The organism is Bacteroides sp. RCH18, assembly GCF_058231005.1.
Genome location: NZ_JBIPTC010000002.1, coordinates 288,358 through 346,028 on the forward strand (window position 1 = coordinate 288,358; position 57,671 = coordinate 346,028).

The 57,671-nt window shown below is 43.6% G+C and carries 40 protein-coding genes, 1 tRNA gene and 1 pseudogene (2 of these 42 only partly in view); 23 read left to right on the top strand and 19 right to left on the bottom strand.

Translation table 11 applies throughout. The features are described 5' to 3' along the window. Positions 1–2,415: the 3' portion of a hybrid sensor histidine kinase/response regulator transcription factor gene (locus ACHLI0_RS16385; RefSeq protein WP_490749696.1), read on the top strand. It extends 1,578 nt beyond the left edge of the window; 2,415 of the gene's 3,993 nt are visible here — the last part of the coding sequence; its start codon lies off the left edge, out of view; it ends in the stop codon at positions 2,413–2,415. A 148-nt stretch (positions 2,416–2,563) separates the two neighbouring features. On the opposite strand, the gene ACHLI0_RS16390 is transcribed toward ACHLI0_RS16385, so the two are convergent. Further along, the gene (locus ACHLI0_RS16390) at positions 2,564–4,078 is read right to left on the bottom strand and encodes an SLC13 family permease (RefSeq protein WP_008762675.1); all 1,515 of its coding nucleotides are present in this window, start codon (positions 4,076–4,078) and stop codon (positions 2,564–2,566) included. 220 nt (positions 4,079–4,298) lie between these two features. Here ACHLI0_RS16390 and ACHLI0_RS16395 point away from each other — a divergent pair, with 220 nt between their 5' ends. The 4 genes from ACHLI0_RS16395 to ACHLI0_RS16410 all read left to right on the top strand — a co-directional run bounded on the left by ACHLI0_RS16395 (position 4,299) and on the right by ACHLI0_RS16410 (position 11,991). Further along, positions 4,299–6,188 carry a fibrobacter succinogenes major paralogous domain-containing protein gene (locus ACHLI0_RS16395; RefSeq protein WP_490749697.1) on the top strand — a complete coding sequence of 630 codons (1,890 nt, stop codon included), beginning with the start codon at positions 4,299–4,301 and terminating at the stop codon, positions 6,186–6,188. Positions 6,189–6,200: 12 nt separating this feature from the next. Beyond that, entirely contained in the window at positions 6,201–8,009 is a 1,809-nt protein-coding gene (locus tag ACHLI0_RS16400) for a hypothetical protein (RefSeq protein WP_490749698.1), read from the top strand. A 676-nt stretch (positions 8,010–8,685) separates the two neighbouring features. Continuing rightward, complete coding sequence (locus tag ACHLI0_RS16405) at positions 8,686–10,194, top strand: PCMD domain-containing protein (protein WP_490749699.1); 1,509 nt, start codon at positions 8,686–8,688, stop codon at positions 10,192–10,194. A 282-nt stretch (positions 10,195–10,476) separates the two neighbouring features. Beyond that, entirely contained in the window at positions 10,477–11,991 is a 1,515-nt protein-coding gene (locus ACHLI0_RS16410) for a PCMD domain-containing protein (protein WP_490749700.1), read from the top strand. 122 nt (positions 11,992–12,113) lie between these two features. Here ACHLI0_RS16410 and ACHLI0_RS16415 read toward each other — a convergent pair whose 3' ends face one another. After that, positions 12,114–12,899, bottom strand: coding sequence for a porin family protein (locus tag ACHLI0_RS16415; RefSeq protein ID WP_008766969.1), 786 nt, complete (start codon positions 12,897–12,899; stop codon positions 12,114–12,116). A gap of 12 nt (positions 12,900–12,911) precedes the next feature. Next, positions 12,912–14,036 carry a PCMD domain-containing protein gene (locus tag ACHLI0_RS16420; RefSeq protein WP_490749701.1) on the bottom strand — a complete coding sequence of 375 codons (1,125 nt, stop codon included), beginning with the start codon at positions 14,034–14,036 and terminating at the stop codon, positions 12,912–12,914. 1,314 nt (positions 14,037–15,350) lie between these two features. On the opposite strand from ACHLI0_RS16420, the gene ACHLI0_RS16425 reads away from it, so the two are divergent. Then, positions 15,351–15,764: a hypothetical protein gene (locus tag ACHLI0_RS16425; protein ID WP_490749702.1), complete on the top strand. Its 414-nt coding sequence runs from the start codon at positions 15,351–15,353 to the stop codon at positions 15,762–15,764. A 122-nt stretch (positions 15,765–15,886) separates the two neighbouring features. On the opposite strand, the gene ACHLI0_RS16430 is transcribed toward ACHLI0_RS16425, so the two are convergent. Continuing rightward, on the bottom strand, positions 15,887–16,087 hold the full coding sequence (locus ACHLI0_RS16430) for a DUF2007-related protein (protein WP_008762685.1): 201 nt from the start codon (positions 16,085–16,087) through the stop codon (positions 15,887–15,889). Between the two features lie 325 nt (positions 16,088–16,412). Between ACHLI0_RS16430 and ACHLI0_RS16435 the strand changes: the two genes are divergently transcribed. The 6 genes from ACHLI0_RS16435 to ACHLI0_RS16460 all read left to right on the top strand — a co-directional run bounded on the left by ACHLI0_RS16435 (position 16,413) and on the right by ACHLI0_RS16460 (position 25,517). Next, a complete protein-coding gene (locus ACHLI0_RS16435) occupies positions 16,413–16,955 on the top strand; it encodes an RNA polymerase sigma-70 factor (RefSeq protein ID WP_008762686.1) in 543 nt (180 codons plus the stop codon). A 154-nt stretch (positions 16,956–17,109) separates the two neighbouring features. Further along, positions 17,110–18,078, top strand: a complete 969-nt coding sequence (locus ACHLI0_RS16440) for a FecR family protein (protein WP_490749703.1) — start codon at positions 17,110–17,112, stop codon at positions 18,076–18,078. Positions 18,079–18,336: 258 nt separating this feature from the next. After that, positions 18,337–21,591 carry a SusC/RagA family TonB-linked outer membrane protein gene (locus tag ACHLI0_RS16445; protein WP_490749704.1) on the top strand — a complete coding sequence of 1,085 codons (3,255 nt, stop codon included), beginning with the start codon at positions 18,337–18,339 and terminating at the stop codon, positions 21,589–21,591. Between the two features lie 13 nt (positions 21,592–21,604). Beyond that, the gene (locus ACHLI0_RS16450; protein ID WP_490749705.1) at positions 21,605–23,170 is read left to right on the top strand and encodes a SusD/RagB family nutrient-binding outer membrane lipoprotein; all 1,566 of its coding nucleotides are present in this window, start codon (positions 21,605–21,607) and stop codon (positions 23,168–23,170) included. Between the two features lie 23 nt (positions 23,171–23,193). Next, positions 23,194–24,297 carry a glycoside hydrolase family 18 gene (locus ACHLI0_RS16455; protein WP_055220380.1) on the top strand — a complete coding sequence of 368 codons (1,104 nt, stop codon included), beginning with the start codon at positions 23,194–23,196 and terminating at the stop codon, positions 24,295–24,297. Positions 24,298–24,326: 29 nt separating this feature from the next. Then, positions 24,327–25,517 carry a BT_3987 domain-containing protein gene (locus ACHLI0_RS16460; RefSeq protein ID WP_048698560.1) on the top strand — a complete coding sequence of 397 codons (1,191 nt, stop codon included), beginning with the start codon at positions 24,327–24,329 and terminating at the stop codon, positions 25,515–25,517. 114 nt (positions 25,518–25,631) lie between these two features. Here ACHLI0_RS16460 and ACHLI0_RS16465 read toward each other — a convergent pair whose 3' ends face one another. The 8 genes from ACHLI0_RS16465 to ACHLI0_RS16500 form a co-directional block, all read right to left on the bottom strand. Next, the gene (locus ACHLI0_RS16465) at positions 25,632–27,287 is read right to left on the bottom strand and encodes an AMP-binding protein (RefSeq protein WP_008762692.1); all 1,656 of its coding nucleotides are present in this window, start codon (positions 27,285–27,287) and stop codon (positions 25,632–25,634) included. A 7-nt stretch (positions 27,288–27,294) separates the two neighbouring features. After that, positions 27,295–27,849 carry a helix-turn-helix domain-containing protein gene (locus ACHLI0_RS16470; protein ID WP_054959341.1) on the bottom strand — a complete coding sequence of 185 codons (555 nt, stop codon included), beginning with the start codon at positions 27,847–27,849 and terminating at the stop codon, positions 27,295–27,297. Between the two features lie 39 nt (positions 27,850–27,888). Continuing rightward, positions 27,889–28,662, bottom strand: a complete 774-nt coding sequence (proC, locus tag ACHLI0_RS16475) for a pyrroline-5-carboxylate reductase (RefSeq protein ID WP_016269833.1) — start codon at positions 28,660–28,662, stop codon at positions 27,889–27,891. Between the two features lie 135 nt (positions 28,663–28,797). After that, positions 28,798–29,919: an aspartate aminotransferase family protein gene (locus tag ACHLI0_RS16480; protein WP_008762695.1), complete on the bottom strand. Its 1,122-nt coding sequence runs from the start codon at positions 29,917–29,919 to the stop codon at positions 28,798–28,800. A gap of 13 nt (positions 29,920–29,932) precedes the next feature. After that, the gene (gene argC, locus ACHLI0_RS16485) at positions 29,933–30,901 is read right to left on the bottom strand and encodes an N-acetyl-gamma-glutamyl-phosphate reductase (protein ID WP_008762696.1); all 969 of its coding nucleotides are present in this window, start codon (positions 30,899–30,901) and stop codon (positions 29,933–29,935) included. Next, positions 30,898–32,106: an argininosuccinate synthase gene (locus ACHLI0_RS16490; RefSeq protein ID WP_008762697.1), complete on the bottom strand. Its 1,209-nt coding sequence runs from the start codon at positions 32,104–32,106 to the stop codon at positions 30,898–30,900. Before ACHLI0_RS16490 ends, argC begins: the two co-directional genes overlap by 4 nt. A 13-nt stretch (positions 32,107–32,119) precedes the next feature. After that, a complete protein-coding gene (locus ACHLI0_RS16495) occupies positions 32,120–32,698 on the bottom strand; it encodes a GNAT family N-acetyltransferase (RefSeq protein WP_008762698.1) in 579 nt (192 codons plus the stop codon). Positions 32,699–32,723: 25 nt separating this feature from the next. Continuing rightward, the gene (locus tag ACHLI0_RS16500) at positions 32,724–33,197 is read right to left on the bottom strand and encodes an arginine repressor (RefSeq protein ID WP_008762699.1); all 474 of its coding nucleotides are present in this window, start codon (positions 33,195–33,197) and stop codon (positions 32,724–32,726) included. Positions 33,198–33,430: 233 nt separating this feature from the next. Between ACHLI0_RS16500 and rhaB the strand changes: the two genes are divergently transcribed. The 7 genes from rhaB to ACHLI0_RS16535 all read left to right on the top strand — a co-directional run bounded on the left by rhaB (position 33,431) and on the right by ACHLI0_RS16535 (position 40,896). Continuing rightward, complete coding sequence (gene rhaB, locus ACHLI0_RS16505) at positions 33,431–34,888, top strand: rhamnulokinase (protein ID WP_490749706.1); 1,458 nt, start codon at positions 33,431–33,433, stop codon at positions 34,886–34,888. 59 nt (positions 34,889–34,947) lie between these two features. Beyond that, a complete protein-coding gene (locus ACHLI0_RS16510) occupies positions 34,948–36,204 on the top strand; it encodes an L-rhamnose isomerase (RefSeq protein ID WP_010536410.1) in 1,257 nt (418 codons plus the stop codon). Positions 36,205–36,207: 3 nt separating this feature from the next. Next, positions 36,208–37,227 carry an L-rhamnose/proton symporter RhaT gene (rhaT, locus tag ACHLI0_RS16515; protein ID WP_008762702.1) on the top strand — a complete coding sequence of 340 codons (1,020 nt, stop codon included), beginning with the start codon at positions 36,208–36,210 and terminating at the stop codon, positions 37,225–37,227. Positions 37,228–37,239: 12 nt separating this feature from the next. After that, on the top strand, positions 37,240–38,049 hold the full coding sequence (gene rhaD, locus ACHLI0_RS16520) for a rhamnulose-1-phosphate aldolase (protein WP_008766960.1): 810 nt from the start codon (positions 37,240–37,242) through the stop codon (positions 38,047–38,049). Positions 38,050–38,144: 95 nt separating this feature from the next. Next, complete coding sequence (gene fucO, locus ACHLI0_RS16525) at positions 38,145–39,299, top strand: lactaldehyde reductase (protein WP_008762704.1); 1,155 nt, start codon at positions 38,145–38,147, stop codon at positions 39,297–39,299. Positions 39,300–39,440: 141 nt separating this feature from the next. Continuing rightward, positions 39,441–40,340 (top strand): AraC family transcriptional regulator, encoded by a 900-nt coding sequence (locus tag ACHLI0_RS16530; protein ID WP_008762705.1) that lies wholly within the window; start codon positions 39,441–39,443, stop codon positions 40,338–40,340. A gap of 124 nt (positions 40,341–40,464) precedes the next feature. After that, a complete protein-coding gene (locus tag ACHLI0_RS16535) occupies positions 40,465–40,896 on the top strand; it encodes a DUF4890 domain-containing protein (RefSeq protein ID WP_008766958.1) in 432 nt (143 codons plus the stop codon). 324 nt (positions 40,897–41,220) lie between these two features. Here the strand turns inward: ACHLI0_RS16535 and ACHLI0_RS16540 are convergent. Beyond that, positions 41,221–41,293: transfer RNA gene (locus ACHLI0_RS16540), tRNA-Met, on the bottom strand. A gap of 239 nt (positions 41,294–41,532) precedes the next feature. On the opposite strand from ACHLI0_RS16540, the gene ACHLI0_RS16545 reads away from it, so the two are divergent. The 4 genes from ACHLI0_RS16545 (at position 41,533) to ACHLI0_RS16560 (ending at position 46,005) form a co-directional block, all read left to right on the top strand. Beyond that, on the top strand, positions 41,533–42,123 hold the full coding sequence (locus tag ACHLI0_RS16545; RefSeq protein ID WP_048698567.1) for a TetR/AcrR family transcriptional regulator: 591 nt from the start codon (positions 41,533–41,535) through the stop codon (positions 42,121–42,123). Positions 42,124–42,140: 17 nt separating this feature from the next. Further along, positions 42,141–42,887 carry a 3-oxoacyl-[acyl-carrier-protein] reductase gene (fabG, locus tag ACHLI0_RS16550; RefSeq protein WP_008762708.1) on the top strand — a complete coding sequence of 249 codons (747 nt, stop codon included), beginning with the start codon at positions 42,141–42,143 and terminating at the stop codon, positions 42,885–42,887. A gap of 9 nt (positions 42,888–42,896) precedes the next feature. After that, the gene (locus ACHLI0_RS16555) at positions 42,897–43,568 is read left to right on the top strand and encodes an RluA family pseudouridine synthase (protein ID WP_008762709.1); all 672 of its coding nucleotides are present in this window, start codon (positions 42,897–42,899) and stop codon (positions 43,566–43,568) included. Between the two features lie 175 nt (positions 43,569–43,743). After that, positions 43,744–46,005: a GH92 family glycosyl hydrolase gene (locus ACHLI0_RS16560; protein ID WP_490749707.1), complete on the top strand. Its 2,262-nt coding sequence runs from the start codon at positions 43,744–43,746 to the stop codon at positions 46,003–46,005. 351 nt (positions 46,006–46,356) lie between these two features. Here ACHLI0_RS16560 and ACHLI0_RS16565 read toward each other — a convergent pair whose 3' ends face one another. From ACHLI0_RS16565 to ACHLI0_RS16590, 6 genes and pseudogenes are all read right to left on the bottom strand, one after another. Then, a complete protein-coding gene (locus tag ACHLI0_RS16565; protein ID WP_490750163.1) occupies positions 46,357–49,953 on the bottom strand; it encodes a glycoside hydrolase family 38 N-terminal domain-containing protein in 3,597 nt (1,198 codons plus the stop codon). Between the two features lie 329 nt (positions 49,954–50,282). Beyond that, positions 50,283–51,434 carry a beta-1,2-mannosidase gene (locus tag ACHLI0_RS16570; RefSeq protein ID WP_490749708.1) on the bottom strand — a complete coding sequence of 384 codons (1,152 nt, stop codon included), beginning with the start codon at positions 51,432–51,434 and terminating at the stop codon, positions 50,283–50,285. 451 nt (positions 51,435–51,885) lie between these two features. Continuing rightward, a pseudogene (locus ACHLI0_RS16575) lies at positions 51,886–53,208 on the bottom strand (glycoside hydrolase family 125 protein); the annotation flags it as partial. 167 nt (positions 53,209–53,375) lie between these two features. Further along, positions 53,376–54,539, bottom strand: coding sequence for a glycoside hydrolase family 76 protein (locus ACHLI0_RS16580; protein WP_011108967.1), 1,164 nt, complete (start codon positions 54,537–54,539; stop codon positions 53,376–53,378). A gap of 34 nt (positions 54,540–54,573) precedes the next feature. Then, entirely contained in the window at positions 54,574–55,521 is a 948-nt protein-coding gene (locus tag ACHLI0_RS16585; RefSeq protein ID WP_008762720.1) for an endonuclease/exonuclease/phosphatase family protein, read from the bottom strand. 58 nt (positions 55,522–55,579) lie between these two features. Further along, positions 55,580–57,671, bottom strand: the 3' portion of a protein-coding gene (locus tag ACHLI0_RS16590) for a GH92 family glycosyl hydrolase (protein WP_225695554.1). Its footprint extends 191 nt past the window's final position; 2,092 of the gene's 2,283 nt are visible here — the last part of the coding sequence; its start codon lies off the right edge, out of view; the stop codon is at positions 55,580–55,582.

Genomic DNA, 57,671 nt, shown 5'->3' on the forward strand with positions numbered 1-57,671 from the left:
CCTGTTGAATCTCCTTATATATGTGCATTATACCAGAGAGAAGATGGTATCCTGTATATTGGTACTCGTGGAGCAGGTCTTCTTGTTTATGATATCAATAAAAAGAAGTTTATTCATCAGTACCGAACTGAAAATTGTGCACTGATTTCTGATAATATTTATACGATTATTCCGCGTCAGGATGAAAATCTCCTGATGGGTATGGAGAATGGTATTACAATTTATTCACCTAAAGATCATTTTTTCCGTAACTGGACACGGGAGCAGGGACTGATGAGCGTAAATTTTAATGCCGGTTCTGCTACAACTTACAGTAACAGTACGCTTGTCTTTGGTGGCAATGATGGTGCTGTTAAGTTTCCGACAGACATAGAAATACCTGAGCCATATTATTCGCGTTTGTTATTACGGGATTTTATGATAGCTTATCATCCTGTCTATCCTGGTGATGACGGATCTCCCTTGAAGAAGGATATTAACGAGACTGATTGTCTGGAATTGGCCTACGGTCAAAACACTTTTTCGCTTGATGTGGCTTCCATAAATTATGATTATCCTTCTAATATTCTTTATTCATGGAAAATCGACGGTTATCATAAAGAGTGGACCCGTCCGAGTCAAGATAACCGGATTGTTGTTAGAAATCTGCCTCCTGGCAGTTATACATTACAAATTCGTACTGTATCTAATGAGGAGAAGTATAAAACTTATGAAACAAGGAGTATTCAGATCATTATTACCCCTCCGGTATGGGCCAGTATGTGGGCAATGGTGGGGTATGCAATTCTGGTGGTCTTGATTATGATTATCATATTCCGTGTTATTATGTTGCACAAACAGAAGAAGATTTCTGATGAGAAAACACGGTTCTTTATTAATACGGCCCATGATATACGTACGCCGCTGACATTGATAAAAGCTCCGCTGGAAGAAGTTGTCGAAAACCATATGGTGACAGAGAAGGCATTACCCCATATGAAGATGGCTCTAAAGAATGTGAATACATTGCTTCAACTGACAACCAACTTGATAAACTTTGAACGGATCGACGTATATTCGTCTACTCTTTATGTTTCTGAGTATGAATTGAACTCTTATATGAATGATGTTTGTGCTACTTTCCGCAAATATGCTGAGATGAAGCGTGTCAGATTTGTTTATGAGAGTAATTTTGATTATTTGAATGTGTGGTTTGATAGTGACAAAATGGGGTCTATCTTGAAGAATATTTTGTCAAATGCGTTGAAGTACACGCCAGAGAATGGTAGCGTGTGTATTTGTGCTTGCGAGGAAGGGGATACTTGGAGTATTGAGGTAAAGGATACAGGAATTGGTATTCCTTCATCTGAACAGAAGAAATTATTCAGAAATTGTTTCCGGGGTAGTAATGTAGTCAATTTGAAAGTGACCGGAAGTGGGATTGGATTGATGCTGGTATATAAACTGGTTAAGTTGCATAAAGGAAAGATCCATATTCAAAGTATTGAACATCAGGGAACATGCGTGCAAATTACTTTCCCGAAGGGAAATACCCATTTGCATAAAGCAAAGTTTATCTCTCCAAAAACACCGAATGAACGTATGGATGCTGTTGTATTGGGGGGAACTTCTGACTTACCGGTCTTGGAGGCACCTCAGATAAAAACCTCTTTACAGCGGATTCTAGTAGTGGAAGATAATGATGATTTGCGTAATTATCTTGTGGATATGCTTATGGCAGGGTATAATATCCAGTCCTGTTCCAATGGCAAAGATGCGCTTGTTATTATAAAGGAGTTTAATCCAGATCTTGTTATATCCGATATAATGATGCCTGAGATGAGTGGAGACGAACTGTGCTCAGCTATCAAAACGAGTGTGGAAATGTCTCACATTCCAGTCATATTGCTGACTGCGTTAGGGGATGAGAAAAATATACTTGGAGGACTGGAAATCGGAGCAGATGCTTATATCACCAAACCATTCAGTGTGGGTATACTAAAGGTGACTATTAAAAACATATTGGCAAATCGTGAATTACTCCGTCAGGTCTATAATAGTATCGAAAATAAAGAAAAGCATTTACCTGTCAATTGTACTAATACTTTGGACTGGAAATTCATAGCTTCAGTCAAGGAATGTATAGAGAAGAATATGGGAGATTTGGACTTTGGGGTAGATGTACTCAGTAATCAGCATCATATGAGTCGAACAAGTTTCTATAATAAACTGAAAGCACTGACCGGTTATGCTCCGGCTGACTACATCCGGATGATCCGTTTGCAACGTGCAGCACAATTATTAAAGCAGAAAGAATATACAATAACGGAGATTGCTGAAATTGTCGGGTTTTCGGATGCGAAGTATTTCAGGGAGGTATTTAAGAAGTATTATAATGTCAGTCCAAGTAAGTTTGTGAATTCGGATCAGGAATAGAGTAGACGAGATATCGTTTTATACCATTGTTGTTTCTTATAAACTTTTGGAGAGGATTATAGGACGCTAAATTTGAAAAGAAGAAGATGTCAAAAGCAAGATAAATGTATCATCCTGCTTTTGACATCTTCTTTTTTAAATAGATTATTTATAATAACTTGTTGGAGCCGAGTATGATCAGCATTGTATATCCCAAGATAAGTCCTATAATTCCCATAATAATACCCACCTTTTCCATATCTTTTTGCTGAATCATTCCTGTGGCATGTGCCAGGGCATTAGGTGGTGTACTAATTGGTAATATCATTGCCAGCGATGATCCGATGGCGACTCCAATTAATAAAGTCTCTACACCTCCCAATGATGACAGGTTTTCACGCATGCTGATTCCAGCAATGGCGAGAATAGGGACGAGTAATGCTGCAGTGGCTGTGTGTGAAATAAAGTTGGCCATAGCATAGCAAATCAGTCCGGAACCGACAATCATCAGTACAGGAGGCCATGTGCTGAATGGGATAGCTTCGATCATATGCTTTGCCAGTCCGGTCTCTTGCAAGGCTACGCCCAATGCGAAGCCGCCGGCTACCATCCAGAGTACACTCCAGCTGATCTCTTCCAGGTCACGTTTGGTAATAACGCCTGTTATACAAAAAACAGCTACCGGGATCATTGCCACTACATTGGAGTTTACTCCTGTAAATTTGTCGAACATCCACAATAGAACCGTTATAGCAAAGGTGATATAAACCACAATGGAACGCCAGTCTTTCTTTGCTTCACCTTCAATTTGCAGTTCGATGCTCTTTTGTTTGAATGGAAACAGCCGTAAGAGGATAAACCAGGCTATAAACAGTACAATAATGGTATAAGGCAACATAAAGCTCATCCATTCTCCAAAACCGATATTCAGATTTAATCCTTCCGGATCATTCAAATACTTTAAAGCAATGGCGTTAGGTGGTGTACCGATAGGAGTTCCCATACCACCTACATTGGCAGCAACGGGAATGGCCATAGCCAATCCGATTTTCCCTTTTCCATCTGCCGGAAGTGCTTTTAATACGGGAGTAAGGAAGGTAAGCATCATGGCCGCCGTAGCCGTATTGCTAAGAAACATGGAAAAGACAGCTGTAACGAGGATGAATCCCAATAGTACATATCGTGATTGTGTTCCGAAAGGTCTCAGCATAACTCGTGCCAACAATACATCCAGTCCGCTTTTGGTTGCTGCGATGGCAAGAATAAATCCGCCTATAAACAGCATGATGATAGGATCGGCAAAGCAATGCAGAATAGACTTATATTTGACTGTCTGTCCCAATTCCTCAGCAGGAGTATTTTGGGTTAAGAACCATAAACTACTGTCGGAAACGGTAAGTAATAGTAATACGACAATAAGAACGGAAGTGGTCCATGCCGGGACAGCTTCGAACACCCACATAAGTGTGGCGAAAATGAAAATGGAAATAAGCCTTTGTTCTATAACGGTCAACCCTTCTATTCCAAAAGTATCAATGGGAAGGAACCATAAAATAAGAGAGAGGGTAATAGCTATGGTTAACTTTATACATCGGGCCACTGTCTGATTCTTTGCTAACCGTTTAGCTTTCTTTAAGTCCTGATAGGCTTCTACCAGGTGGAAGCCATGAAAAATCTTGTACATAATATTAGAATGAGATAAAAATTAAAAAAAACGTTTGCAAAAATAACTTTTTATTTTGTATTTAGTTAGTCTGACATTAAAGATTTCTTTTATTCAACATCGTTATTAAAATCTTATGCAGATGGCTTGCTGTATTGAAAAAAGTAGTATTTTTGCCGCCGCTTTTGGAAAATGCATTTATAAAGTTTCCAATATTCAGTATTATTATAATCAAAAAAACATGAATTATTCTTGCAGAAAAACCATCGTTCCTATTATAATAGGAACATTACTTTCAGGCGCCTGCTCGAACGATGAACCAACCGGGGGAAAAGGCCATCAACAAACTTATTCAGTGGTATTAAAAGGAATTACGGTAGCAGGAGAAGAATCTTCTGAAGAACTCAAAGATGTATCGGTTTTCCAGTTTAGTGACGGGAGTTTATATAAAGAGGAACAGCTGACTCCCGGTAAAGGCGGGCAGTCGGAGATTTCTGCGGTCAGCGGATCTCGACTCTATTTTCTGACCGGACTGGAGATTCCTGCCGGAGAGAAAGCTAAAAGTGAAGAAGAATTTCGTAATACGATTATCGGTGAAGGATTGCATGATAATTCTGCACCGGATTTCATGGCGGCTGTAGTCGAATTGGAGAGCGGAGTAGTGACACGCAGCAATGCGGAGGTCAATGTAATTATGAAACGCGGCGTGGCGCGCATTGATTTGAACACAACAGCCGACAGCAAAACGCAGATAAAGGAAGTCATCGTAGAGAATGCTCCTGCCGAGACTTTGCCATTCCTCGAAAATGTCCGGGCGTCGGACAAAACAGTGAGCTACCGAAAGGAGTTTTCTTCTGCATTCGATGGCAAGCAAGAGGGGGTATTCCGTCTGTTCGAAAGCACACGTCCTGTCAATATCATCTTGCGTGGAACCTATGGTGAAGTCCCCATCAGGTTAAAAGTCGAATTACCTGTTGTCGAACGCAATAAAGTATATGAATTGGCAGTGCTCAATGTGGGAGCTGAAGTGACGGGCGTTTTTGAGATCAAACCGTGGGAAGAAGGAGAAACGATTGTCGGAAAGCCTGATACGAACCAACGTCTTTTGCTTAATGCGTCGAAATCCAGGATTCCGGAAGGGGTGAAAGTAGACTATGAGAATAATGTACTGGAAGTACCTGCTACAGGTGCTGATGACATGACGCTGGCGTTCGTTACAGACACTCGTATCGATATTTCTTCTACAGAAGGTGCTGGTAGCGGAACAAGTGTAGGCAATATGTCCGTGTCGGAAGAGGCGGAAGGTATTGTGTCAGCATTTAATGTATCGGTTGCAGCGCAAGGCAGCGGTCGCTTGGGCTATACGGTTTTGGTACATTTAAAAAATGCCTTGTTGAATGGAACATATGATTACGTGGAGATACGTGTGGCTCCGAGTGACAAACAGATTGAAACTGTGGAAATCGCAGGAAATGTATGGATGGCATTTAATGCGCGTAGCCGTGATCTGGAAGATCAGATTTATCCGTTGGACGGGGCTACGGTCGAAGACATGTATCATAAGAGTTGGATAAACACGGTGGGTGGTCTGTTCCAGTTTGGACGTTTATATATGTACGTGCCTTGGCAAGGGTATAATCCTTCCAACAATTTAGGTAATCAGACTGCTGATGCACCTTGGGTGAATGATACACATATGCCTTGCCCTGAAGGATACCGGATACCGACTAGTAACGAATGGCAGTCTCTGCTTCCTGCAGACCAAGAGATTCCGGGTAGATATAAGGCGGGAAATGGAGAGACGATTGCCGCTACACTTCACATCGGAGAAGGAACACTGATAACTCCGTCCAATGGTGTGACGGGAACACAGTATTATGTGAAGTTTACTTCAGAAGACACCGGTCGTAGCCTTATTATTCCTCTGGCTGGCTCGAAGGGAGATAAGTCGTCATCCAATAATCCGGCTTTCGGGAAAAGAGCTGTGTTGTGGACATACGAACGTAACGGCCTTCCGGGCGGTTATGCATGGGCTTACTGGTTGCCATTCGAAGGAGCCGAGGCAACCGTTATTAAGAAACAACGGTTACAGATGGAAGCATTTGCATCCGTACGTTGTGTAAAGAAATAGAGGAGGCTGTTTATGAAGATGCTAAGAATCATAATGATATTACTGGGCGCATTATTGCTTGCCAACTGTTCGGGCGATTTTGAACAGGAGACCGGCATTGTTCCTTCCCATTCCGGACAAGTGTCGTTTTTGTTTGGGTTGCAGCAAGATGATGCGTCCGTGGTGCAGACACGTGGAAGCAAACCGGAGCAGATCACTCGTATGTGGTATGCTATTGCCAATGAACGTGGAGAGATTATTAAGCCCTTATATCAGAAGCTGGAAGAAAACTTCTCAAAATTGACTATCGAAGGATTGAGTATGGGGGATTATACAGTCGTTTTTCTGGCTACTACGAGCGAGGAAGAAGATGAGGCTGTCAAAGAACCCGAAAAACTGTCCGATGACTGGTTGATAAATCATGCGGAAAATGCGCCGTTAGATGCGGTTTACTTTTATAAGAAAATAGAATTGCATATCGGCAGAGATCAGGCTTCGGTGTCGCATACAGTGGTCTTGGAGCGTTCTGTAGGAAGAGTGGATGTCGATTTGAATGTATCGTCCGATTATATGTGGAGATTCATTCGTAAAATCGATGTAACTTTCGACGATGCCGAAGGAATATATGCCACTCTTGGTGCAGACGGGAAATATTCCGGAACCAAAAAGATAGAATCTTATGACATTACCGGGAAATACTCGTTTTACTCATTGCCCGGCACAAAAGCATTATCCGGATTTGTGACGATTGAGTCAGATCGCAGTGACGGAACTCAGTTTGTCCGTAAATACCGTTTCACGGATTGTAAGATTGAGGCAGGCCGTGTGTCTCATATTAGTATTGATTATCTGCATCCGGAAAATCAGGATGGTTCACTTTATGTTCGCAAGGAGGATTTCTTTCGGTTTCGCGCTGATACGATGTTTTTGGCCAGTGAGCCACGTGAGGTCTTTTATGACAGTCGCCGTCGTTCTTTTTATGCGAATGCTCCGTTGCAGGTTTCCATTTCAGACGAACATCAGTTGCTTGTCAAGTTCTTTTCTCCTGTAGGTATTCAGGATGTGAAGATTATGTGCCGCTTTAATAAATTTAGCATGGAATTCTTCGAACTGGCATATTTTGAACAGATTTATCCATTTATGGAAGCGTCATTCCCCTTGCCGGTTGTAGATTCGGAACGGACATTCACTACAAGTAGTGGACGAAAGATAGTAGTGCCTGCACAGCCCGGACTTTCCAATGACGATGTGACGCTTGTTATTCGTACAGAAGACCCGTTTATGAAGAAGATGGAACAGATAGACAGCCGTTGGTTTATACGTTTTTCTTCTTATTCGGCTGACAATGGCCATGCGTATTGGCGTCATATGAATCCGTTATTGTGCCGTCATGGAGTGGCGTTGGCTGTCAATATGGCTTTCATGTTCTCTTCCGAAGAGTTTAATATGGAAATGAACAAATACGAAGGTTTGTTGAAAGACAATGGAGGAAATCCGATCAATCTGGATGCGTTACGTCAAAGAATCCGTAATCATGGCGGGCTTGTGCTGGGTTGTGTTGCCGGTGTCGGCGGATTAGGTGGAGGCAATACGTACGGCTTGGCTAATTATTGTTATACCGGTGTTTATTTTGATGCGACTCCTCCGGATGCCCATCCGCATAATTATCCCCGTCAGGCCATGTTTCATGAATACGGGCATTGCCTTGGGTATAACCATAGCAGTACGATGACATATGGTGACCAATGGACGGTGTTGTGTGCAACGGTTTTTGTGAACATGGGAAAGAATGGCAAATTGCCGGTATGTTCGAAAGAGATAATAGCACAGTTACCGATGTAATCTGAAATCTTTTTCCTTCTTGCTTATTGCAAGTACAAGAAAAGCCCCGAACCATCACGGTCCAGGGCTTTTTTCATCATTATAAACATGTATATAAGCAATACTAAATTTAAACACGTAAGACATCACGCATACAAACGACGCTAACTGCCCATTATGGGCTGTCAACATTTGCAAATATATATATTTATAGATTAAGAAAGAATATCGCATCGTCACGAGTGAATATTCTGAGTAAAATGATATTAAATCAGTAGTAATTTCAAATGGTTCCGCCATCACAACGAAACGACATTTGTAATAAATTCAATATTAAACATGTCTAACTTTGTACTTTGACAAACTTTCAATTATGACTAAGACTGCAAAGATACGGCTTTTTTAATAAATATGCAATAATTATAATGTCGTAAATTCACTTCTGTCATTCGTAAGGGGGAGGCTGTTGAGCGGATATTAAATCGGGGAAAGTTTTATTTGACTATCGTTGATGGATGTGGGATTTATAGGATATAGAATCACGACCTATAAATACTTGTTTTTAGAGTAAATATTGAGAATATATTAAAAATGGAACATATAATACCAAAAATAGCACTTGCGGTAGTGTTTTTTAATAATTAACTTTGCATAATTTTATGTGATAAGAAATATTTAATATTTAACTATGAAGATTATGAAGAAAAGATTGTTGTATTTGTTCATGCTTATTTGTTCCATAAGTTTATTTGTGAGTTGTAGTGATGATGATGATGTGAAATATCCTGTTGATAGTGAACTTGCAGGTGCATATAAGGGAACGATGGATGTATATTATGTGGGAGTATCTACTCCTATTGCTTCTGATATGGTTCAGAAGGTTTATATTTCAAAGGCTTCAGATACTGCCGTTAAATTAGAATTGAGAAACTTTACTATTACCGTGGCAGGTACTGAACTTCTTATTGGTGATATAACAGTGGATAATTGTGCTCTGACAAAAAGTGGTGATACATATAAGTTCTCAGGCAATCAGAAGTTAAGTCTTGTGGTGGGTGTGTGCAATACATCCGTTTCGGGTACAATTGGTAAGGATGCTGTAGATATGGTTATTGATGTAGATGTAGAAGGCGGAATGAAAGTTAAAGTCAATTATAAAGGTGCTAAACTATCGGGAAGTGAAAAATCAGAGGCTAAAATTACTAGTTTTACTATTGATAATGAGGTTGTGACAGTAGCGCCGGTTATTGATGAAGAAAAGGGTACAATCTTGTTCAAAGTGAATGACGAAGCTACTGATGATGATTTGAAATCATTGACTCCGATTGTTGAAATATCAGAAAAAGCTACAGTGGCTCCCAAAAGTGGTGTCCCACAGGATTTTTCTGCTGGTAAAACTGTTACCTATACAGTTATAGCAGAAGATGGAACGACTAAGAAATATGTAGTTTCAATAGCGGGTAGTCAGAATTTTTTAAAGTATTCATTTGATACTTGGGTTGTTCAACATGAAGGTTTGAAAAATGAATATTGGAATCCGGCTCCAGTGGATCAATTGAGCACTTCCAATGAAGGAGCAGGGCTTTTGGCTACTTTAGGTTTTAAAGGTGGTTTTCCTGTTGTAGAAGATAAAGATGGTTATAGTGGCTCCTCTGCCAAGTTGATAACTTTATATACAAAAGGAGCTGGTTTTGGATTGGCTCCTGCGATAACTTCGGGTTCTTTATTTACTGGTAGTTTTAAGACTGATGCATCAGATCAATTAAATTCTACTAAGTTTGGTATTCCATATGCAAAAAAGCCTGTGATATTTAAAGGTATTTATAAATATACTCCTGGTGATAACTATGTAGATGGTTCTGATAAAAAGAATGTTTTGGAGCATCTGGAAATTGTGGATGAGTGCTCTATAATGGCTGTTTTGTATGAAGCTGTGGATAGTGAAGGCAAAGAGGTGATACTTACTGGGCATGATATTGCATCTTCGGAGTATCGTGTAGCTGTAGCTGTATTGGAAGATGGTGGAGCAAAAGCTGAGTGGACTACTTTTGAGTTGCCATTCAATAATTTGGACGGAAAATCTTATGATATGTCTAAATCATATAAACTGGCAATTGTATGTTCCTCAAGTAAAGATGGTGCAGCTTTTAAAGGAGCTGTAAATAGTACTTTAATTATCGATGAGTTAGAGGTTATTGGAGAATGATGAGGAGGTTAGATTGAATCAATTAGTTAGAAATATAACTTTGAAAACTATAGTATTTTTGAATAAAAAGGGGGGATTTTAATCTCCCCTTTTTTAATGCTCTTTTGTTAGATGTAGTGTAAATATGAACCTTAAAAACTCTATAATAACAGTGCTTTTGGTAATGTAATCTTAAAATCAGATCATAAAATACAAAGAATAGACCTTGTGATAACTAATATAAATATGTTACTTTGTACCCGATTTTGCGATCAAATAGATTATTAATTAAATAACAGAATTATGAAAAAGAGTTTGTTGTATTTGTTTATGCTTATTTGTTCAGTCAGCCTTTTTACGGCTTGTAGTGATGACGACCCAGAAACTATTCGGGATGGTGAAATTGATGGAGTTTATTGGGGTAAGTTAGATGTTGATGCAGCTGGAGTTATTGAAGTTAATGATATAACACAAAAAGTATATATTTCTAAGACTGGTGAAAACCAAATTAAGATGGAACTGAGAAACTTTAGTTTTCAGACATTGAATCTTGGTACTATTGCAGTAGAACAGATTTCTGTACAAAAAAATGGTAATAGTTATACTTTTGCAGGTAGTCAGAATATTACATTATTAGTTGGTGAATGTGCTGTAACAGTGAATGGAACTATTGAAGGTGATAAACTGGCAATGAATATAGCTGTTGTTGCTGGCGGAACTTTGAATGTGAAGGTTGATTTTGCAGGAACAAAACTGTCTGCAGATCAAAGTTCAGAGGCTGCGATCCAGAGCTTTGTAGTTAAGATAGGAGATGCAAATGTAGAGGGGAAAATAGATGGGAATAATATTAGTTTTATTATTCCAGATGGATTGGAGAACTTGACGTTTGCGCCTACTATTGTTATTTCTGATAAAGCAACAATAACTCCTGCTTCTGGAGTAGAACAAGATTTTTCATCTCCTGTAATATACACAGTGACTTCCGAAGATGGAATTGTAACTACTAAATATACAGTTTCTGTATCAGGTCAAATAAGGGATTTTGGATTCGATGAATGGGAGACTATCAAATCATCTACATCGGGTTCTACAGAACAATACGATGTTCCTAAAGGACTTTATGGTACTAGTAATCCGGGAATTATGACAATTAATGAGATGTTTGGTTCAAATCTTCCAGAGCTGTTCTCATATACAGTTTCTCCTGTAGAAGGACAAAGTGGTAAAGCAGCTAAATTGCAAACAGTTTATACTTACATGTTTTTAAATGGTATGGATTTTAATGCATTATTAGGAGGGTTGGTACCTTATGTAACAGCAGGCTCATTATTTACAGGTATCTTTAAAACTGATATGAATAATACTTTGAATAGTACAAAGTTTGGTGTTCCTTTTGTTGGGGAACCTGCTACTTTTACTGGCTATTATAAATATACTCCAGGGACAACATATTATAATAATAAAAATGAAGTCATAGCTGATAAAACAGATGAATGTTCAATATATGCAGTTTTGTATGAAGAACTTTTGGATGAAGAGAATAACAACATTCCATTGAATGGAGACTACAATGATCCTGATCTATATATTGGAAGCTCTAAACGTATTATAATGAAGGCCGTTTTGGAAGATGGAACAGCGAAGAGTGATTGGACTAAGTTCTCTATCCCATTTAAATTATTGGAAGGGAAAAGTTATGATGCAACTAAAAAATATTATTTAGCTATTGTGTGTTCCTCAAGTGCTGAAGGAGACTACTTTATGGGCGCTCCGGGTAGTACCTTATTTGTTGATAGTTTTACAGTAACACCTCAATAGTGTGTTGAGTATAAGAAATATATAACAGAAAAAGCCGTTAATTTTAATTGCATTAATGTATACAATTGGAATTAACGGCTTTTTTAGTTGTTTTTTATTTAAATAAATTTGTAGTGTTCCCTCTAGAACGCATACCCGAATCCTACATTTAAATAAATAGGATACATAGCAAATGAAATCGTATCAAAATCCTTCTTGAAGATATCGTTCAATCCCCATGTCAAGTCAGCATACACATTTAAATGTTTGAATGCTCTCCACTCACCGCCTAATTGCAATCCCCATTGGAATTTACGCAGATTGTCAGAGAAATCATAAGTAGCAATGCTTTCACCAGTAAAATCTACTCGCGAACCTGTCTGATCCGGAGTACGCAAGTGACCTTCATATACATGTCCGGAGAAGTTTCTTTCAATAAGATAAGATACATACGGACCTGCTGAGACTTTCCAACGTTTGCTTACTTTATAGTTGGCAACTACTGGGATAGTCAGATAAGAGTTTTTGACTTTAGTCTTTACGCCACCGGTCCATAAGCCTTGTAACTCTCCACCGTTGGTGTTGATAATCTTCATCCCATAGTTCTTTACTGTGGCTTCTGTGGTCATATTCTTGTTTTCAAGTCGTACCCCTACAGTCATTCCCCATTTCGTGTCAAACCATTTAGTTGCGTTTCCTTCAATTGAAATGGCGAGGCCACCAGGGGCATAGCTATCTATTTTACGAATTTCTTCAGGTAGAGGCAATGGAGAAGTTCCTCCAATACTGAAACCCGCCTTGATTCCATATTCCCATCCGTGTAAGTACGACCAGATGATACCTTGATTTCTTTCTTCTTGCGCCTGCGCTGAAAGTGTACTTACTAATAGTAGTACAGCTATAATATTGAGTAATTTATATCTTTTCATTTTCTTGTTTTTTTAGTCTTCGCAAATAAGTTCTACTTCATCGACATACAGTGTACTGCCTACTGCTCCCTTAAAATATGCACCGTCTACACTGGACGAAAGCACTATACCTAATTTGTATTTTCCATTTTTTAATTTGGTATCATCAATTACTCGTCCTTTTACCGGTTCGAAAGGAATTTCAAAATCAGTCCATTGATCTGATTCAACAACATCTTCCGGTTTAATTCGCGCTAATGATACTAACTTATCTGAAGTAAATACATCATCACCATTAAGCATGACAGAATTGTTCTCAGCTTCATACATAACAGCATAAATATCACATTTGTCTCTTACACCCTCTTGTGGTTTTCCTTCTACGGAATATACATCTCCTGCTTTAAATTTATAGTGTACTTTGAGCGTTTTAGGGCGTTTATAGAACTGGAAACCGAAATTAGTGGCTTTTCTAGGATCTGTTAATGCATTTCCTACCTCAAATGTTCCGATAAATAAGTTACCGGCAGCAATATACATCTTTACCATTGCTCCAAAACTACCGGTATCACGAGTTTCCAATTTAACTCCTTTACCTCTGAAACCATTGGCTACCTGTACAGTTGGGTAATCTGTTTTGGAGTTTGCCATACCTGTCAATTTAAAACCCGGATTACCACTTGACCATTGTAATACTTTAGATATTTCTTGTGAAGTGCCCGGCTGGAATTCATAAAAGATATCGTAGTCATTGGAAGGTAATAACTCTTCAAAGTTGAAAGAAGTAGGTAATTCTGCTAAAACGACATTGACGGTATAAACAGGTTTCCATTGACCGTCTTCTGATGTGACAGTGAATTTCCGGGAATGTGGCTCTTCACTAAAGTCATATGTGGCTTCTGTATCTCCAGCAGCTTGATCATTTATTTTTATAGTGGCTCCTTCCGGAATTACAAATTCTAACTTTTGTTTGGACAAGTCAGCTCCCTTGTTTACATATACATTAATCAGCTTTGAATCAGCATTGATGTTTGCTAATTGTACATCATCACCTGTACAAGCATCAATGGCTGCTTCTGAGTTCAGTGCTTCATCCTGTATGCAGGAAGTTGCAGCACAAGCTAGTATGAAACAGGTTATTAAAGTCTTAATTTTCATGCGGTTTAATCTTTTTAGTTACTAATTCAGTCTCTTTTTATAAAACTCGGGTGCAAAGTTAAGTTTCTTTTTGAAATCTAGCGCTCTGTTAGTGAGGTAATTCAATAAAATTAGTGCCTTTTATGAAAATAGTGTGGACTAAAAGATGAAAAAGGCTTTTGCTTAGTTTACTAATAATTCATTCCAAAATACCAAAGTGGGATAGATCGAATGGGTACTATATTCGTGCTCGTACTCTTTAATAACTTGTTGAAGTTTTCGTATAAGCAATCCATAGCTGAAGTGCATTTATCTGCAATGATGCGATAGTTGCACAACAAAAGTGCAGTATTATGCATATTTCTGCACTTTTGTTGTGCAGAGAATTATCAAGGATTGCTCAATAGTAATTTAGCATCACTTTTGCTCTCATGCTCTAACAAACTGTCTGTATCCCTTTATTCATCGTGGTTTTCGGTGTGGTAGCAACTGTGGTAGCAGGTATGAGAGCAAATGCTTGCTCTCACTTTTCCAAACCCAATCTCTAACCCCTTGTAGTATCTTCATTTTATTCCTGTAGTTCCAATGTCAGTTTCAACCTTTGAAACTATTAGTTTCAAGGCATGAAACCTTTTGTTCCAAGGCATGAAACTATTAGTTTCAAGCGTTTGAAACTTTCTGAAACACCTGTCGATTGGATTCACTTGACCGTATGTTTGGATTGATTCGACCATGTTAGTTGTTTCAATTGACCAGTTCTTTTAGGAAGCATTGAATCATTTATTGGCTAATAATGTATGGGGTATCAGCCATTAATAGCTGATTTCTCAGTTATTAATGACTGGGAGATCAAACGTTAATAGCTGAGATGTCAGATATTAACATCTTGTGAGTCAAGAGATTGTAATGTGGAAACGATACTAGTCAGGACGAAACAGAGTGAGAGCAACCGTTTGCTCTCATACCTGCCACCACAGTTGCTACCACACCGAAAACCGCGATGAATAAAGGGATACAGACTGTTTGTTAGGGCATGAGAGCAAAACTGCTGTCAAATTACTATGGAGGCTATTGTGGGAATTCTGATTAATAAATCTACAGATATTCCTTACTTATATTTGAAAAATAGTATCTTTGCAGTGACTATCATTTTTTCTAGAAGCGGTGTACCTGCTTTTGACAAGTTGTAGGCATTTTCTATGCTTACAATTTCCTCATAGGCGGTTTCGTACCCCCGTGAAGAGTATGTAATGTGCCTTCAGCTTCTAGAAAGTGATAGTCAACGGGAAAGGCGAAACCGTTCTTTTTTTGCCCTTTTATTAATACTACTATTTTATGGAAGCAGAAAACGCATTGACTATCGCGAAAGAAAATTCCAAAGAAAACTTTTTTGAAGAAGAAGCCCGTCTATGGGCAGAGGTGTATGGCATGCAATCCGATAAGCCGGACCTTGAGTATCTTCAACGTATGCTGGAGAATATGAACCATTTGTTGCTTAGCTTAGAACTTCCGTGGGAACGCTTTATTCCTATCTTGTACCGAAGTTTTGCCCTTTATATGCGTCGTCCGGACGAAAATACAAATAATCGGAAAGCCTACCAACTGTCTGCCCAACTTATGGACTCTGTCGTTTACTTGTCACAGAATACTAACTTGATTCATCACATACACCTTTTCTGTAATATGCAGATTGCCGCTCTTGAAAAGCTAAAGAATGAAAAAGTAGAAATTGAGCAAACTGAAGATTAAACAAACAGAAAGTCAACCAATCTAAAGGTTACTTCGTTTTTAAAGAATCATACAGAGATTGAAAAAGCCGGTCACGATCTCCCATCGTACCCGGCTTTAATCTTATATGTTTAACCTAAAACCTATGAAACTTTTCTTTTATTAATCACACGCATTGCTGCAGTATAATATTCGCATGGAACAGAAATGAGTATACTGTTCAATCCATTGTCTTTCATTGATGCCTCGATATACGCTGCTTTCAATAAACTCTTCACGCTGGCTACTTCCCAGGGACTACCAGCAAAAACATTGACCTGAGAAACCTTTCTACTTGTAATCATATTCTTTTTGTGTTTTAATTGTTATGGCTGCAAATATAGGAAGTTGGATTTATAGATTTGAGCAATTTTGAGTCATAATAGTATAGAAATGATGCAATGATCTGATTTTAGCATAAATTGGTCAGTTTTTAGCATTGGAAAAAAGGGGAGAGAAAGGCGTGAAAGTTATATGCCAGTCGTCAGCCTTCTGATGATTTACCGGCTTATGTTCCATTTTCTCTTCAAAAAGTTCTTTTATTCAATTAAAAATATATTTCTTTGCAATCATTAAAGACCTTTGGATATACTTAAACTATACGCATAAGCGCCATTAATATAGATCGAAATGACTGCAATCAATTTTAATTCGATATATACTACCTATTATAGGAGAGCATTCCTGTTTACCTTATCATACGTCCATAATGATTTGGTAGCTGAAGATATTGTATCGGAAGCAATCATTTATTTGTGGGAATTGAGTAAAAAACAGGAAATCCCGAGTATCGAAGCTGTATTAATCACTTATATACGTAGCAAGTCACTCAATTACCTGAAACATTTGCAGGTTCAGGAGAACGTCTACCAAAACCTGACAGATAAGGGACAACGGGAATTGGAAATCCGTATTTCAACCTTGGAAGCCTGTGATCCGAAGGAAGTTATGTCCGAAGAATTACGTTCAAAGGTGAAAACATTGTTGGCTGGTATGCCGGAAAAGACGCGCATTGCATTTATATCCGATCGTCTGGATGGAAAATCTCATAAAGAAATAGCTGAAGAATTGGGTATCAGTGTCAAAGGAGTAGAGTATCATATAAGCAAAGCTGTGAAGCTGCTGCGTGATAATCTGAAAGAATATGCTCCTTTCCTGATATTTTTCATTTGATGATCTTGAAAATATCTTTTTCTCCTCTTTTTTTAATAACAGCAAAAAAAAGTTGTATTTCTCACTAGGGATTATTTTTAGTGAGTGGTATTCTATATGAAAGGGGGAGCAAATATACTCCTGTTTATTACTTATAAAGTAACTCAACTTATATATGAATCAGAATTTACTTTTAAAATATATATCCGGAAAAGCCTCTCAAAGAGAGAAAGAAGAAGTTGCAGCATGGATTGATGCCGATGCCGCTAATCTCAAAGAATTTATGTCACTCCGTAAAAGTTATGATGCACTTGTTTGGCAGGATGCGGATGAGTTGAAAACGGGGCGTGACAAGCTGCTTTCACTACGCACTTTTACGATGAAGGCGATGCGGATTGCGGCTATATTTGTTTTGGCTTTCGGATTAAGTTATGTGCTGATACAAGCCCTGCAAAAAGAAAATGTGGAAATGCAGACCGTATATGTGCCTGCCGGACAACGTACACAAGTGACGCTTGCTGACGGAACAATGGTATGGGTAAACGGAAAAAGTACGCTGACTTTTCCCAGTCAGTTCGCTTCCCGTACCCGTAAAGTGGAACTGGACGGGGAGGCCTATTTCGAAGTTCAGAAAGACTCGGAGAAACAGTTCATTGTTTCCACAGCCCATCAGTCTGCGATTAAAGTGTTGGGCACAAAGTTTAATGTAAAGGCATATAAGCATTCCGAAGAGATTACTACCACTCTAATAGAAGGGAAAGTTCATTTCGAATTTAATAATACCGCTCAGAAGCCTCAGTACATTACTATGGCACCCGGTCAGAAGCTGATCTATTATTCGCAGAGTGGAAAAACGGAGCTCTATACTACTTCCGGTGAAGGAGAACTGGCATGGAAGGATGGTATTATCGTCTTTAAGCAGACATCTTTGCAGGATGCTCTGGAGATTTTGGCAGACAGATATGATGTGGAATTTATCGTTCGACGCAATGTGCCCGATGATGACCTGTTCTCCGGGACATTCACGAGCAGGAGCCTGGAGCAGATACTGAATTATATAGAAGCTTCTTCGAAAATACGCTGGCGTTATCTGAACAGTGTACAAGGAAGTAAAGAGAAGATGAAGATAGAAATTTTTATTTAGTGTTATTAATAACCTTATTTCAAAAAAGCTTATTGCCATGAAAAACAAAGACCCTTGAAACTAAAAAAGATACGGGATGATATTGGTCGTATCTTCCCGTATTGAGCCCAGTAATCGTGAATCTACTTGTTTCCCGACAAGTATAACTACTAGTTTTTTAATTAAACTCGTTACAAATTTATGCAAAATTATTGTATCGTCCAATTTCTTGGAGGATTAAACCTTCTTAGGCGGTCTTCAAGGAAAATATCACTATCTATGAAGTTACTATTTATACTCATTGTCTGCTCATTCGGACTGGCATATGCGTCCGATGGATATGCGCAAAAGACTTCCATCACATTGAAGGCAAACGATTGTACCATAGAGGAAGTGCTTCACAAAATCGAACTTGAGTCCGGATTCGGCTTTTTTGTAAACAGTAAGAATCTCGATTTGAAACGCAAGGTGTCGGTGTCAGTGTCTAATAAGAATATATTCCAGGTTCTGGAGCAAGTCTTTAAAGGTGTGGGCATCGAATATAAAGTCTTGGATAATAAAATAGTACTGGCTGCAAAAGAAAAAGACGTTGCACAGCAGAGAAAAGAAAGACTTATTGCCGGCACGGTAAAAGATAAGAATGGAGAGCCGTTGATTGGTGTCTCTATCCGGGAGAAGAGTTCCGGTGAGGGAACCATCACCGATATGGATGGAAACTATAAGCTTTCCACTTCATCGGCGAATCCTGTTCTTGTATTTTCCTATGTAGGTTATCAGTCAAAAGAAGTACCCGTAAAAGGAAATGTTGCCAATGTGGTGCTGGAAGATGCGACGCAGGAACTGAATGAGGTGGTAGTGACGGCATTGGGTATCAAACGCTCGGAGAAGGCATTGTCATACAACGTGCAGCAGCTGAGCGGTGATGAACTGACTACTGTGAAAGATGCGAACTTCATCTCTTCTCTGAATGGTAAGGTGGCTGGTGTTAATATTAATTCGTCCAATACCACGGGAGGTGCTTCGCGTGTCGTGATGCGTGGTGTCAAATCTATCACTTCTTCCAATCTGGCGCTTTATGTGATCGACGGTGTACCGATGTATAACATGATGAATGGAGGTGGCGGTGGTATCTATGACCAGCAGGGTACGGATGGCGCTGCCGACATTAACCCGGAAGACATCGAATCTATCTCTATGCTGACCGGACCTTCTGCCGCAGCTCTGTATGGTAATGCTGCCGCTGCCGGTGTTGTGCTGATAACCACCAAGAAGGGGTCTGCGGACAAGACTTCTGTCACGGTCTCCAATAATACTACTTTCTCGAAGGTGTCAATGATGCCTGAGATGCAGAGCAAATATGGTAACCTGCCCAACAGCCTGGATAGCTGGGGACCGATTGTAAACAGTGACTACGATCCGCGTGACTTCTTCCAGACCGGAGCGAATGTCATTAACTCATTTGCTTTGTCAACCGGTAACAAGAAGAATCAGGCGTATTTGTCGGCTTCTACTACCAACACCACCAATATATTGCCCAACAGTGGATACAACCGCTATAACTTCACAGTCCGTAATACGACCAGTTTCCTGAAAGACAAGATGACACTCGATGCCGGTGCCAGTTATATTCTTCAGAATGACAAGAATATGATGTCGCAGGGTTATTACTATAATCCTCTGCCGGGACTTTACCGTTTCCCTCGTAGTGAGAATTTCGATGATGTACGTATGTTCGAACGTTATAATTCCGGTATGGACCTGATGGAGCAATACTGGCCTTATGGTGGTACTTCAAGCGGTCTTGCCAATCCCTACTGGATACAGAATCGTCAGTTGCGGGAGAATAAGAAGACCCGTTATATGATCAACGCTTCCCTCAAATATCAGTTGTTCGACTGGTTGGATGTAGTAGGACGTGTGAAAATAGATAATTATGATAATCGTAGTACTTATAAGGCATACGCTTCTACCGGCACACTGGTGTCAGGTGACCGTGGAACGTACAGTGACACCTCTACACAATCAAAGAACACGTATGCGGATGCGATTGCTACACTGAATAAGAGTTTTAACGACTGGTCGGTCAATGTCAACCTTGGTGTGTCACTGAGTGACAGCCGTTATGAAATGATCGGATATGAAGGCGGATTGAAACTTATCAATTTCTTTGCCGTCCACAATATCGATTTCAATAAAGCATGGAAAGCAAAACAGTCCGGCTGGCATGATCAGGCACGCGCTATCTTTGCCAATGCGGAAATTGGTTGGAAATCAATGATCTATCTGACTGCTACCGGACGTAACGACTGGGATTCAAGACTGGCTTTCTCCGATTACAAGTCTTTCTTCTACCCGTCAATAGGACTTTCCGCCATTCTGACGAGTATATTTAATGCTCCTGATTGGCTGACATACCTGAAAGTTCGCGGTTCGTACACTGAGGTAGGTAACTCTTACGGCCGCTTCATGACTACCGTTACTTACCCTTACGATGAACAGACACAGAGCTGGACCAGCACCTCTTCTTATCCGAACACGAAACTGAAACCGGAACGTACCAAGTCATGGGAAGTAGGTTTGGACGCACGTATCCTCAATGACATCAGTCTTAACTTGACTTATTATCGTTCCAATACTTATAATCAGACATTCTATGCGGACTTGTCGCTTTCTTCGGGATATTCTAATATTCCTATCCAAAGTGGAAACATCATGAACGAAGGTCTGGAAATGTCATTGGGTTATAACAAGCAGTGGAAAGATTTCTCTTTCAATACGAACTATACATTGACATGGAATAAGAACCGGGTAAAACGTTTGGCCGACGGTGTGTACAACTATGCCACCGGACAGCCTATCCAGATGCCGGAACTGTCTCCGCTTACTTATGGACATACGGATGCCCGCCTGATTTTGCGTGTCGGAGGATCAATGGGAGACGTATACGGACAACGCTTGCTCAAACGTGACTTGAATGGCTACATTCTTAATGAAGAAGGTGTCGGACTGGCTATGGAGAACAAAGAAACCTACTTAGGTTCTATTCTGCCTAAGATGAATATGGGGTGGAGTTTAGGATTCGGTTATAAGGGAGTTAATCTTGGCATGACTTTCACCGGACGTTTCGGAGGTATTGTTATCAGCGAGACACAGTCCGTACTTGACGCTGCCGGTGTTTCCAAAGTCAGCGCGGACGTACGTGACGCAGGAGGCGTGCAGATTAATCAGAGCAAAGTCTCTGCACAGACTTACTATCAGACCATTCAGGGAACTGCGGCTTACTACACGTATAGCGCTACCAATGTACGACTCGGCGAACTTTCACTTAGCTATACATTGCCTAAAAAATGGTTTGACAATAAGGTCGGAATGACTGTTGGGCTGGTAGGAAAGAATTTATGGATGATTTATTGCAAGGCTCCTTTCGATCCGGAACTGACCACTTCAGCTGCATCTAACTTCTATCAGGGATTTGATGCCTATATGCTTCCGAGTACAAGAAATTTCGGATTCAATGTTAAATTTCAGTTTTAAATAATAAATAGGTATGAACAAGATAATAAAATATATCGGAGCAAGCGCAGTCGTATGTATGATGGCGGGGTGTACTACTAATTTTGACGATTTTAATACCAACCCTTATCAGCCTTCAAAAGTACCGGCAAGTAACTTACTGTCTACGATGTTTAACGTGTATGCTTGTCCGCAACAGAATGCTTGTCAGGAGATTAACTGTATGTGGGCCAGCTTTAGTGGTCAAGTGACTGCGACAGCTAACTGGAGCTTTGGAAAGAATGTCTTTGCTTATTATAATGCGTCCGAAGGGCACAATGACAGCTCATGGGGAAGACTCTACGGCTATATCTATCCTTCTTTCTTTTTGGTCGAGAACTCTACGGAAAAGAAAGGTGTCATTTATGCCATGGCTCAGTTAACCCGTGTTTATGGTATGCAACTGCTCGCGTCTTTACAAGGTCCCATTCCTTACACACAGATGAAGGCCGGCGAAACGGAAGCCTCTTATGATAATGAGCAGACTGTATGGCATGCCATGTTTGACGATCTGGATAATGCGATCACCATTCTGAAGTCGGCGGCAACGTTCGGCGTAAATCAAGATTTGGCTGTGGTAGACCAGTTCTATAAAGGTGACTGCTCGAAGTGGCTGAAGTTTGCCAATACGCTGAAACTTCGGATGGCTATCCGCATCTCGGGAGTAGAACCGGAATATGCTCAGACCAAGGCTCAGGAAGCTGTACTTGGAGGTGTGATGGAAAGTGTGGGCGACAGTTCTTATGATACGACTAATGGCGGAATCAATGAAAACGGATATGCTATTGTCAGCGGATGGCCCGAAGTAAGAGCCAATGCCTGCCTCGTGTCGTACATGAACGGATATAACGATCCTCGCCGTCCTGCTTATTTTACTCCGCAGACTCAGACTGCTGCCGGTGGGTATGTAGGTGTCCGTTCGGGTTCGGCAGAAATACCTGAACCTACGGTATACGCCAACTATAGCAAACTCTTTATCGCTACCGACAAAACATTGCCACAACCGGTAATGTACGCTGCCGAAGCTGCTTTCCTGCGTGCGGAAGGAGCACTGAAAGGCTGGAATATGGGTGGAGATGCCAAGACTTTCTATGAAAAGGGAGTTCGATTGTCTTTTGAGGAATTTGGAGTATCGGGTGCCGATGATTATTTGGCTGACGCTACATCTGTACCGGGAAATTATGTGGATAATTTAATTGCCGGACATACCGGAAACAATTATACGAACCAGTCGTCCATTACGATCAAGTGGGAGGATGGAGCTGATGACGCGAAGAAACTGGAAAGGGTACTTACCCAGAAATGGATTGCCTGTTATCCCGACCCGATGAACGGATGGGCAGATTTCCGTCGCACGGGCTATCCCAGAATCTTCCCGGCAACTGAATCTATGAATGCCGATTGTAATACGGGGCGCGGACAACGCCGTCTTCGTTTTACACGAAGTGAATACAATAACAATAAGGCGAATGTGGAAGCGGCCGTCAGTATGCTTAGCAATGGAAAAGATTCTAATGGAACTGATCTTTGGTGGGCAATGAAAGAAAATGGTACTTATTAATAGCTTAAATTAGGAATGACAATATGAAGAAATTATTATATATCATATTTGGAGTAATGGGTGCACTGATGTTTATACAGTGCAGCGACTGGACTGAAATGGAACCGAAGTTCACCGAACCGGTGAATATCAATGGTGAAGACTATTATAAGGCACTGAGAGAATATAAGAAATCCAATCATCCGATAGTTTTTGGCTGGTACAGTGAATGGACCGGAACCGGAACGAATATGAACAACCAGTTGAGAGGTATCCCCGATTCAATGGATATCGTTTCTCTTTGGGATGGAGCTTTCAACCTGACCGAAGCACAAAAAAGTGATCTTAAGGAAGTGAGAGAGAAAAAAGGGCTCAGAGTGTTATATTGTCGGATTATCACGAATATAGGTGGAGGCCATACACCCGCAGAAGTAGAGAATGACTATATAGTGGATGGAGTGGAGTATAAATCTAAAGATGAGGCAATGGCTGCTTATTGGGGATGGTATGGCGATTATGGCGATACTTCTGCCGAAGGCATTGAAAAGGCTATTCGTAAGTATGCACGAGTGATTACTGATTCAATCAATAAATACGATTATGACGGATTTGATATTGACTTTGAACCGAATTATGGGAATAGTGGTAATTTGAGCAGTTATTCAGATCGTATGCATATCTTTCTGGATGAATTATCAAAGGAGCTGGGTCCGAAATCTGGAACAGGACGTATACTAATGGTAGATGGAGAACCTCAAACGCTAAAACCGGAATCGGGTCCCTTATTGGATTATTATGTTGTTCAGGCATATTATTGTACTGCTGACAAAGGATACAGTAACTCATTGGATGATCGCTTTGATAAACTCTTGAAAACATTTGGTTCAGAAGAAGATGAGGCGACAATACTGAGCAAAACAATCTGGTGTGAGGACTTTGAAAAGCATAAAGGCGACGGAGGACCGGAATTTACCACTCGGGACGGTGTAGTGACTTATTCATTGAAAGGAATGGCGATGTATTATCGTCCGGGAGTGAATGCACGTCTTGGCGGAGTGGGGGCTTACCGTTTCAATCTTTGCCGTCCGGTAAATGACTATTTCTTTATGCGTGAGGTTATTCAGGTTCTGAATCCCGCTAATCATTAATTGCAAGAACATAACTAAAAAGGATAATTATGAAGATGATTAAATTTTCAAGATATGTTGTGCTGGGGGCGGCTTTGGCTGTTGTCACCGGATGCAACGATGCAAAACTGTCAACCATCGATAATGGAGTATATATTGCGGAAGCGGCTCCTTCCAATACGTTTGGTCAGCAGATAGAGGCACAATTGGTGGACGAGGGAGATGTGATAAAGACATTGACTGTTCGTCTGGTCCGTGCTATTAATCAGGATGTGACTGTAACACTGGACATCGACCAGCAGCTCATTGATGAGTATAACCAACAGCATGAAGCAACTTATGAACTTCTGCCGGAAGAGTTTAGAAGTTTTGATCGCACAGTTACAATCCCCGCAGGCGAAGTGTCTGCACCAGTCATTAATCTTACTATAAAGCCGTTTACCACCCCCAATAACGAGGCTTATGCGATTCCGGTACGGATCACTTCCGTAACCGGACCGATAGGACTTGTTGGTAACGCAAACCATATTCTTTATCTGCTTACTTCTCCTAATAAGCAGAAAGCGGTGGTTTTAAAATCAGCAAATAAAACCAGTCTGAACTTTAAAAACGAAATTCCTGTCACTCAGTGGACTATAGAGTACTGGATCAAGTTCGACAATACAACGGGCAAACCGACCGGAGATTGGGTTGGTCCTGCCAATATCGCTTTCAGACGAAATATTTTCGCAGACAATTCGGCTCCTATCTCTTTCAATGGCATCTTACTGCGTTATTGGGCGGATGGAGCAAAGAAGATTGCGCCTTGTTTGCAGTGCCAGTTGGATGGTAACTATTTTGATAGTGAAGAATTTTGGTATCCGGATACATGGTATCATATTGCTTACACTTATGACGGATCTACTATCTCCCTCTATAAAGATGGTACATTGAATAATAGTAAAGCAGATTCAAGAGACTTCACATTCAATAATATCACTTTGGCGCAGAGTTTTGGCTGGAGAATGCAGGTGGAACTTGCCCAGATTCGTCTTTGGAGCAAATGTCTGACAGAGAACGCCATTCAGGAAGGAATGTCACGCCAGATATCCGGAGAGTCGGATGGTTTGATTGGGTATTGGAAGTGTGATGAAGGAGAAGGAAATGTATTGAAGGATAATAGTCCGAACGGTAATGATATAACGCTTGCCGGAACTCCTGCATGGAGTGAACAATACAATTTCTATCATCCTAATGATTAAGCGGATGGTCGGAGCTTTATTAATTGATTAGAGAATCCGATACTTACAGATAGTGAAAAGAAAAGCCGGCTGCAAAGGATTACAGCCGGCTTTTTGATAAATGGGTTTTATGCCTTATTTCTCATCATTCTCGCGAATCTCCACGCGACGAATCTTGCCGCTGATAGTCTTGGGCAGTTCGTCAACGAACTCGATCACACGCGGATATTTATAAGGAGCAGTCACCTTCTTGACGTGGTTCTGCAATTCCTTGATCAGTTCTTCTCCGGCACGTGCTTTATAGTCTTTGGACAATACGATAGTTGCTTTTACTACCTGTCCGCGAATCTCATCGGGTACTCCGGTGATGGCACATTCTATGACGGCAGGGTGCGTCATCAAAGCGCTTTCCACTTCGAACGGGCCGATACGGTAACCGGAACTCTTGATTACGTCGTCTGCACGTCCTACAAACCAAAGGTATCCGTCTTCGTCTTTCCACGCCACATCACCTGTGTAGTAAATGCCGTCGTGCCAAGCCTCGTGTGTACGTTCCGCATCCCGATAGTACTCTTTGAAAAGTCCGAGAGGTTTGCCTTTGCTGGTACGGATCACAATTTGTCCTTGCTCTCCGGCTTCCACGGAGCGACCTTCACTGTCGATCAGGTCTACGTCATACTGCGGATTGGGCAGTCCCATGCTTCCCGGTTTCGGTTCCATCCAAGGCATGGTGGCAACTGTCAGTGTCGTCTCCGTCTGTCCGAAACCTTCCATCAGCTTGATGCCTGTCAGTTTCTTGAACGTTTCGAATACGGCAGGGTTCAGCGCTTCTCCGGCAATGGTACAGTACCGCAGTGAAGACAAGTCATATTTAGTCAGGTCTTCATGAATCAGAAAGCGGAAGATGGTTGGAGGTGCGCAAAGGGAAGTCACCTGATACTCCTGTATCTTTTCCAGGATAGCTGCGGGCGTGAACTTTTCGTGGTCATAGACGAAGATGTTGGCTCCGGCAATCCATTGTCCGTAGAGTTTTCCCCATACGGCTTTTCCCCAGCCGGTATCGGCGATGGTGAGGTGGAGGCTGTTCTCGTCCAGATTGTGCCAGAAGCTACCTGTAACGATATGGCCTAACGGATACGTAAAGTCATGTGCTACCATTTTAGGCTCGCCGGTAGTGCCGGAAGTGAAGTACATCAGTGAGATGTCGTCATTCGTATTGGCATGTCTCGGACGGATGAAAGGGGCAGCGTTATCGATTCCCTGATGGAAATCTTCGAATCCTTCCGGAACTTCCGGACCTACACTGACCAGCTTTTCCACGCTCGGACACTCAGGAAGAGCATCTTTGATGTGTTGCAGTATGATTCCCTCGCCGGCAGCCACAATCATTTTGATGTCGGCAGCGTTGCAGCGATAGATGATATCTTTCTTTGTCAGCAGGTGAGTGGCGGGGATCACCGTTGCTCCCAGCTTATGCAGGGCGATGGTGCTGTACCAGAACTCATAGCGGCGCTTCAGAATCAGCATCACCATGTCTCCGCGACCGATGCCGAGGCTCTGGAAGTAAGAGGCCGTCATGTCCGTATAGCGTTTCATATCGGCAAAGGAGAACTGACGGCTTTCGCCCTGGTCATTGGTCCAGAGCAGAGCGTTCTTGTCGGGTTGTTCGGCAGCCCAGGCGTCTACTACATCGTAGCCGAAGTTGAAATTCTCCGGTACGTTTATTTTCAGGTTCTTGATGAAATCCTCTTGTGAGGCAAAGCTAGTCTGTGCTAAAAATCTTTCTACCATAACGTTATTACATAATTACGGCCAGAAAACGTACCGTTTTGCCATCGAGCGCTTTCATGCCATGTGGAAGTTTTGAATTAAAATAAATACTGTCTCCTTGGTTCAGGATGATTTCCTTGCCCTCGATGTTGATAAGCATACGGCCTTCAACCACCAGGTTGAATTCCTGTCCGTTGTGGTGGTTATAATGGATCGGCTCATCGTCTCCCTTCGGTTCGACTGTGACGATGAAAGGATCGGCGGTGCGGTTCATGAAGCCCGACGCCAGTGACTGGTATTTGTAAGCTCTGGTACGTTCGATGCTGACTCCTTTGCCGGCACGGGTCACGAAGTAGCTGCTCATTTTCGGCTCTTCGCCAAACATCAAAGCATCCAGTGCGATATTGTAGGTACGGGCTATCTTTTGTAGCATACTAACGGAAATGTCGTATTGTCCTGTCTCTGCGAGCCGGTATTCTTCGGCTGATATGTCGCAGTCGCGGGCGATATCTTCAGACGTTAGTTCCAGTACGTCACGTAATCCGCGAAGGCGTTCTGCGATCTGTTTAATTTGGTCATTCATACAAGTGGTTGTTTTTTGATTATTAATAATTTTGCGGTATTATTTGGATGCTTTCATCGCTTTGATGACGGCAGAGGTAAATCCGTTGTGTTCCAGTTCGTTGATTCCCTTGATCGTAATTCCGCCCGGAGTAGTCACTTTGTCGATTTCCACGCTGGGGTGGGTGTCATTGTTCAGAATTAATGCGGCGGCTCCCTTGACGGACTGGGCCACCATTTCCATCGCATCTTTGGGACGGATGCCCATTTCGATGCCGGCCTGCATGGCTGCCTGGATGTATTTCAATACGTAAGCGATGCCGCAGGAAGTCAGTGCCGTGGTGGCGGCTATCTTATCTTCGGGGATGAGCATGGCCATTCCCATTTCGTTGAACAGGCGGAGCATAAACTGGTTCTGTTCATCGTTCGTGTTGCGTGCCGCGATAAGCGTCATACTTTCCAGTTCGCTGATGGCGGTGTTCGGAATCAGGCGGAACATCGGCATCTCCGGTGCTATCACAAAGTGTGCGAGTTCTTCAAAACTGATACCAGCCGCTACGGATACGAGCGTCTGTTTGCTCTTCAGCTTCAGCTCGCGCATGACGGACTCCACAAACCAGGGCTTCACGGCGAGAATGACAACATCTGCTCCCGTTGCCGCTTCCGTATTGCTCAGAGTGGTGGAAATGCCCGGAAATTCTTCTTTCAGTTTCTCCAGTTTGCCTGCGCTGGGGTTGGATACAATGATATCTGAGTCTGCTATCAGACTTCCTTTTGCCAGGCCGCGGGCTATAGAACCACCCATGTTTCCTGCACCGATAATAGCTATTTTCATATGCGCTTCTTTTTTAATGTATTCTTACAGACAAAGGTAACGGTAAATTGCGAAAAAACAAAAAGCAGCCTGAATAAGAACTGTTTTTCTGTTCGAGGCTGCTTTTTTGTTCGCTGTTTATTAATCAAATATCAGTTAGAGTACTCTTTTGAAACGGGCAAGGAACTCGTCCGCTTCCTCCATGCTGAGGCAGAGAGGGGGCAATAAGCGGAGTACATTCGTCCCGCTGGCTCCCGTAAATACGTGTTCGTCGTAGATGAGGCGGCTGCGCAATTCCTTGATCGGTTCTTCAAATTCGAGTCCGATCATCAGTCCGCGTCCGCGCACTTCTTTGATTTGCGGGAATTTCTTGAGTTCTTCCAGCAGGTAGTCGCCGACTGCTTTTGCATTTTCTACCAGATTGTCCTGTTCGATGACGTCCATTACGGCAAGGGCTGCCGAGCAGGCCAGGTGATTTCCGCCGAATGTAGTTCCCAGTTGTCCGTAGACGGGCTTGAACATCGGGCTGATCAGTACACCTGCCATCGGGAATCCGTTTCCGATGCCTTTGGCTACGGTGATGATGTCCGGCTGGATATGGTTGTATTGATGGGCAAAGAATTTTCCGCTACGGCCGTATCCACTCTGGATTTCGTCCAGAATCAGAATCGTTCCGGTTTCGGTACAAACCTTGCGAAGTTCCTGCATAAATTCAGTAGTCGGTATTTTGATACCGCCCACTCCTTGTATTCCTTCGATGATAACAGCGCATACGTCACCTTTCGCCAGTTCCTGCTTCATCGCTTCGATGTCATTCAGAGGGAGATAGGTCACATGACCGTTGTTGTTGATCGGAGCAATGATGGTGGGGTTGTTCGTAGCCTCCACTGCAAGGGATGTACGTCCGTGGAAGGCTTTGCTGAAAGAAATGACTTTGGTGCGTCCGTTATAGAAAGAAGCCAGCTTCAGTGCGTTTTCATTGGCTTCGGCTCCGCTGTTGATCAGAAACAGCGAGTAGTCTTCATAACCGGAAATCTTTCCCAATCGTTCGGCTACTTGTTGCTGCAGCTTATTGATCACCGAGTTTGAATAGAAACCAAGGGTTGCTACCTGATTGCTGATCATCTCCACATAGTGGGGATGCGCGTGTCCGATGGAGATGACGGCATGGCCTCCGTAGAGGTCCAGATATTCCGTACCGTTTTCATCCCATACCTTACAGCCTTGTCCTTTGACTATATTGATGTCATATAAAGGATATACGTCGAATAATTTCATAATTCTTCTGTTTTTAGAAAGCGGAAGGTTTCAGCCGTAATCCTACGGTTTCTTCCAGGTTGAACATCAGGTTCATGTTATGAACTGCTTGTCCGCTGGCACCCTTCAGCAAGTTGTCGATACAGGAGATAATCAGTAATTTGTCACCATGTTTCTCCAGATGTATCAGACATTTATTGGTATTTACGACTTGTTTCAAGTCTATATTCTTATCTACAATATGCACGAAGGAGTCTTTTGCATAATATTCCTCATACATGCGAACGATTTCTTCGAGTGCAACTTTCGTTTTTACGACAAGAGTGGCAAAGATGCCGCGCGGGAAATCTCCCCGATAAGGAATAAAGTCGATCTCTGAATCGAAGCTGTTCTGCAACTGCTTCAGTGATTGCTTGATTTCCGGCACGTGCTGATGATCGAAGGCCTTGTATATACTGATGTTATTGTTACGCCAACTGAAATGACTGGTAGCACCGGGCTTCACGCCGGCACCGGTACTTCCGGTGATGGCATTGACCGAAACATCGCCTGTCAACATCAGATTCTTGGCTAGCGGAAGCAAACCTAACTGGATGCAGGTAGCAAAACAACCGGGGTTGGCTACGTGCTTCGCCGTACAGGTAGCACGACGGTTCAGTTCCGGCAGACCGTAGATGAAGTCATGATCGTCACTCTTGATGCGATAATCCATCGAGAGGTCGATGATTTTCAAATCTTCCGGCACGTTGTGGCTTTCCATGAATTTCTTCGTGTCACCGTGGGCGGTACAGAAGAATAGTACATCTATTGCGTCCAGAGGTAACTGGTCGGTAAATCTCAGGTCGGTTTCTCCGTATAGTCCTTCGTGTACGTCGGTGATTCGGTTTCCGGCATTACTGCTGCTGTTGATGAATACGATTTCAGTTTCCGGATGGTTGAGCAGCAGACGGATTAATTCGCCTGCTGTATATCCTGCGCCACCAATGATTCCTGCTTTAATCATATCTCTTCGTCTTTATGGTTATTGTAGTAAACACGCAGCGGAGTAGAAGTTACCTTAATAAAGCCCTTAGCATCTTCGGCTGTCCAGCCTTTCTGCATTTCACCATATTCGCCGAACTTCGTTTTCACGAGGTCGTCTTCCGATTCTACACCGACGGTAGAGAAAGAAAGCGGGCGGAGCTCGAGGATTGCCGTACCGTTAACGTTACGCTGGCTTTCCTGAAGCATGGCTTCGATGTCACGCATCACCGGTTCGAGATACTGGCTTTCGTGGAGGAACATTCCGTACCAGTTGGCCACCTGATCTTTCCAGTATTGCTGCCATTTGCTCAATGTGTATTTTTCGAGGAAGCGGTGAGCACCGATAATCAACATCGGAGCGGCAGCCTCGAAACCCACACGGCCTTTGATGCCGATGATGGTATCGCCCACGTGCATATCACGTCCGATACCGTATGCGGCACCGATCTCTTCTACCTTTTGGATAGCTTGGATCGGATCATCGAATGTTTCGTCATTGACAGCTTTCAGTTCTCCCTTTTCGAAAGTGAGACGGAGTTGTTCGCTGCCTTCTTTTTCCACATGTTTCAGGTAGGCTGTTTCCGGTAATCCCTGTGCGGAGTCGAGGATTTCGCCACCACAGATGGATGTACCCCACAAACCTACGTTATAAGAGTATTTCAGCTTGGTAAAGTCTGCACTGAAACCATGTTTGTTCAGATAGTCGATTTCTTCCTGACGGCTTAATGCCATATCACGGGTCAGCGTGATGATTTCTACATTCGGAGCCAGTACAAGGAAAGTCATGTCAAAACGAATCTGGTCGTTACCTGCTCCGGTAGAACCGTGGGCAATGGCATCCGCACCGATTTCGTTGGCATAACGTGCGATGGCCAATGCCTGGAAGATACGTTCCGAGCTGACAGAGATCGGGTAAGTACCATTACGCAGCACATTTCCGAAAACCATATATTTCAGACTCTTTTCGTAGTATTCCTGAGTAACGTCCAATGTTACATATTTCACTGCTCCCAGTTTGTAGGCGTTTTCTTCGTTTGTCTTCAGCTGTTCTTCGCTGAAACCGCCTGTATTGGCACAAGCTGCATATACTTCGTAACCTTTTTCTTTAGCGAGGTACATGACGGTGAACGATGTGTCCAGTCCGCCGCTGAATGCCACCACTACTTTTTTCTTCTTTTCTTCCATAGTGCTGTATATATTAAATGTTATTTCTTTCTTGTTCTTTTTTTATGTTCCGTGGGTCTGTCGGATCGTACAGCATGGCTGTGCAGATGCAGAACTTACGGTTTTTAGCTACCAGTATATCGTGGTTGGTGCAGCCTTCGCATCCTTTCCAGAAAGCCTCGTCGTCTGTCAGTTCATTGAAAGTGACGGGGACATATCCTAGTTCGGTGTTCATTTTCATCACTGCGGCTCCGGATGTCAGACTGAAAATCTTAGCTTTCGGCCATCGGAGACGTGCCAGTTGGAAAGATGCTTGTTTGATGCGCTTTGCCAATCCTAATCCGCGAAAATCGGGATGTACAATCAGACCGGAGGTTGCTACGTATTGCTTGTTTCCCCATGATTCGATATAGGTGAAACCTGCGAATGTGTCGCCACAGAGCGCGATTATTGCTTTGCCCTCTTTCATTTTAGTCGCTACGTATTCGTGTGTGCGCTCTGCGATTCCGGTTCCTCGTACGGCAGCAGCATTTCTGATAGTTTCCAAAATAGTGTCAACGTAAACCTCATGTGAGGCGTCGGCTACCATAACATCTATTTGTTGAGTGTCCATTTCTTTATATATAATATAGGTATAGTTATTCGATATTCGGAATGATGAGCGACAAAAGCTGACGTACTTTGCTTGTGGCTACTCCTTCACGCAGAACCAGCATGATGGTATCGTCGCCGGCAATGGTTCCCAGAATCTCGCTGAACTCATTGTTGTCGATATCATAAGCCATGCTGCTGGCGTAACCGGGACGGGTACGGATAACAGCTATATTGCCGGAAAACTGTAGGGAGATAAATCCATTGTTGCGCAACATCTCACCGGCACTCTGGTCAGTGGAACGTTTATACATGATGTTATTCGGCAATACATATACATACTTACCGTTCATACTTGCAGCTTTGGCTACTTTCAGTTGTTTTAAGTCGCGGGAGAGGGTGGCTTGTGTCAGTTCGAAGCCTTCACGGTTCAGCTCTTGCAGCAGTTCTTCCTGCGAGCCTACCTCCTTGCTTGAGATAATCATTTTGATGGCGTCTAACCGATTTGCTTTCTTCTTCATTGTATAATTATTCTAAGAATGGCGCAAAATTATGCATTATTTCGGAGAAAACATGCATAAATCATGCTTTTTTTGCATAAAAAGTAAAATTTATACTGATGTAAGGTTTGGCTATGCAGATTTGTGTCAAAATGCACATCCTTTCTATCAAAATGCGTAAGGAAAAGGAGGAAGGAAGCGCCTATCTTTGCAATGTAGGTAAATGGATACCTTAAATATATAGACAAAATACCATGAAACAGAACTTTTTTGCAGTCGACCTGGGCGCAACAAGCGGCCGTACAATCTTAGGCTCTTTTATTGAAGGCGGATTAAATCTGGAGGAGATTAATCGTTTTCCTAACCACTTGATCGAGGTGGGTGGACATTTCTATTGGGATATTTATGCATTATACCGTCACATTATCGACGGATTGAAATTGGTAGCTCACCGTGGCGAATCTATTGCCTCTATCGGTATAGATACATGGGGAGTAGATTTCGTCCTCCTTGGAAAAGACGGAAACTTGCTTCGCCAGCCTTATGCATATCGTGATCCGCATACGGTAGGAGCACCGGAAACCTTTTTCTCTCGTATCTCTCGTAGCGAGGTATATGGTAAAACTGGTATTCAGGTAATGAATTTTAATTCACTTTTCCAATTAGATACTTTGCGTCGCAATCATGACAGTGCATTGGAGGCAGCAGACAAAGTTCTGTTTATGCCGGATGCGTTGAGCTATATGCTGACCGGGAAGATGGTAACTGAATATACCATTGCTTCCACTGCCCAATTAGTGAATGCACATACGCAACGTCTGGAACCGGAGTTGCTGAAAGCAGTCGGACTGAAAGAAGAGAATTTCGGTCGTTTTGTCTTCCCGGGTGAGAAGATAGGAACATTGACTGAAGAAGTGCAAAAGATAACAGGATTGGGGGCAATTCCTGTGATTGCGGTGGCCGGACATGATACCGGATCTGCTGTAGCAGCTGTTCCCGCACTTGATCGTAATTTTGCATATTTGAGTAGCGGTACTTGGTCGCTGATGGGGGTGGAAACAGATGCACCGGTGATTACAGCTGAAACAGAGGCTTTGAACTTTACGAATGAAGGTGGCGTAGAAGGCACAATTCGCCTTTTGAAGAATATTTGTGGAATGTGGTTGCTGGAACGTTGTCGTCTGAATTGGGGAGATACAAGCTATCCGGAATTAATTACCGAAGCGGATTCGTGTGAACCATTCCGTAGTTTAATCAATCCGGATGACGACTGTTTTGCAAATCCTGCGGATATGGAACAGGCCATTCGTGAATATTGCCGGATTACTGGGCAGCCGGTTCCTGAGCAACGTGGACAAATAGTACGTTGTATCTTTGAGAGTCTGGCTTTGCGTTACCGTCAGGTGTTGGAGAACTTGCGTGCGCTTTCTCCTCGTCCTATCGAAACTCTGCATGTGATCGGTGGCGGTAGCCGTAATGACTTGTTGAATCAGTTTACTGCTAATGCTATCGGTATTCCGGTTGTGGCAGGACCGTCTGAGGCAACAGCTATCGGTAATGTCATGATTCAGGCAATGACGGTGGGAGAGGCGACGGATGTTGCCGGTATGCGTCAGTTGATAAGCTGTTCAATTCCGTTGAAGACTTATCACCCACAGGATATGGCAGCCTGGGATGCGGCTTATATCCATTTTAAAAACTGTGTTCGATAAATTCCGGAGAATTAAGAAATAACCGACAGAATAATATTAACTTTTAATAATAGAATATCATGAAAAAAGAAGAAATGATTCAGAAAGCGTATGAGATTGCTGTTGAACGCTATGCAGCAGTAGGTGTAGATACTGAAAAAGTACTGAAAACCATGCAGGACTTCCACTTGTCACTTCATTGCTGGCAGGCTGATGATGTAACAGGTTTTGAAGTGCAGGCAGGTGCACTGAGCGGAGGTATTCAGGCAACCGGTAATTATCCGGGCAAAGCTCGCAATATTGATGAACTGCGTGCCGACATTCTGAAAGCCGCTTCTTATATTCCGGGTACACACCGTCTGAACCTGCACGAAATCTATGGGGATTTTCAAGGTAAAGTGGTAGACCGCGATCAGGTAGAGCCTGAACATTTTAAGAGCTGGATTGAATGGGGTAAGGAGCATAACATGAAACTCGATTTCAACTCTACTTCATTCTCACATCCGAAATCTGGTGATTTGTCACTGTCTAATCCGGATGAGGGCATCCGTCAGTTTTGGATTGAGCACACCAAACGTTGTCGTGCCGTTGCCGAAGAAATGGGTAAAGCGCAGGGTGACCCGTGTATCATGAATCTTTGGGTACATGACGGAAGCAAGGATATCACTGTAAACCGCATGAAATATCGTGCATTGTTGAAAGATTCTCTGGATCAGATATTTGCTACTGAATATAAAAACATGAAAGACTGTATTGAATCAAAAGTATTCGGTATCGGTCTGGAAAGCTATACAGTAGGTTCCAATGACTTCTACATTGGTTATGGTGCATCCCGTAACAAGATGGTGACTTTGGATACCGGTCACTTCCATCCGACTGAAAGTGTTGCCGACAAAGTATCTTCTCTTTTGCTTTATGTGCCCGAATTGATGTTGCACGTAAGCCGTCCGGTTCGTTGGGATTCCGACCACGTAACTATTATGGATGATCCTACAATGGAACTGTTCAGTGAAATTGTTCGTTGCGGTGCATTGGAACGCGTACACTACGGTCTCGACTATTTCGATGCTTCTATCAACCGTATCGGTGCTTACGTTATCGGTAGCCGTGCTGCTCAGAAATGTATGACACGTGCTTTGCTCGAACCGATTGCCAAGCTGCGTGAATACGAAGCTAACGGACAGGGATTCCAGCGTCTGGCTCTGCTCGAAGAAGAGAAAGCGCTTCCATGGAATGCAGTATGGGATATGTTCTGCTTGAAGAACAACGTTCCGGTAGGCGAAGATTTCATTGCGGAAATCGAAAAGTACGAAGCGGAAGTAACTTCTAAACGATAAGTGATGGATATTCTAATAGGCTTGTTGATTATAGCCATCGGTAGCTTTTGCCAGTCCAGTTCCTATGTACCTATTAAAAAGGTGAAGGAATGGAGCTGGGAAAGCTTCTGGTTGGTACAAGGTGTGTTTGCCTGGCTAGTGTTCCCGTTCCTGGGATCACTGCTGGGGATACCCGCAGGAGGCAGTTTGTTCGACCTGTGGGGAGCCGGAGGTGCTGGGATGAGCATCTTTTATGGTGTATTATGGGGAATAGGCGGATTGACTTTCGGACTCTCCATGCGTTACCTGGGTGTTGCGCTCGGACAGAGTATCGCATTGGGTACTTGTGCCGGATTCGGAACTCTTTTTCCTGCCATCTTCGCCGGAACCAATCTGTTCGAAGGTAACGGACTGATTCTTCTTCTAGGAGTTTGTATTACGCTGGCGGGTATTGCTATCATTGGTTATGCCGGTGGCTTGCGTGCACAGAATATGAGCGAAGAAGAAAAACGGGCTGCCGTAAAAGACTTTGCATTGACAAAAGGTTTGCTGGTAGCACTTCTTGCGGGTGTGATGAGTGCCTGCTTTGCTTTGGGACTGGATGCCGGAACTCCTATCAAGGAAGCTGCTTTGGCAGGTGGCGTGGATGGACTTTATGCAGGTCTTCCTGTTATCTTCCTTGTGACTTTAGGCGGATTCATGACAAATGCCGCTTACTGCCTGCAGCAGAATATAGCTAATAAGTCTGTCGGTGACTATGCCAAAGGAAAGGTATGGGGTAACAATCTCGTCTTCTGTGCGTTGGCCGGTGTACTGTGGTACATGCAGTTCTTCGGACTGGAGATGGGTAAGAGCTTCCTCACGGAAAGTCCGGTGTTGCTGGCTTTCTCATGGTGTATCCTGATGGCGCTGAACGTAACCTTTAGTAATGTATGGGGAATCATCCTGAAAGAGTGGAAAGGAGTATCTGCCAAAACAATCACAGTATTGATCTGTGGTTTGGTAGTCTTGATCTTCTCGTTGGTATTCCCGAACTTGTTTTAATAATAAATAGATATGAAATCAATTTTAGAAAATCGTCCGGCACTTGCCAAAGAAGTAAACAAGGTAGCTGAAGTTGCCGGATACTTGTGGCAAAAAGGATGGGCTGAACGTAACGGTGGTAATATCACCGTAAATATCACAGAGTTTGTAGACGATGAAATCCGTCGGATGGAACCGATTAGCGAAGTAAAATCCATTGGCGTTACATTGCCTTATCTGAAAGGATGTTACTTTTATTGCAAAGGAACCAACAAACGTATGCGTGATCTGGCTCGCTGGCCGATGGAAAATGGTTCGGTGATCCGCATTCTGGATGATTGCGCCAGCTATGTAATCATTGCCGACGAAGCGGTGGCGCCGACTTCGGAACTGCCTTCCCACCTGAGCGTACACAATGATTTGCTGAGCAAGAATTCTCCTTATAAAGCATCTGTCCATACTCACCCGATCGAACTGATTGCCATGACTCATTGCGAGAAGTTCCTTCAGAAAGATGTGGCAACCAATCTGTTATGGAGTATGATTCCCGAAACGAAGGCATTCTGTCCGAGAGGTCTGGGTATCATTCCTTATAAATTGCCTAGCTCGGTAGAACTGGCGGAAGCTACTATCAAGGAATTGCAGGACTACGATGTAGTCATGTGGGAAAAACACGGTGTTTTTGCCGTAGACTGCGATGCCATGCAGGCTTTTGACCAGATTGACGTGCTGAATAAGTCGGCGTTGATCTATATTGCTGCAAAGAATATGGGCTTCGAACCGGATGGTATGAGTCAGGAACAAATGAAAGAAATGTCCGTTGCTTTCAATCTTCCTAAATAATACTTGTATTAATCACTGAATTTATCTACTTTAGCGACCGCAGCATTTTCTACCAATGGAGAATGTTGCGGTAACTTTAAAATTATGACACAACTATGAATCGCATTATTCTGAATGAGACCTCTTATTTCGGTGCAGGATGCCGGAGTGTAATTGCTGTGGAAGCAGCCAGACGTGGCTTTAAGAAAGCCTTTTTCGTAACAGATAAAGACCTTATCAAATTTGGTGTTGCAGCCGAAATCATTAAAGTATTTGATGACAATCATATTCCGTATGAACTTTATAGTGATGTAAAGGCTAACCCTACCATTGCTAATGTGCAGAATGGTGTGGCTGCCTATAAGGCTTCCGGTGCAGACTTTATCGTAGCTTTGGGTGGCGGTTCTTCTATCGATACGGCAAAGGGAATCGGTATTGTTGTGAATAACCCGGATTTTGCCGATGTGAAATCTCTGGAAGGTGTGGCTGATACCAAACATAAGGCTGTTCCTACCTTTGCATTGCCTACCACTGCCGGAACTGCTGCTGAAGTGACTATCAATTATGTGATTATCGACGAAGATGCACGCAAGAAAATGGTATGTGTAGACCCGAACGATATCCCTGCTGTAGCTATTGTAGATCCGGAACTGATGTATTCCATGCCGAAAGGACTGACTGCCGCTACAGGTATGGATGCGTTGACTCACGCCATCGAAAGTTATATTACTCCGGGCGCATGGGCAATGAGCGATATGTTTGAACTGAAAGCCATTGAAATGATTGCTCAGAACTTGAAAGCAGCGGTAGATAACGGTAAAGACACAGTTGCCCGCGAAGCAATGTCGCAAGCTCAATATATTGCCGGTATGGGATTCTCCAATGTAGGTTTGGGAATCGTACATTCCATGGCTCACCCGTTGGGCGCTTTCTATGATACTCCTCACGGCGTTGCCAATGCGCTGTTGTTACCTTATGTTATGGAGTACAATGCAGAGTCTCCGGCTGCTCCGAAATATATCCATATTGCCAAGGCGATGGGCGTCAATACAGACGGTATGACAGAAGCTGAAGGTGTGAAGGCGGCTATCGAGGCAGTGAAAGCGCTTTCTCTGAGTATCGGTATCCCACAGAAATTGCATGAAATCAATGTGAAGGAAGAGGATATTCCGGCATTGGCGGTGGCTGCATTCAATGACGTTTGTACAGGTGGTAATCCGCGTCCTACGTCAGTAGCGGAAATTGAAGTATTATATCGGAAAGCATTCTGATTTTAATTGTATAAGGTTTGTTTTTTATAAGCATCCGGAGGATCTGAACAGGTGCTCCGGATGTTTTTTTACTGTTTAGCGTGTGTTTTTTGAAAATAATTCCTACTTTTGTTCAATTCAATTGTATGAAAACACGCCTGTATGACTGAGGATAATAATCTGGGATTAGAATTTAAATACTTGATAGTTAATGACATGGACCGCAAATTCGGTCTGTGGGTGAATACGGTCGGCTATCAGTCTATCCCTCCCGATTCTCCTTATCCGCTGAAGGAGCATCCGTCCGGTTACTATTTCAATGCCGAAAAAGGAAGAGTCTTGCGGGAATATCAATTGGTCTATATTACAAAAGGGCGCGGTTTGTTTTCTTCCGATTCTACTCCTGAAAGACAAGTTTGTAAAGGTCGGCTGATGGTATTGTTTCCCGGACAGTGGCATACTTATTATCCATTGCGGCAGACCGGATGGACGGAATATTACATTGGTTTTGAAGGTCCGGCGATTGATACGATTGTGGGCGATGCCTTTCTTTCCCAGGAAAGACAGATATTGGAAGTCGGCATCAATGAAGAACTGGTATCTTTGTTTTCCCGCGCTTTGGAAGTGGCAGAAGCGGATAAAATATCTGCCCAGCAATACCTTTCCGGAATCGTGCTTCATATGATCGGTATGATTCTTTCAATTTCCAAGAATAAAGTCTTCGAGATGAGTGATGTCGATCAGAAGATCGAGCAGGCAAAGATACTTATGAATGAAAATGTATCCGGCAATATTGATCCGGAGGAACTGGCGATGAGACTGAATATCAGTTACTCATGGTTCCGCAGGGTTTTTAAGGAATATACCGGCTATGCACCCGCCAAATATTTTCAGGAACTGAAACTTCGTAAAGCCAAGCAAATGTTGGTGGGAACTTCCCAGTCAGTAAAAGAAATTTCTTTTTTTCTGGGCTTCCAGTCTACCGAATATTTTTTCTCCTTTTTCAAAAAACGTACCGGGCTTACTCCGCTTGAATACCGCTCGTTCGGTCGGGAAGAATAAACATAAAGTTATTTATTGTTAATCTCCTCGATGTGATTTAACCTTTCCGTTTTAATCTGGTCAAATATAATATTGCAATGATGCAATCGGTTTATTATCAGATTAACTATAAAAGAAAAAAGAAATGAAAAGAATCGTATTTTGGATGGTAGCTTTGCTACTGATGAGTGGTGTGGCAATGGCACAAGGAAATCGCCAGGGTGGAAGACAACAGATGGATCCGAAAACCCGTGCGGAACGTATGACAGAGCGTATGGTGAAAGAATACTCTTTGAATGAAGATCAAAAGCAACAATTACAGGATGTCAACCTTGCATGGGTGCAAAAGATGGCTGCTAATCAGGGCGGACGTTCGAAAGATAATAAAGCTGCCAAGATGACTAAGGAAGAGCGGGAAAAGAAGATGGCAGAAATGAAGAAGTCCCGTGAAGATTATGATGCCCAGTTGAAGAAGATTATGACTAAAGAACAATACGATAGCTATGTGAAAAAACAGGCTGAACGTGAGAAACAGATGAAAGAAGGGCGTCAGAACCGGCAAAAAAGACAAGGGTAATATAGATTGTAATGAATGGATGTACTTCCTTTCGGAAGAAGAATTGAGGAGATACTACTGATTTTTGAGGTAGTATCTTTTTTTTGTATTCGGGTGATTCTTTATTTTGCTTTTTGAGGTTGTGAACAAGTCACATCCTACTTGTTTAAAAACGAGTCTTTTATATAGTTAATTTATTTGTTACTAATTAATTAACCTGTTAATAACTTTGTTGATAACGCAGTTAATATAAGATTGGGGTTGTGAATAAAGGAACTGTAATCAGTAGAATCTTACCGGAGAGAGATAAAAAAAGAACCGCTTGAAAAGCGATTCTTTAGTAAGTTGCGGAGATCCGACTCGAACGAATGACCTTTGGGTTATGAGCCCAACGAGCTACCAACTGCTCCACTCCGCGATGTTTAACGGGTGCAAAGGTACGGCTTTTCTTGAATAAAACAAATTATTCTCCAATTATTTTTTAGAAAAAAGATCGAATTATCTATATTGTGCTGAAAATGAGAGAGGTATTGATGGGACTTTTTTTTAGTACCTATTAATATACAAATGTTAATATTCTGTGCGTTTTCTTGTATGGTCTAAAGAAAAGAATTACTTTTGCTCAAAATATTCAGCAATGTGCAATTTGTATAACCTATGACCGTATCAAAAACGAAAGCCAAGTTAGTAGACGTTGCCCGCCAGCTTTTCGCAAAGATGGGGGTGGAGAACACTACGATGAATGATATCGCCCTCGCTTCGAAAAAAGGTAGAAGAACGCTTTATACCTATTTTAAAAGTAAGGATGAAATCTATTTGGCTGTTGTAGAATCGGAATTGGATATCTTGTCGGATATGATGAAGAGGGTGGCTGATAAAAACATTTCGCCGGACGACAAACTGTTGGAACTGATATATACCCGATTGGATGCAGTAAAGGAGGTCGTTTATCGGAATGGAACCCTGCGTGCTTATTTCTTCCGTGATATATGGCGGGTAGAAAAAGTGCGAAAGAAATTTGATGCGAAAGAAATCCAGATTTTTAAAGCTGTGTTGTTGGAGGGACAGGCGAAAGGAGTGTTTCACATTGATGATGTGGAGATGACTGCCGATTTGATACATTACTGTGTGAAGGGAATTGAAGTTCCTTATATCCGTGGGCATATAGGAGCTCATCTGGACGAAGAAACAAGAAATAAATATGTGTCCAACATTGTGTTTGGCGCACTGCATAGAACAGAAATTTAATTAAATAATTTTTTAGTATGGGATTATTAGACGGAAAAACAGCCATTGTAACCGGTGCCGCCCGTGGTATTGGCAAGGCTATCGCTCTGAAGTTTGCTGCCGAAGGTGCAAACATTGCATTTACTGACCTGGTCATTGACGAAAATGCAGAAAAAACAAGGGTAGAACTGGAAGCAATGGGTGTGAAAGCCAAAGGTTATGCTTCTAACGCTGCTAACTTTGAAGATACTGCAAAGGTCGTAGAAGAAATCCATAAGGACTTCGGACGTATCGATATTCTGGTGAACAATGCCGGTATCACTCGTGACGGTCTGATGATGCGTATGAGCGAACAACAATGGGATATGGTAATCAATGTGAACCTGAAGTCTGCATTTAACTTCATCCACGCTTGTACACCTGTTATGATGCGTCAGAAAGCTGGTAGCATTATCAACATGGCATCTGTAGTGGGTGTTCACGGTAATGCGGGACAGGCAAATTATGCTGCTTCCAAAGCCGGCATGATTGCATTGGCCAAGTCTATCGCACAAGAACTGGGCTCTCGTGGCATCCGTGCCAACGCCATTGCTCCGGGATTCATCCTGACAGATATGACTGCTGCTCTTTCTGACGAAGTGAGAGCTGAATGGGCAAAGAAAATTCCTTTGCGTCGTGGCGGTACTCCTGAAGATGTGGCAAACATCGCTACCTTCCTGGCATCAGATATGTCTTCTTACGTATCAGGTCAGGTGATTCAGGTAGATGGTGGTATGAATATGTAATCGAACAGTATGACTGTCGTATACGAAGACAACCATATAATTGTAGTCAACAAGACCGCTTCCGAGATTGTCCAGGCAGACAAGACGGGCGATACACCGCTTTCGGAAACTGTGAAGCAGTACCTGAAAGAGAAGTATCATAAACCCGGAAATGTTTTCATCGGTGTGACACACCGGCTGGACCGCCCCGTAAGCGGTCTTGTTATTTTTGCCAAAACGAGTAAGGCACTCACCCGTCTGAACGAGATGTTCCGTACCAGTGAAGTGAAAAAGACCTACTGGGCAGTAGTGAAGAATGCCCCCAAAGAGCCGGAAGGTGAATTGGTGCATTATCTGGCACGTAACGAGAAGCAGAACAAGAGTTTTGCTTATGACAAAGAAGTGCCGAACAGCAAGAAAGCGATTCTGAATTACCGGCTGATCGGACATTCGGAGAATTACTATCTGCTTGAAGTAGACTTGAAAACCGGACGTCATCATCAGATTCGTTGCCAGTTGGCAAAAATGGGATGTCCCATTAAAGGAGACCTTAAATATGGCGCTCCGCGTTCCAATCCCGATGGCAGTATTTGCCTGCATGCGCGGAAGGTACGCTTCATCCATCCCGTGTCAAAAGAGCTGATAGAGCTCGAAGCCCCTCTTCCCGAAGGAAATTTATGGAAAGGATTTGAACTGCTTTAGTCAGTGCAAGTCCTTTTTCTTTTGCCAAAAGAGTAAATATCCCTGCCATCCATTCGGTAAACTCTGGCGACAGCCTGATCGTATCGAAATAGAGTTTATATTTGCATCATGAAAACTATAATTCATGAAGTAAATCCTACCATGAAACAATTTCGAATTAACAAGAAAAATACAGATGAACGCATTTAAACTTTTAATGGCTGCTTCCTGCTTTTTAGGTCTGGCAACGAGCGGAGTGGCGAAACAGGACTATTCAAAGAGTGAGGGATTATTACAGTATGTCGATCCTTATATCGGCTCCGGTTTTCACGGACACGTATTTGTCGGAACGAGTGTTCCATACGGCATGGTGCAGCTCGGCCCCAACAATATCCATAAAGGCTGGGACTGGTGTTCGGGATATCATTATTCCGACAGTATTCTGATTGGTTTCTCTCATACTCATTTAAGCGGTACGGGATGTACCGATCTGGGGGATATTCTGATTATGCCTCTCAATGAAATCCGTACTCCCAGAGGTAACCAGGATGATATACGTGACGGTTATGCGTCGAAATACTCACATGATAATGAGATAGCCCGTCCGGAATATTATTCTTTAATTCTGGACAGATACAATATCAAAGCCGAACTGACAGCTACCGACCGGGTAGGTTTCCACCGTTACACCTATTCCGAAGGGAAACCGGCCTCTATATTGATTGACCTGCGCGAAGGAAACGGTTCTAATGCATACGACAGCTATATCCGCAAAGTGGATGACTATACAGTGGAAGGTTATCGGTATGTCAGAGGGTGGAGCCCGTCGCGAAAAGTATACTTTGTACTGAAGAGCGATCAGAAGATTGAGAAATTCACGGCTTATGACGATAATACCCCCAAACCTTGGGATCAGCTGAAAGTAGAATCGGTGAAAAGTGTGCTTACTTTCGGCAATGTGAAAGAAGTAAAGATTAAAGTGGCTATTTCTTCCGTAAGTTGTGACAACGCAGCGATGAACCTGCAAGCGGAACTCTCTCACTGGGACTTCGACAAGGTGGTGAAGATGAGCAGTGACCGCTGGAACAAACAGTTGGATAAGATGACCGTAGAATCAGACGATGAAGCTGCCAAACGTGTGTTTTATACCGCACACTATCATACCATGATCGCTCCTACATTGTATTGTGATGTCAATGGTGAGTATCGGGGGATGAATGATATGATTTACACAGACCCGAAGAAAGCGAATTATACCACTCTCTCCCTTTGGGATACTTATCGTGCCTTGAATCCTCTGATGACTATCATTCAGCCCGAAATGGTGGACAATGTAATTAATTCAATGCTTTCCATTTATCGGCAACAGGATAAACTTCCTATCTGGCCTTTGATGAGCGGTGAAACAAATTGTATGCCGGGATATAGCTCTGTTCCGGTGATTGCAGATGCTTATCTGAAAGGATTTACCGGATTTGATGCGGAAGAAGCCTTGACGGCTATGAAAGCGACAGCAACTTATGAAAGGCAGAACGGAGTTCCTTACGTGATGGCCAAAGGATACATCCCTGCTGATAAAATCCACGAAGCTACTTCCATCGCTATGGAATATGCAGTAGATGACTGGGGAATCGCCGCTATGGCACAAAAGATGGGGAAGACGGCTGATTATGAGACATTCTCGAAGCGTGCCCATTACTATAAGAACTATTTCGATTCTTCTATCCATTTCATCCGTCCGAAACTGGAAGACGGTTCGTGGCGTACTCCGTACGATCCGGCACGTTCTATTCACGGAGTCGGCGATTTCTGTGAGGGCAACGGATGGCAATATACATTCTTCGTTCCGCAAGACCCGTATGGATTGATCAGCCTGTTTGGCGGTGACAAGCCGTTTACATCGAAGCTCGACAGCTTCTTTACGAACAATGACAGTATGGGTGAAGGTGCTTCCAGTGATATCACCGGTCTGATCGGACAATATGCGCATGGCAATGAGCCGAGCCATCACATAGCTTATCTCTATACCTATGCAGGTGAACAGTGGAAAACAGCGGAAAAGGTTCGTTTCATCATGAGCGACTTCTACACAGATCAGCCGGACGGTATCATCGGTAATGAAGACTGTGGACAAATGTCTGCATGGTATCTCCTTTCTGCTATGGGATTCTATCAGGTGAATCCGTCTGACGGTGTGTTTGCTTTCGGCAGTCCTCGTTTTAAAAAGATAGAAGTGAAAGTGCGTGGTGGTAAAGTGTTTACTGTTGAAGCACCGAATAATAGTAAAGATAATATCTATATTCAGAAGGTTTATCTGAATGGCAAACCTTATCACAAAAGTTATATTACGTACGATGATATAATTAACGGCAGTACTTTAAAATTTGAGATGGGCAAAAAGCCTGCCAAGAATTTTGGTAAAGCTTCTGCCAATAGGCCGATCGTTTTGAATAAATAGGTAAAAGATAGTTTTTAGGATAGGTATTGGTTAGGATGATGAACGCCTTCAAGTGTTTGCGGAAGCATATATTTGAAGGCGTTTTCTTATTATCAATGGCAGATATAGAGATGAAAAAAGAAGGCGTGTCAAAAGTCAGTAGTAACTAAACTCCCCTCCTTCAGGAAGGAGGGGTGGCTGAAAGCCGGGGTGGTAGGTATACTGCATGGTTGAATATCAATAGCTTATGTGTTTACCTACCACCTCCCCCTACGGGTACTCCTCCTTCCTGAAGGAGGAGAGTTTAGTTACTTTTGACTTTTGATACGCCTTCTTTTTGTGAGATATTACTTCTGTTTTATTTTCGGTTTATCAATAAACCTCCAGCTCGTAGATTCTTGCAGCCTTCAGACTGTTGTTTTGTGTAGACTGTGTAACCAGCAGTCTGACGTAACGTACCGAAGTCGGCTTAAACTGGCGAACTACCGTGTTTTTCTTGTTATCACTCAGTTCATCAATCGTTTTCCATTCTTCGTCCGGACTGTTTCTACCTTGTAAGAAGCAGGTATGAGTGATAAAGACGCTGCCTTCATTTCCGGCATTTACCAACTTCCATCCACGGATCGTCTGTTCCTTTCCGAAGTCGAAGTCAATGTAGTTGGGAGCCGTGCTTGTATCACACCATTTCGTCTTCACATCACCGTCTACGGCATATCTTGCAACTTCTTTTTCGTTGGTTTCACCGGAACATTTGATTAGTTTGGCTTGTTTCAACAGGTTTGCTTTACTTGTCGCTTCTTCTCCATTGTCTGCTTTCAAGGCTGTGCGGAACAATTCCGAAGCCGGAGTTACTGCCGGATACTTCTCGTTAACCAGCGTTGCTGCAAATAATACAATATCTGCATGATCCGGCAAAGTAACCGTAGTCGCTCCTTTAGGAATATCCATGCCAAACTTGAACATATACGTAAACTCATAAGCCTCATCTTTGTCAGAAGCATGACGGTGAGTGCCGACATAAGCGATTTCTGCATCTTTTAGGAAGCCTTCCGTATGTCCCAGATGTTCCCACTGACCGATAAATCCGGTATAGGAAGGTACGGTGATTTCCTGTGAGTTGTTACCGGTGCTGAAGGTAGCAACTGCATCTTCACCGGCAGAGGCTGCCAGGAAATAGATACGGTTGTAAGAATGTCCGGTTGGCAACTGAAGTACATTGCCTTTGCAAGTCAAACCATTGGCAATTTCTTTCTCTCCCAAGCGGAAAGGAATGCCGTCAGCTTTCAGGATGGAGTCGGGGAGAAGTTCTGCTGCATAGCTGTTGCCCGATTCGAAGTTCCCTTCTTTGCGGAAAGCATTCCAGCTGAAACATCTGCGATCATAGTCCAAAGGCAGATAAGCGTATGCCGGAGCTTGAAGATCAGCTTTTTTCTTCAGCTTCACTTTAAATGTCTGTATGCTGTAGGGAGCGATAGATACATTCAGCTGGTTCTTGTTGAAGTCAGCGCTGCCGATCTCTTTTTCCGTACCGTCTGCAAGTACTGCCTTCTCTATTTCACCGGCGAAGGTGATGGCTGCCTGTTGCGGAGCTGCGCCTCCTGTTTCATATACACGTACTACATATTCATCGGATACTTCCGCTTTTTTCAGCGCTTTGATAACGACTTGATCGTTGCTTGAACGCACAAAAGCAAATTCCTTACCTAGTGTTCCGGTATGTTTCGGACTGCTGAAGGCTTTGATCGGTTGATTCAGAATTTCAGCTTTGATGGCGGTGGCGGGTTTGTCAAGTGCTCCGTCATGTCCTGTGAGGCTATAAGTAAATGTATGGAAGCCGAAGTCCTGACGATCCTGATAAGCGTAATTCCCTTTTGTTTCCGGTGTATGGAGAAGAGTCAGACGGATGGTATTGTTATCCGGTTTATCCCAGCCATATTTACTGTCATTCAGGATCGATACACCGTAGCTGTTGTTCTTATCGGTCAGGTCTGCCCATTGCTGTGCATATACTTCGTAAGCGGTCTGTACATTATTGCCTCTTTCCACGCTGCCGATTCCCAGATCGTAAGTAGCCTTTTCATTTTCTATATTCAGAGGAAACTCTGCTTTCAGCAGTGTGTTTGTTGACTGCCAGTCTATTTCGTTATAGAAATCTATGCGGTCGGCACGGCTGCCTTCGTAGAGGCGGATGTATTGCTTGAAGAGCGATTTGCCATGCTTCTTCTCAATGCAGAGTGCTTTACGGAGTGCGCCGTTTTCCACTAAAGTGATCTTTGCACCGTCTGTGATGGAGACAGGTTCACGGTCGATGGTCTCTTTCAGGATTTCCCATGCAGGCCATGCGTACGACTTGTTTTCGGTGAAGAGTGCCAGGCGAATCGCTTTTCCGTCTTTTACGAGTTCTTTGTTGTTGCGCTTGTCTGTCAGTGAGATGATATCTCCATTTTTATTCAGTGTGATTTTGTAGACGGAGTTTTCGATGGCTGAGGCTGCTGAAGGAGAGATCGTTTTTTCAGATCCTCCGGTGCGGACATCGTATACTGCATAACTGTTTGCGGGCAGTGACGCTGCAACCAGGATGTGAGCACGTCCGTTCTCGTAACCGATCATTTGCGAAGCGACTTTCTTGCCTTGTGCATTGTATACAGTGAAGCCTTTCGGGGCTTTAGGCTGTTCGAGGATGATCTCTGTCAAGTCCGATACCGGGAAAGCGTTTGCATTATAAAGAACGACAGGCGTTCCTTTCACGCGTGTATCCATCTGTCCGGCAATGGCGTTGACGGAAGAAGTCAGTACTTGTGAGAATTGTTTCAGAGAGATCAGTTCATCGTTCCATGAGAACTCATAGGCACGGGGGATACTCGTTCCCGTCAGGTCATCATGGAATTGATGGAAGATGAAACGTTTCCATGCCTCCGTCAGCGTGTGTTGCGGATAGCTGGCGGTACCCAGCCATTCGGCAGCGACCGCCGCTCTTTCTGCTGCATCGCCCAACTGTTCGTTTTGTCGGTTGTACAGCTTCATGGCTGCCTGCGAAGTGTAGCAACCTGTTCCGTGAACATCCATCAATAACTCTCCGTCAAATACCGGTAGTTCCGGGTGATTGTTGAACGGCAGATAATCTTTGAACAACTGATCGCTGGTAGCACTGATCACCTCTACCGGACCATCACCTTTGATTCCCTGTTCTACAGAACGTACCGAACCCAGAGTAGGAGAGCCACCGATATCCCCTGTTCCATAATAGCGGTAGACCGTATTGAGCGGAGTACGTTGGGCTAATTTTTCCAGATCTTTATTCTTCGAGAGATCTTCGTTGTTCCATTTGCGTCCGTAGTCATATCCGTGGGCTAGCATTACTTGTTTGCCGTCAATGCCCTTCCAGAGTCCGATGGTAAACGGATGCTTGCTCTTTCCATAGAAGGGATGATTACGCCAGTCCAGTTTCTGTGAAGAGAAGCCGATCAGTCCGCAGTGTGCGGCAATGGTGGGAAGCGTCCATCCGAATCCGAAGCAGTCCGGCAGGAAGATATCCGTTCCTTCTTTTCCGAACTCTTGCCGGTAGTACGTCTGTCCGAGCATGATGTTACGGATGGAGGCTTCGACGGAAGGAACCAACACATCACTTGCTTCCCAGCTACTTCCGGCGATATGCCAGCGGCCTTCCTCGATGAATTTCTTCATCTCTTCATACTGTTCGGGATAGTATTCCTTCATCCACGCATACTTCACTCCGCCTTCAAAGTTGAAAACGTATTCGGGATATTTCTTTAGCAGAAATAAGTTCTGACTAATGGTATTCCAGACATATTCGTTGATTGTTGTCTGGATGTCCCAGTTCCACTGGGTGTCGAGGTGGGCGTCCGACACCATATAGGCTTTCACCTTTTTCTTCGCGGTGTCATCTTGTGCATAGCTTCCTCCTGCTAAGGCAAGGGCGAGGGCTACGGCAATTACTTTTTTGTTCATCATGGTTTATTTTTAACAAGTTTAGTAGTTTACAAATTTGTTTTCATTCAATATGCTTACAAATATAGCTGTTTGGAGATAAATGTCTGTTCTCTGTTGTGCCAATCTTCAAGTAAATGTATGTTGGCAGGCCAGAGTACTGGCTGACTAACTAGAGTATAATATAAGTCATTGCATATCATTGGTTAACATCTCTCGATGTACAATTAAAGTACATGCTGTAGCAGCGATGATAAAAGGAACTACAAGGCATAAACAATTCGTTTTTATTCTGAATTGTGAATTCCTTGTAGTTCGTATTTAATCAAACCGAAAGAGTCTGCGGAATATTAGGGCAGCGGATCTGCGGTAGCAGGTTTCTTCGGATTGTAGATAGCCATACCCACCTTGGAATCTGCGCAACCATAATACAGATACCATTTATCCTTATAATAAACCATCCCTTCGATGAACACCGTTCCGTCTACATACTGCCCGCTCTTTTCGAAACTATCCATCGGGCGGAAGAACGGTTCGTCGAGACGGGTGATGAAACGGGTCGGGTCATTGGCGTCGAAGAGGGCTTGTCCGGCAGCGTAAACATTGGCGGTATAGCGTTTGTCGCCTCTGCTTGCACTGTTTTTACCATTATACAGAAGTACGATTCCCTTTGGAGTATAAATAGCCGGAGGACCGCATTCCGTCAGCTGGCTGTCGAAGTGTCCGTCACGGGGTGAAAACAGTTTTCTCAGCGAGCCGTCCGTATTTACGTATGGAGTCCAGTTGACTAAATCTTCGGAAGTGGCGGCAAACACATGTTCCTCTCCCCAATACATGAAGTATTTTCCGTCGATTTTCTTGATCACCTGTTTCCCATTGACAACTTCAGTCAGAATGGAGCCGGACTTGCATCCTAAATTGAAGAACTTGCCGTCATACGCTTTGGCAAAAGCGGGACCGTGCTTTGTCCAGTCTTTCAGATTGCGGGAAGTGGCTATTGCCAGACGCGGAATGTGGCGGTTCCATTGCGTATAGGTCATCACATACAGTCCTTCTGCTGTGACGGCGATACGCGGGTCTTCGCATCCGCCCGGCCATTCCAGTTTCTTTTGAGTATCGTTATCCGGATAAAATACCGGGGTCTTTTCCCGCTTGAAGTGAATGCCGTCACTCGAAGTGGCGTATCCGAGACGTGAGGTACGGTGACCGATACCGACACCGGATTTATCTTCTGCCCGATACAGCACGACAATCTTGCCGTCATGCAGGGTAGCTGCCGGATTGAAAGTGTCATTGGATTCCCATGCAACGTAATCCTGTGTCATCGGACAATAGAATTTCGTGTTCTCTATAGGAGATATCACCGGATTAGCTCCCTGTGGTCGTTCGAAGCCTCCGAATGCCCAGTCGGGTAATACGTTCTTTTTGTCGTTGGAAGGTTGTCCTAAGGCGGTACAAGTCATCATGGTTGTAGTAACCAGAAATAAAAAGGTTGATTTCATATTATATAATTATTATTTTGGGGAGTAATATATACTCTCTACATATAAATTAAAAAATAAAGATTTGCTGTCATCTGTCACATAAATGGTGGCAAATGAATGATTATGTGATTGTTATAAGGTGACGGCAAGGTGTGATAGCAGAGTGACAGTAGTTTTGCTGTCACTGTGGCATCGCGGAGACGCTTACGGCGAAGAAGGTCGGTTTCTGTGCCTTGATACCAAAGTTTCGTCGGCGAGAAACTAAAGTTTCAACGGTGAGAAACTATGGTTTCATCAGTGAGAAACTTTAGTTCCAGCGGCTTGAAACTCTAGTTTCGGAAGTTTGAAACTTTAGTTTCAAAGGCATGGAAACTCTTGTTTCATACAGTGAAACGATTGGTTCCAAAGCATGGAACTATCGGTTTCACCGTATGAAGCAGTTATCTTATAAGTAAAGATGGAGTAGAGACTACTGAATGCTGTTCAATAAGTCCACTTTGCCTTCATTGACCAGTTTGAGGATCAGCTCTCCGAACAACGTATTCTGCCATGCAAACCATGCACGGGTAAAGTTTTTCAGGTCGTTTTTGTTGAATGATTCGTGCATGAAGCCGGTACCTGCATCCGTATCCATCAGCATTTTGATGCAAGTTTTGATTTCTGCGTCATTCTGGCTGGTGAAGGCTTTCATCATGATACTCATGGGCCATATCATGTCATATCCGATATGCGGACCTCCGATACCTTCCCCGGCACTGCCTTTGAAGAAGTAAGGATTGTCTTCGCTCCATACAAACTTGCGGGTATTCTGATAAATCGGATCAGTCACTTTGACGTCGCCCAGATAAGGCAGGGCGATGAGGCTCGGCACGTTGGCATCGTCCATCAGTAGCTGATTGCCGAAGCCATCTACCTCGAAAGCATAAATCTTACCGTATTTCGGATGGTTGCAGACAGCATATTTCTTTAATGCTTTCTCTACTTCATCCGCCAGTGCGGTACATTCTTTGGCCAGCGCCGGTTTCTTGTTCACGGTGTTCAGAATTTCGGCAGCTTTGCGCAAGGAAGTAATGGCAAAGAAGTTGGAAGGAACGAGGAACTGGAAAGTCGTAGCGTCATCCGAAGGGCGGAAAGCGGAAGCAATCAGTCCGACAGGTTTCACCGGATTGCCCCAGCCGTCATTGGTCATGGTGTCGAGTGCGCGTTCGGTCTTACGCTGGAATCTGTACGGGCCTTTCGCGTCGTCCTTACGCTGCTGTTCCTTGAACGTCTTCAGCACATTTGCGATGGCCTGCAGCCATTCGTCGGAGAATACGCTGGCATCGCCCGTTGTTTTCCAGTAATGGTATGCCAGGCGGATCGGGTAGCAGAGAGAGTCGATTTCCCATTTGCGTTCGTGAAGTTCCGGTTTCATGTCCGTCAGGTCGCTCATCCATTCGCCTCCTTCGGAGTTCATGTTGAAGGCGTTGGCGTACGGGTCGATATTGATACATTTAAACTGGCGGTTGATGACTCCTGCCAGCATCTTTTTCAGTTCGGGGTCTTTATTGGCAAGCTGCACATAGGGCCATACCTGCGCACCGGAGTCGCGGAGCCACATGGCGTGGATGTCTCCGGTGTATACAAAAGTGTCCTCTTTTCCGTCGAAGTGAACGGTAGTGTCCAGTGTGTTCGGGAAGCAGTTCTCGAACATCCATGCCAGTTTCGCATTGGTCAGTAGTTGCTTGATGTGGTCAATCTGCCGTTCTACTTCCTGCGATACGAATAAGCGCTTGGAGGTTTCGGGGCGGTTGGTCTGGTAATTATTGACCCGGGTATTGTCTTGCTGGGTCACAAATTCGCGGTTTTCCATTGCTTGCACGCCGGCAGCGCCCGAAAGTGCTGCGCAGAGGCAAAGTGTTTTGGTTATATTCATGGTAATTGTTTTTTTAATTCATGTAAGGGTTAATAATCAATGTTTTATTTCTCGATTTCAGCGAACAGCTCGATCAGGCAGGCATTATCGAGCAGCCATTTATAAGGTTCCTCGTTATGTCCCGACCAGTCTCTTCCCAGTAATCCGTTGGCATCCCGATAGTTTCTCCATGCGTGGAGCGCGTTCTCTGCCATCGCACGGACATAAGTCGGGTTGTGGTCAATCTTCTCCAGCGCCTTGAAGCCTCTGAACAGAATCACGTTAAACCACGACATATCCTTGTGTACCTTGACTGACGGGTCTTTCTTATCTGCTTTCGAACGGAAAAAGGCATCGGTTCCCGCGGCTGTCTTCTGGGCATCGCGCAAGTAATCCTTGTCTCCTGTCTCTTCGTACAGTAATACGCCTGCCTGAATCATTTGTCCACTGTTGTAGGCGTACTTGTCTTTCGAGACTTTCCCTTTCAGATTGATATTGTCCCAGTAAAGGAAGTCGTCGGGATCACACAAGTGTTTTCTGGTCCATGCGTAAGTTTCCTTGGCCTTGTTCAGATACTTTTTGTCCTTCGTCAGACGGTATAGCTTGACGCCGAGTACTGTGGACGGGGCATTGGAGCAGGTATGCTTCGCTTCTTTCTGCTGTTCGCACCAGAAGATTCCTCCGCCCAGTTCGTCACTCCAGCCGCTGTAGATGTATTCGTACAGGGCAATGGCCTTTTTCAGATAGTCGGCCTTCTTTGTGAGGCGGTAGTAGTCGCAATAATCCAGTGCGATCCAGATGTTGTCATCGTAGTAGCGTCCATGCTGACCGTATTTGACAGGGTACGACTGATAGCATGCCGGAAGTCTTTCTCCGTCCCAGTACTGTTCCAGTCCCGGCAGGATGCGCTTTTCCAGTATCGTCTTGTACTTCTTGTCTCCGGTAGCCTGGTACATGGCTACGCAACCGGACATCATCCCTGAGTAGGGCCACAGAAAGGAGGCCTTCAAGGTTCCGTTCTGCTGTGCTCCGCCCGCCAGATAAGTGATTTTCTGGTCGGGATTCACGGGATATGTTTCGGTAAGCAGCCCGTCTTCCGTCTGATATAAATTCAGAACATTGTCGAGGATAGAGTCGGCAATGGACACGAAAGGATGATTTTTCACCGTTTTTCCGGAAGCGGAAGCGAGGCAAAACAACATACAGGCTACAAAACATATATTTCTCATATGGGTATCAGATTATAAAGTGAAGTATTCGGGGTTATTTTTGCTGACGTTGGTCAAACACCAGTTCCACTTTCACAGGGAAATGGTCGGATGGCGTACGTGCTTCATAAGCCTTAATGGTGATCTCTTCCGGACAATCTCTCACGTCCTCCTTTTTACTGTTTTCCCGTACACTCCGATAGGTATCTGTCAGCACACCGTATCTCTTGACGTGGAAAGAAGGTGAAACGAAGATATGGTCGATGCGGCTTTCGGTAAAACTGTTCGGATCGAAGTTGTTGAAAGTTCCGTTGAGCGCATATCGGTAGTCGCACTTCTCGTAAGAATCGCAGAGGACGCCTTTGCTGACAAATGCGTCGTAGGACTGGTGGGTCTGGTCGACGTTGAAGTCTCCCGTCAGGATAGCCGGCAGATTCTTGCCTCTTCCCAGCTCTTTCATCTTTTCCTGTACGAGGAAAGCGCTCTCCACACGGGCTTTCTTGCCGATGTGGTCCATGTGGAGATTGAAGAACAGAAACTCGAAGCCGGTATCTTTGCATTTGAAGTGACCCCAGCTGCAAATACGGGGCAATACGGCATCCCAGCCTTTGCTCGGCACGTCCGGAGTTTCCGACAGCCAGAAATCTCCTTTCTCTACGATGTCGAATTTGTCGGTGCGGTAGAAGATAGCGGAGTGTTCGCCTTTGTCTTTACCGTCGTCGCGGCCTACGCCGATATAATCATAACCGGGAAGGGCTTCTTTCATGTCTTTCAGTTGGTGAAGGAAGCATTCCTGTGTGCCGAAAATATCGAAGTCGTGGTATTGCACGATCTGGGCAATCACCGGATAACGCTGTCCCCAGCCGTCTCCACGGGCGGAGTCGGAACCATTGGCATTTCTCAGGTTGTAGGAGGCAACGGTGAGCGAAGTAGGCTGATAGCTCTGACAGTTGCAGAAGACTATCGCTGCAAGAACGATAAATAAAAGGTTTCTTAGTTTCATGTTTTCTTTAGTTTGTTTGGATTAGATCATTCATTAAAGCATTCAAAAGTACGACATTTTATTCAAATGAAAGGGAATAGGGAATATCTTTTTCAGTCGTTCCCCGCTGTTTGTTCGGCGTAGGACTCATCTGATACTGGATATTCGCTCCTTTCAGTAATTGGTCGTGCGTCAGATAATTGCGGGTGAATGCCTTGCCATTTACCTTCATATCCTTCACATAACGGTTGTCGGTGTTATTGTTGCTTGCTTTTATTGTGACGGTTTTTCCATTTTCCAGATGCAGCTTGGCTGACTTGAAAAGGGGAGTTCCCAGAATGTACTGATCTGTTCCCGGACAAACGGGGTAGAATCCTAAAGCCGAGAAGACATACCAGGCAGAAGTCTGACCGTTGTCTTCGTCACCGCAATATCCGTCGGGGCCTGCCGTGTAGAGCTTGTCCATGATTTCACGAACCCAGTGCTGGGCCTTCCAAGGTTCTCCCGAATAGTTGTAAAGATAAACCATGTGCTGGATAGGCTGGTTGCCGTGAGCGTACTGTCCCATGTTCATTACCTGCATTTCACGCATTTCGTGGATCATGCCACGGCTTTCCATACCCTGTTTGCCCGGAATGACAAAGACGGAATCCATCATGTTGTTGAACTCTTTCTTGCCTCCCATCAGGTCGATCAGTCCTTGCGGATCATGGAATACGCAGAAACTCCAGTGCCAGCTGTTGCCTTCGCAGAACTCGCCGCTCCAGTCTACTGCATCAAATTTGGGGTTGAACACACCTTTGTCGTCTTTGCCCACCATCAGTTTGCGTTCCGGGTGGTAGACGTTCTTGTAGTTCAGTGCACGTTGTTTGAAGATATCGATTTCGCTTGCCGGTTTGCCCAGTTTCTTGCCTAGCGTGTAGATGGTCCAGTCGTTGTACGCATATTCCAGCGTGCGGGCAACATTCTGTCCTATACCGATATTGTTGGGGACATAACCCAGTTTGTTGTAGGCGTCGTATGCAAGGCGGCCCGAAGCTGTGCCGCGGAGATGGGCGTTTGCGTCATGTTTCAATGCTTCCCAAAGTGTTTCGATGTCATATCCGCGCAGTCCTTTGATATAGGCGTCGGCTACTACGGAAGCGGAGTTGTTGCCGACCATACAGTCACGGTGTCCGGGACTTGCCCATTCCGGAAGGAATCCGCTTTCAAGGTACGCATTGACCAGTCCTTCCTGCATCTTCTGATTCATGGACGGATACATCAGGTTCAGGAATGGGAACAGACAGCGGAACGTATCCCAGAAGCCGGTATCCGTAAACATATAGCCCGGTAGCACTTTTCCGTTGTAAGGGCTGTAGTGTACGACCTGTCCTTTGGCGTCTATTTCATAAAAGCTGCGTGGGAACAGCATCGAACGATAGAGGCAGGAATAGAAAGTGCGCAGATTGTCGATATTATCGTCTTCCACATCTACTTTGCTCATTTCACGGTTCCAGATGTCTTTTCCTTTAGTGACCAGCTGGTCGAAACTATCCTTGCCCAGTTCTTTGAGATTCAGTTCCGCCTGCTCATAACTGATAAAAGAAGAAGCGACACGTGCGTGAACGATCTCCCCTTTCTGGGTAGCGAATCCGATGATCGCTCCGGTATGGTTGCCCTGAACTTCTGTTTCGTTCGGGAGAATGTTGTTCTCTTTCACGCCGGAAGTAAAGGTAAACGGTTTGTCGAACTGGATGACAAAATAATTCTTGAAGTTCTCCGGCACTCCGCCGCTGTTCTTGGTAGAATAACCGATGATCTTGTTTTCTTCCGGAATCACCTTTACATAAGAGCCTTTGTCGAATGCGTCGATAACGACATAAGCGTTCTTGGTTTCCGGATACGTGAAACGGAACATAGCGGCACGCTCCGTCGGAACGAGTTCCGTAGTAACGTCGTGGTCTGCGAGATATACCTTATAATAATAAGGTTTGGCAACCTCCGCCTTGTGCGAGAACCAGCTGGCACGTTGGTCCTGGTCGAATACCAGTCCGCCTGTGATCGGCATGATGGAAAACTGACCGTAGTCGTTCATCCACGGGCTGGGTTGATGTGTTTGTTTGAAGCCCCGGATTTTGTCGGCATTGTAGGTATATGCCCAACCGTCCCCCATTTTTCCGGTTTGCGGT

Coding starts and splice junctions, on each gene's coding strand:
- ACHLI0_RS16390 (WP_008762675.1), bottom strand. CDS start 4,078: ATGTACAAGATTTTTCATGGCTTCCACCTGGTAGAAGCCTATCAGGAC.
- ACHLI0_RS16395 (WP_490749697.1), top strand. CDS start 4,299: ATGAATTATTCTTGCAGAAAAACCATCGTTCCTATTATAATAGGAACA.
- ACHLI0_RS16400 (WP_490749698.1), top strand. CDS start 6,201: ATGAAGATGCTAAGAATCATAATGATATTACTGGGCGCATTATTGCTT.
- ACHLI0_RS16405 (WP_490749699.1), top strand. CDS start 8,686: ATGAAGAAAAGATTGTTGTATTTGTTCATGCTTATTTGTTCCATAAGT.
- ACHLI0_RS16410 (WP_490749700.1), top strand. CDS start 10,477: ATGAAAAAGAGTTTGTTGTATTTGTTTATGCTTATTTGTTCAGTCAGC.
- ACHLI0_RS16415 (WP_008766969.1), bottom strand. CDS start 12,899: ATGAAAAGATATAAATTACTCAATATTATAGCTGTACTACTATTAGTA.
- ACHLI0_RS16420 (WP_490749701.1), bottom strand. CDS start 14,036: ATGAAAATTAAGACTTTAATAACCTGTTTCATACTAGCTTGTGCTGCA.
- ACHLI0_RS16425 (WP_490749702.1), top strand. CDS start 15,351: ATGGAAGCAGAAAACGCATTGACTATCGCGAAAGAAAATTCCAAAGAA.
- ACHLI0_RS16430 (WP_008762685.1), bottom strand. CDS start 16,087: ATGATTACAAGTAGAAAGGTTTCTCAGGTCAATGTTTTTGCTGGTAGT.
- ACHLI0_RS16435 (WP_008762686.1), top strand. CDS start 16,413: ATGACTGCAATCAATTTTAATTCGATATATACTACCTATTATAGGAGA.
- ACHLI0_RS16440 (WP_490749703.1), top strand. CDS start 17,110: ATGAATCAGAATTTACTTTTAAAATATATATCCGGAAAAGCCTCTCAA.
- ACHLI0_RS16445 (WP_490749704.1), top strand. CDS start 18,337: ATGAAGTTACTATTTATACTCATTGTCTGCTCATTCGGACTGGCATAT.
- ACHLI0_RS16450 (WP_490749705.1), top strand. CDS start 21,605: ATGAACAAGATAATAAAATATATCGGAGCAAGCGCAGTCGTATGTATG.
- ACHLI0_RS16455 (WP_055220380.1), top strand. CDS start 23,194: ATGAAGAAATTATTATATATCATATTTGGAGTAATGGGTGCACTGATG.
- ACHLI0_RS16460 (WP_048698560.1), top strand. CDS start 24,327: ATGAAGATGATTAAATTTTCAAGATATGTTGTGCTGGGGGCGGCTTTG.
- ACHLI0_RS16465 (WP_008762692.1), bottom strand. CDS start 27,287: ATGGTAGAAAGATTTTTAGCACAGACTAGCTTTGCCTCACAAGAGGAT.
- ACHLI0_RS16470 (WP_054959341.1), bottom strand. CDS start 27,849: ATGAATGACCAAATTAAACAGATCGCAGAACGCCTTCGCGGATTACGT.
- proC (WP_016269833.1), bottom strand. CDS start 28,662: ATGAAAATAGCTATTATCGGTGCAGGAAACATGGGTGGTTCTATAGCC.
- ACHLI0_RS16480 (WP_008762695.1), bottom strand. CDS start 29,919: ATGAAATTATTCGACGTATATCCTTTATATGACATCAATATAGTCAAA.
- argC (WP_008762696.1), bottom strand. CDS start 30,901: ATGATTAAAGCAGGAATCATTGGTGGCGCAGGATATACAGCAGGCGAA.
- ACHLI0_RS16490 (WP_008762697.1), bottom strand. CDS start 32,106: ATGGAAGAAAAGAAGAAAAAAGTAGTGGTGGCATTCAGCGGCGGACTG.
- ACHLI0_RS16495 (WP_008762698.1), bottom strand. CDS start 32,698: ATGGACACTCAACAAATAGATGTTATGGTAGCCGACGCCTCACATGAG.
- ACHLI0_RS16500 (WP_008762699.1), bottom strand. CDS start 33,197: ATGAAGAAGAAAGCAAATCGGTTAGACGCCATCAAAATGATTATCTCA.
- rhaB (WP_490749706.1), top strand. CDS start 33,431: ATGAAACAGAACTTTTTTGCAGTCGACCTGGGCGCAACAAGCGGCCGT.
- ACHLI0_RS16510 (WP_010536410.1), top strand. CDS start 34,948: ATGAAAAAAGAAGAAATGATTCAGAAAGCGTATGAGATTGCTGTTGAA.
- rhaT (WP_008762702.1), top strand. CDS start 36,208: ATGGATATTCTAATAGGCTTGTTGATTATAGCCATCGGTAGCTTTTGC.
- rhaD (WP_008766960.1), top strand. CDS start 37,240: ATGAAATCAATTTTAGAAAATCGTCCGGCACTTGCCAAAGAAGTAAAC.
- fucO (WP_008762704.1), top strand. CDS start 38,145: ATGAATCGCATTATTCTGAATGAGACCTCTTATTTCGGTGCAGGATGC.
- ACHLI0_RS16530 (WP_008762705.1), top strand. CDS start 39,441: ATGACTGAGGATAATAATCTGGGATTAGAATTTAAATACTTGATAGTT.
- ACHLI0_RS16535 (WP_008766958.1), top strand. CDS start 40,465: ATGAAAAGAATCGTATTTTGGATGGTAGCTTTGCTACTGATGAGTGGT.
- ACHLI0_RS16545 (WP_048698567.1), top strand. CDS start 41,533: ATGACCGTATCAAAAACGAAAGCCAAGTTAGTAGACGTTGCCCGCCAG.
- fabG (WP_008762708.1), top strand. CDS start 42,141: ATGGGATTATTAGACGGAAAAACAGCCATTGTAACCGGTGCCGCCCGT.
- ACHLI0_RS16555 (WP_008762709.1), top strand. CDS start 42,897: ATGACTGTCGTATACGAAGACAACCATATAATTGTAGTCAACAAGACC.
- ACHLI0_RS16560 (WP_490749707.1), top strand. CDS start 43,744: ATGAACGCATTTAAACTTTTAATGGCTGCTTCCTGCTTTTTAGGTCTG.
- ACHLI0_RS16565 (WP_490750163.1), bottom strand. CDS start 49,953: ATGAACAAAAAAGTAATTGCCGTAGCCCTCGCCCTTGCCTTAGCAGGA.
- ACHLI0_RS16570 (WP_490749708.1), bottom strand. CDS start 51,434: ATGAAATCAACCTTTTTATTTCTGGTTACTACAACCATGATGACTTGT.
- ACHLI0_RS16580 (WP_011108967.1), bottom strand. CDS start 54,539: ATGAGAAATATATGTTTTGTAGCCTGTATGTTGTTTTGCCTCGCTTCC.
- ACHLI0_RS16585 (WP_008762720.1), bottom strand. CDS start 55,521: ATGAAACTAAGAAACCTTTTATTTATCGTTCTTGCAGCGATAGTCTTC.